At 62.0% G+C, this 57,671-nt stretch carries 45 protein-coding genes and 1 tRNA gene (1 of these 46 running past the window's edge); 27 read left to right on the plus strand and 19 right to left on the minus strand.

Annotated features, from left to right (window positions below; translation table 11 throughout):
• The 4 genes from AB7E35_RS04070 to AB7E35_RS04085 all read left to right on the plus strand — a co-directional run.
• A partial coding sequence (locus tag AB7E35_RS04070) for a hypothetical protein (RefSeq protein ID WP_428167128.1) occupies positions 1 to 328 on the plus strand: 328 nt, incomplete at its 5' end.
• Between the two features lie 618 nt (positions 329 to 946).
• Entirely contained in the window at positions 947 to 2,137 is a 1,191-nt protein-coding gene (locus AB7E35_RS04075) for a tyrosine-type recombinase/integrase (protein ID WP_428167129.1), read from the plus strand.
• Positions 2,138 to 2,216: 79 nt separating this feature from the next.
• Positions 2,217 to 2,582: a type II toxin-antitoxin system RelE/ParE family toxin gene (locus tag AB7E35_RS04080; RefSeq protein WP_428167130.1), complete on the plus strand. Its 366-nt coding sequence runs from the start codon at positions 2,217 to 2,219 to the stop codon at positions 2,580 to 2,582.
• Complete coding sequence (locus AB7E35_RS04085; protein WP_428167131.1) at positions 2,575 to 2,895, plus strand: XRE family transcriptional regulator; 321 nt, start codon at positions 2,575 to 2,577, stop codon at positions 2,893 to 2,895. The genes AB7E35_RS04080 and AB7E35_RS04085 overlap by 8 nt, the downstream gene beginning before the upstream one ends.
• 491 nt (positions 2,896 to 3,386) lie before the next feature.
• On the opposite strand, the gene AB7E35_RS04090 is transcribed toward AB7E35_RS04085, so the two are convergent.
• Positions 3,387 to 3,695 carry a helix-turn-helix domain-containing protein gene (locus AB7E35_RS04090; RefSeq protein ID WP_428167132.1) on the minus strand — a complete coding sequence of 103 codons (309 nt, stop codon included), beginning with the start codon at positions 3,693 to 3,695 and terminating at the stop codon, positions 3,387 to 3,389.
• Positions 3,696 to 3,822: 127 nt separating this feature from the next.
• Between AB7E35_RS04090 and AB7E35_RS04095 the strand changes: the two genes are divergently transcribed.
• Together AB7E35_RS04095 and AB7E35_RS04100 are read left to right on the plus strand one after the other, a co-directional pair.
• Positions 3,823 to 4,434, plus strand: coding sequence for a hypothetical protein (locus tag AB7E35_RS04095; RefSeq protein WP_428167133.1), 612 nt, complete (start codon positions 3,823 to 3,825; stop codon positions 4,432 to 4,434).
• Between the two features lie 374 nt (positions 4,435 to 4,808).
• Positions 4,809 to 6,401: a flagellin gene (locus tag AB7E35_RS04100; RefSeq protein ID WP_428167134.1), complete on the plus strand. Its 1,593-nt coding sequence runs from the start codon at positions 4,809 to 4,811 to the stop codon at positions 6,399 to 6,401.
• A gap of 1 nt (position 6,402) precedes the next feature.
• On the opposite strand, the gene AB7E35_RS04105 is transcribed toward AB7E35_RS04100, so the two are convergent.
• From AB7E35_RS04105 to AB7E35_RS04145, 9 genes are all read right to left on the minus strand, one after another.
• A complete protein-coding gene (locus AB7E35_RS04105) occupies positions 6,403 to 6,693 on the minus strand; it encodes a hypothetical protein (protein WP_428167135.1) in 291 nt (96 codons plus the stop codon).
• 103 nt (positions 6,694 to 6,796) lie between these two features.
• Positions 6,797 to 7,711 carry a phospholipase D family protein gene (locus AB7E35_RS04110; protein WP_428167136.1) on the minus strand — a complete coding sequence of 305 codons (915 nt, stop codon included), beginning with the start codon at positions 7,709 to 7,711 and terminating at the stop codon, positions 6,797 to 6,799.
• Entirely contained in the window at positions 7,711 to 9,534 is a 1,824-nt protein-coding gene (locus AB7E35_RS04115) for an ATP-binding protein (protein ID WP_428167137.1), read from the minus strand. The genes AB7E35_RS04110 and AB7E35_RS04115 overlap by 1 nt, the downstream gene beginning before the upstream one ends.
• Positions 9,524 to 11,071: a DEAD/DEAH box helicase gene (locus AB7E35_RS04120; protein ID WP_428167138.1), complete on the minus strand. Its 1,548-nt coding sequence runs from the start codon at positions 11,069 to 11,071 to the stop codon at positions 9,524 to 9,526. The genes AB7E35_RS04115 and AB7E35_RS04120 overlap by 11 nt, the downstream gene beginning before the upstream one ends.
• Positions 11,072 to 11,462: 391 nt before the next feature.
• Complete coding sequence (locus AB7E35_RS04125) at positions 11,463 to 12,305, minus strand: phosphoadenosine phosphosulfate reductase family protein (protein ID WP_428167139.1); 843 nt, start codon at positions 12,303 to 12,305, stop codon at positions 11,463 to 11,465.
• Positions 12,298 to 15,633: an ATP-binding protein gene (locus AB7E35_RS04130; RefSeq protein ID WP_428167140.1), complete on the minus strand. Its 3,336-nt coding sequence runs from the start codon at positions 15,631 to 15,633 to the stop codon at positions 12,298 to 12,300. The genes AB7E35_RS04125 and AB7E35_RS04130 overlap by 8 nt, the downstream gene beginning before the upstream one ends.
• Positions 15,626 to 16,546: a DUF4007 family protein gene (locus tag AB7E35_RS04135; protein WP_428167141.1), complete on the minus strand. Its 921-nt coding sequence runs from the start codon at positions 16,544 to 16,546 to the stop codon at positions 15,626 to 15,628. The genes AB7E35_RS04130 and AB7E35_RS04135 overlap by 8 nt, the downstream gene beginning before the upstream one ends.
• Positions 16,547 to 16,948: 402 nt before the next feature.
• Entirely contained in the window at positions 16,949 to 18,328 is a 1,380-nt protein-coding gene (locus tag AB7E35_RS04140) for a hypothetical protein (protein ID WP_428167142.1), read from the minus strand.
• A 286-nt stretch (positions 18,329 to 18,614) separates the two neighbouring features.
• Complete coding sequence (locus tag AB7E35_RS04145; protein WP_428167143.1) at positions 18,615 to 18,899, minus strand: helix-turn-helix transcriptional regulator; 285 nt, start codon at positions 18,897 to 18,899, stop codon at positions 18,615 to 18,617.
• A 342-nt stretch (positions 18,900 to 19,241) separates the two neighbouring features.
• Between AB7E35_RS04145 and AB7E35_RS04150 the strand changes: the two genes are divergently transcribed.
• The 4 genes from AB7E35_RS04150 to AB7E35_RS04165 all read left to right on the plus strand — a co-directional run bounded on the left by AB7E35_RS04150 (position 19,242) and on the right by AB7E35_RS04165 (position 22,945).
• Positions 19,242 to 20,075, plus strand: coding sequence for a hypothetical protein (locus AB7E35_RS04150; protein ID WP_428167144.1), 834 nt, complete (start codon positions 19,242 to 19,244; stop codon positions 20,073 to 20,075).
• Between the two features lie 465 nt (positions 20,076 to 20,540).
• Complete coding sequence (locus AB7E35_RS04155; RefSeq protein WP_428167145.1) at positions 20,541 to 20,867, plus strand: type I restriction endonuclease subunit M; 327 nt, start codon at positions 20,541 to 20,543, stop codon at positions 20,865 to 20,867.
• Positions 20,868 to 20,870: 3 nt separating this feature from the next.
• A complete protein-coding gene (locus AB7E35_RS04160) occupies positions 20,871 to 21,482 on the plus strand; it encodes a hypothetical protein (RefSeq protein WP_428167146.1) in 612 nt (203 codons plus the stop codon).
• A 14-nt stretch (positions 21,483 to 21,496) separates the two neighbouring features.
• On the plus strand, positions 21,497 to 22,945 hold the full coding sequence (locus AB7E35_RS04165) for a hypothetical protein (RefSeq protein WP_428167147.1): 1,449 nt from the start codon (positions 21,497 to 21,499) through the stop codon (positions 22,943 to 22,945).
• Positions 22,946 to 23,090: 145 nt separating this feature from the next.
• On the opposite strand, the gene AB7E35_RS04170 is transcribed toward AB7E35_RS04165, so the two are convergent.
• From AB7E35_RS04170 to AB7E35_RS04180, 3 genes are all read right to left on the minus strand, one after another.
• Positions 23,091 to 23,180, minus strand: a tRNA-Ser gene (locus AB7E35_RS04170).
• A gap of 95 nt (positions 23,181 to 23,275) precedes the next feature.
• Positions 23,276 to 24,190, minus strand: coding sequence for an SPFH domain-containing protein (locus AB7E35_RS04175; protein ID WP_428167148.1), 915 nt, complete (start codon positions 24,188 to 24,190; stop codon positions 23,276 to 23,278).
• 70 nt (positions 24,191 to 24,260) lie between these two features.
• Positions 24,261 to 24,692 carry an NfeD family protein gene (locus tag AB7E35_RS04180; protein ID WP_428167149.1) on the minus strand — a complete coding sequence of 144 codons (432 nt, stop codon included), beginning with the start codon at positions 24,690 to 24,692 and terminating at the stop codon, positions 24,261 to 24,263.
• 147 nt (positions 24,693 to 24,839) lie between these two features.
• Between AB7E35_RS04180 and AB7E35_RS04185 the strand changes: the two genes are divergently transcribed.
• Positions 24,840 to 27,215: an Orn/Lys/Arg decarboxylase N-terminal domain-containing protein gene (locus tag AB7E35_RS04185; RefSeq protein WP_428163635.1), complete on the plus strand. Its 2,376-nt coding sequence runs from the start codon at positions 24,840 to 24,842 to the stop codon at positions 27,213 to 27,215.
• A 125-nt stretch (positions 27,216 to 27,340) separates the two neighbouring features.
• Here AB7E35_RS04185 and AB7E35_RS04190 read toward each other — a convergent pair whose 3' ends face one another.
• Together AB7E35_RS04190 and fabI are read right to left on the minus strand one after the other, a co-directional pair.
• Complete coding sequence (locus AB7E35_RS04190) at positions 27,341 to 28,285, minus strand: DNA ligase (RefSeq protein WP_428163634.1); 945 nt, start codon at positions 28,283 to 28,285, stop codon at positions 27,341 to 27,343.
• Between the two features lie 149 nt (positions 28,286 to 28,434).
• Entirely contained in the window at positions 28,435 to 29,235 is an 801-nt protein-coding gene (fabI, locus tag AB7E35_RS04195; protein WP_428163633.1) for an enoyl-ACP reductase FabI, read from the minus strand.
• 104 nt (positions 29,236 to 29,339) lie between these two features.
• Between fabI and AB7E35_RS04200 the strand changes: the two genes are divergently transcribed.
• The 7 genes from AB7E35_RS04200 to otnI all read left to right on the plus strand — a co-directional run bounded on the left by AB7E35_RS04200 (position 29,340) and on the right by otnI (position 38,167).
• Positions 29,340 to 31,187 carry an extracellular solute-binding protein gene (locus AB7E35_RS04200; protein WP_428163632.1) on the plus strand — a complete coding sequence of 616 codons (1,848 nt, stop codon included), beginning with the start codon at positions 29,340 to 29,342 and terminating at the stop codon, positions 31,185 to 31,187.
• Between the two features lie 62 nt (positions 31,188 to 31,249).
• Positions 31,250 to 31,960, plus strand: a complete 711-nt coding sequence (locus tag AB7E35_RS04205) for a hypothetical protein (RefSeq protein ID WP_428163631.1) — start codon at positions 31,250 to 31,252, stop codon at positions 31,958 to 31,960.
• 12 nt (positions 31,961 to 31,972) lie between these two features.
• On the plus strand, positions 31,973 to 33,013 hold the full coding sequence (locus AB7E35_RS04210; RefSeq protein ID WP_428163630.1) for a microcin C ABC transporter permease YejB: 1,041 nt from the start codon (positions 31,973 to 31,975) through the stop codon (positions 33,011 to 33,013).
• Positions 33,014 to 33,016: 3 nt separating this feature from the next.
• Positions 33,017 to 34,105, plus strand: a complete 1,089-nt coding sequence (locus AB7E35_RS04215; protein WP_428163629.1) for an ABC transporter permease — start codon at positions 33,017 to 33,019, stop codon at positions 34,103 to 34,105.
• A 21-nt stretch (positions 34,106 to 34,126) separates the two neighbouring features.
• Positions 34,127 to 35,764: an ABC transporter ATP-binding protein gene (locus AB7E35_RS04220; RefSeq protein ID WP_428163639.1), complete on the plus strand. Its 1,638-nt coding sequence runs from the start codon at positions 34,127 to 34,129 to the stop codon at positions 35,762 to 35,764.
• A gap of 330 nt (positions 35,765 to 36,094) precedes the next feature.
• Complete coding sequence (locus AB7E35_RS04225) at positions 36,095 to 37,267, plus strand: DUF4382 domain-containing protein (protein ID WP_428163628.1); 1,173 nt, start codon at positions 36,095 to 36,097, stop codon at positions 37,265 to 37,267.
• An 81-nt stretch (positions 37,268 to 37,348) separates the two neighbouring features.
• Entirely contained in the window at positions 37,349 to 38,167 is an 819-nt protein-coding gene (gene otnI, locus AB7E35_RS04230) for a 2-oxo-tetronate isomerase (protein WP_428163627.1), read from the plus strand.
• A 115-nt stretch (positions 38,168 to 38,282) separates the two neighbouring features.
• Here otnI and AB7E35_RS04235 read toward each other — a convergent pair whose 3' ends face one another.
• Complete coding sequence (locus AB7E35_RS04235) at positions 38,283 to 39,149, minus strand: universal stress protein (protein ID WP_428163626.1); 867 nt, start codon at positions 39,147 to 39,149, stop codon at positions 38,283 to 38,285.
• A 133-nt stretch (positions 39,150 to 39,282) separates the two neighbouring features.
• Positions 39,283 to 40,341 (minus strand): AI-2E family transporter, encoded by a 1,059-nt coding sequence (locus AB7E35_RS04240; RefSeq protein ID WP_428163625.1) that lies wholly within the window; start codon positions 40,339 to 40,341, stop codon positions 39,283 to 39,285.
• A 204-nt stretch (positions 40,342 to 40,545) separates the two neighbouring features.
• On the opposite strand from AB7E35_RS04240, the gene AB7E35_RS04245 reads away from it, so the two are divergent.
• The 5 genes from AB7E35_RS04245 (at position 40,546) to AB7E35_RS04265 (ending at position 48,395) form a co-directional block, all read left to right on the plus strand.
• Positions 40,546 to 43,422, plus strand: a complete 2,877-nt coding sequence (locus AB7E35_RS04245) for a 2-oxoglutarate dehydrogenase E1 component (protein ID WP_428167150.1) — start codon at positions 40,546 to 40,548, stop codon at positions 43,420 to 43,422.
• 49 nt (positions 43,423 to 43,471) lie between these two features.
• Complete coding sequence (gene odhB / locus AB7E35_RS04250) at positions 43,472 to 44,737, plus strand: 2-oxoglutarate dehydrogenase complex dihydrolipoyllysine-residue succinyltransferase (RefSeq protein WP_428167151.1); 1,266 nt, start codon at positions 43,472 to 43,474, stop codon at positions 44,735 to 44,737.
• Between the two features lie 86 nt (positions 44,738 to 44,823).
• Positions 44,824 to 46,251, plus strand: a complete 1,428-nt coding sequence (gene lpdA / locus AB7E35_RS04255) for a dihydrolipoyl dehydrogenase (protein ID WP_428167152.1) — start codon at positions 44,824 to 44,826, stop codon at positions 46,249 to 46,251.
• Positions 46,252 to 46,539: 288 nt separating this feature from the next.
• A complete protein-coding gene (gene zapE / locus AB7E35_RS04260; protein WP_428163621.1) occupies positions 46,540 to 47,637 on the plus strand; it encodes a cell division protein ZapE in 1,098 nt (365 codons plus the stop codon).
• On the plus strand, positions 47,637 to 48,395 hold the full coding sequence (locus AB7E35_RS04265) for a hypothetical protein (protein ID WP_428167153.1): 759 nt from the start codon (positions 47,637 to 47,639) through the stop codon (positions 48,393 to 48,395). The genes zapE and AB7E35_RS04265 overlap by 1 nt, the downstream gene beginning before the upstream one ends.
• Positions 48,396 to 48,432: 37 nt before the next feature.
• Here AB7E35_RS04265 and AB7E35_RS04270 read toward each other — a convergent pair whose 3' ends face one another.
• Positions 48,433 to 49,236, minus strand: coding sequence for a PP2C family protein-serine/threonine phosphatase (locus AB7E35_RS04270; RefSeq protein WP_428163619.1), 804 nt, complete (start codon positions 49,234 to 49,236; stop codon positions 48,433 to 48,435).
• A 160-nt stretch (positions 49,237 to 49,396) separates the two neighbouring features.
• Between AB7E35_RS04270 and AB7E35_RS04275 the strand changes: the two genes are divergently transcribed.
• Positions 49,397 to 51,478 (plus strand): ATP-dependent DNA helicase, encoded by a 2,082-nt coding sequence (locus AB7E35_RS04275; RefSeq protein WP_428167154.1) that lies wholly within the window; start codon positions 49,397 to 49,399, stop codon positions 51,476 to 51,478.
• Here AB7E35_RS04275 and AB7E35_RS04280 read toward each other — a convergent pair.
• Positions 51,441 to 52,238, minus strand: coding sequence for an outer membrane protein assembly factor BamD (locus AB7E35_RS04280; protein WP_428167155.1), 798 nt, complete (start codon positions 52,236 to 52,238; stop codon positions 51,441 to 51,443). The two genes, AB7E35_RS04275 and AB7E35_RS04280, sit on opposite strands and share 38 nt — an antisense overlap.
• 137 nt (positions 52,239 to 52,375) lie before the next feature.
• Between AB7E35_RS04280 and dnaE the strand changes: the two genes are divergently transcribed.
• From dnaE to clpA, 3 genes are all read left to right on the plus strand, one after another.
• Positions 52,376 to 55,912: a DNA polymerase III subunit alpha gene (gene dnaE, locus AB7E35_RS04285; RefSeq protein WP_428163616.1), complete on the plus strand. Its 3,537-nt coding sequence runs from the start codon at positions 52,376 to 52,378 to the stop codon at positions 55,910 to 55,912.
• Between the two features lie 98 nt (positions 55,913 to 56,010).
• Positions 56,011 to 56,379, plus strand: a complete 369-nt coding sequence (clpS, locus tag AB7E35_RS04290) for an ATP-dependent Clp protease adapter ClpS (RefSeq protein ID WP_428163615.1) — start codon at positions 56,011 to 56,013, stop codon at positions 56,377 to 56,379.
• 59 nt (positions 56,380 to 56,438) lie between these two features.
• A protein-coding gene (gene clpA, locus AB7E35_RS04295) for an ATP-dependent Clp protease ATP-binding subunit ClpA (protein WP_428163614.1) crosses the window boundary here: on the plus strand, positions 56,439 to 57,671 show its 5' portion. It continues 1,116 nt past the right edge of the window; 1,233 of the gene's 2,349 nt are visible here — the first part of the coding sequence; it begins with the start codon at positions 56,439 to 56,441; the stop codon falls past the right edge of the window.

Consider the following 57,671-nt stretch of genomic DNA (forward strand, 5'->3'; position numbering starts at 1 on the left):
AGTCGGCCAGCAGGCTGGCCAGCAGTTCTTCGGGTACTTCGTGCTTCTTGGATGTCATTGTGTTCACGGACAAGCCGGCTCGCGCCGGCGGTGGATTGTCCGTTCACACAAAATTCTGCACACCCTCGCTCCACAGATGACCGCCAAGGGTTGGAAGGTCAGCAATGCCCTCGTGCTTACAGGCACCAAGGAGGTGGAGGACAGTTTGTTGGTTCCGTCTGCTACTTTGGTTTCAGAGCTGCAAATCTGGGCCTCTGAGGTAGCCGCGACGGTGACCGATGCCATCGACGGCTTGCGCGACATCTTGCTTGGCCTTGGTAACGGCTAGGCAGTATCAAAAGCAATTGCAGCGCTGCCAGGCGGAGTAGTGAGGGCCGCTGCAGAAAACCACGGTAGCGGGCCGGCAAGCAATGACGGCGAAGTTGAGGCCAGCAAATCGCTCAAGTCGGATGCCGTTGAGCAGGGGCAACCTGGTCTGTGACATGACCGAGTGCCTGATCTGGATCGGGACACCATCTAGCCGCAGCTGGACAGTCAGCAGGGCACGTCGCCAGCACCCTCGACCCTTTGACTGCAACATAGGCGTTCATCCTCGTCAGCCCTAGCGGCAGTCCAATTTCGCTCAAGCAGATCTAACCGCAGCCACGAAAGCAATATGGTTAGAAAGTTGGGTGGATAACAAAAAAGCCACCGAAAGGTGGCTTTTTTTCTTCTAAATCAACAACTTAGAAAATTTTTCTGGCGGAGAGGGCGGCAGTCGAATCCGGGTTTCACGTTGCGTCAGGAAATCGCAATAAATCAGAAATTAACCCAATAAAAACAAAGGTTTATGAGTTTTGTTGTTTCATGGCGTTTCTGACGACATCTCTCAATCTCGTGTTTTTTCCGTATACTTTTCCGTATAACGAGACCAGAATTTGGCTCTCGTCTCCGTCGAACTCCACCCATGGTCAAAGCCAACAAACTCACTCAATTGCAAGCCACCAGGCTCAAGGAGCCCGGGATGCATGGCGATGGTGCCGGCCTGTGGTTGAAAGTCACCGAAGGGGGCTCCAAGTCTTGGATCTTGCGCTACGCCTTCAACGGTCGTGAGCGCTGGACGGGGCTGGGGCCATACCCCGAAGTCTCCCTGGCCGATGCCCGCGACAAAGCCATGGCCTGGCGCCGTCAGGTGCGCCAAGGCATCGACCCCATGCAGGTCAAGCAGCAAGCCGCTGCGGTAGCGCGTGCCGAGCAAGCCAAAACGGTCACCTTCGACAGCTGTGCCGAGCGCTACATCGAATCACACCGCTCGGGCTGGAAGAACGCCAAGCACGCCGACCAGTGGACGAACACGCTGCAAACCTACGCAGCACCCATCATCGGCAAGATGGATGTTGCGCTGATTGAAACCGCGCACATCATGCGCGTGCTTGAACCCGTGTGGCACACCAAGGCGGAAACCGCCTCGCGCCTGCGGGGCCGCTTGGAAGCCGTGCTGGATTGGGCCACCGTGCACCGGTACCGCACGGGAGACAACCCCGCCCGCTGGAAAGGCCACCTCGACGCCCTGCTGCCTGCACGCTCCAAAGTCGCCAAATCAAAGCACTTCGCCGCACTGCCGTGGCGCGACATGAAGCCGTTCATGGCCGAGCTGCGCAAGCAAACCGGCATTGGCGCGCTGGCTTTGCAGTTCACCATCCTCACTGCCGCGCGCTCAGGCGAAGTACGTGGGATGGCCTGGTACGAGGTGGACTTTGAACACAAGCTGTGGACCGTCCCCGGCGAGCGCATGAAAGCCGGAAAGGAGCACCGCGTACCGCTATCGGATGCAGCCATGCAACTGCTGGAGTCTTTGAGGGACACCAAGCTGGCGGATACCGACATCGTGTTCCCCAGCACGCGTGACCACAAACCCCTCTCCGACATGACGCTCACTGCCGTGCTGCGGCGCATGCAGCGCGACGACATCACAGTGCACGGGTTCCGATCCTCGTTTCGGGACTGGGCGGCTGAAGCCACCGACTACCCCCAGGAAATGGCCGAAATGGCGCTGGCGCACATCGTGGGCAACAAGGTGGAGGCAGCCTACCGGCGCGGGGACATGCTGGAGAAGCGGCGCGCGATGATGCAGGCGTGGGCAGAGCACTCGCTGTGAACGCTAGGCTGTAGCTGTTGGATCAACCAACCAGAATCCATTCCCTTGACGGAATATTCCTTGGAGGCTATATTTAACTATGTCTTGGGACGTTGAGTACACCGATGAGTTTGAAGCGTGGTGGGAAGGCTTGTCTGAGCAGGAGCAAGTGTCCTTGGCAGCTTCGGTAGCGTTGCTGGAAGAGCGTGGCCCCTCACTCGGTCACCCCCACAGCAGTGGTATCAACGGTTCACGCCACGGGCACATGCGTGAATTGCGCACGCAGCACGGAGGTCGGCCGTTTCGCACGCTGTATGCCTTTGACCCCCGCCGAATGGCAATTTTATTGATCGGCGGTGATAAGACCGGTGATGACCGCTGGTACGAAGTACATGTGCCAATCGCTGATCGGTTGTATGACGAGCATCTTGACCAGCTTCGCCGTGAAGGAGAAATAGATGGCTAAGAAGTTTTCTGAATTGCGGGCTGCCATGAGCCCTGAAGCGCGCGCGCAGGCCTCCGAACTTGCGCAAACCATGCTGAGCGAAATGCCATTGCACGAGTTGCGCCAAGCTCGGGGGCTGTCGCAGAAGATGCTGGCTGACGTACTTCATGTGCAGCAGCCCTCCATCGCCAAGATGGAGAAGCGCACAGACATGTATCTTTCAACGCTACGCAGCCACATCCAAGCGATGGGGGGCGAGCTGGAAGTCATTGCACGGTTTCCAGATGGGGCGGTGAAGATCAGCAACTTTGCGGAACTGGGCGTGCAAAGTTGAAAATCTGGCGTGCAGTGATTCATTTCGACCGTGCCGCCCTACCTGTCTTGCACATTTCATCCAGGTAAAAGGCAGCACCGAAAAACCCCCGTAAAGACCTTGCCGTCTGCTCCGACACAGGCGTCAATGCCCTCGTGGCTGGTAAGCCCCTGTATGTAAGCTGCAAGGACTGTCAAGGCAAAAGAGGCTTGTGGACCGCTGCTGGCCGCACTGCATGACACCGGCACGGATCTGCACAAAGCGAGCTTCATGGATCTGAAGTCCCTGCGGGAGTACGATGCGCGGCGCTTGTGAACACCACCACGTCATGAGTGGCTCAACGGGAAGCTGGCGATAAGCGCCCTAGCGGGCTTGCTCGTCGCGCGTGCTGGGCCTGCTCAAGCGCAAGGGGCTGGAAGCTCTTGCTTGAGGCACTTCACTACCGACCTCAAGTGAGGGAGGGTGGGATCGATTTTTTCCTCTGGCTGGTTCCTGCGGCAACCCAGTGACCACTACTCAGCCAACAGTTTCCGAACCGCCGTACGAACACTTGGTTCGACCTTGCCGTAGCGAAACAGAAGCTCAGCGATCTCGTCTTCCTCATCCGCAAAGAAGAACGCAACGGGCACATCCAGCACCTTGGCCAATTTGCGCACGGTGAGCAAGTCGGGGCGATGGATACCCAGTTCGTAACGGTTGATCCGCGTGCTCGCCACGAAAGCATCAATCCCTGCCTCGATCCCCAGCATCTTCTGGGACAGGCCCGCCGCCAACCTCGCCTGTTTCAGCCTCGCGCCCCATTGTCGATCCGCGTCGCTCATCTCGCGCCTTAAAAGGCTACGAGACTCGTAGTTTTGCGCTATTCTCGATACTACGAGTTACGTAGCTACGTGTCGGCATGGGGCTGCGCCGTAGTGCTCGGGCATCAAATAAATACAGAGGGAAAAGATGGCAACCAAGAAGGATGAGTACGATGGCGTTTTCCTGTTCCTCATCATTCCAGCAGTCCTGGCGACGCTGGTGTTTTCGCTGTACTACTTCTCGCGTCTAAAGAAGCAGTACCTGACGGGGCCGCATGCCCGTCGTATTTTTGACATCGGAGCGCAAGGCACATCTCTTTTTATCAGCGGTGTGCTGGGCTATGTGTACTACATGATTGTTGTAGTGCTGTACCACTACGTCCCATTGACGCTGGTGCTCACGTTGCCGCTGGGGCTTGTGCTTTTGATCTGGATGGGCAAAGCGCAGGCCTACGCTTTCCTGGGTGTGATCGTGGATTACGACAAGGGTGTCGTGTTCTTCCGGCCTAACGAGGAGAGCCTGGACATTGGAGACATGCTTCTGGTGGTTCCTCTGCTGCGCCAGTTCACGTCGCTGGACAGTGTGCCGCTGGACGCCATTGATCAAATCACACGTCAAGCAGGCAAACGCGTGTTCATTCATGGCGAGTTCGGTTCGCGCCATATCTCCTTCACCAACAAGCTCAAGCGTGACGAGTGCATCCATCTGCTAACGGCACGCAGCAAAGGCCGCCTCAAGGTGATGGCCGAGTTGGAGTAGCTGCACTCACCTGGCTCCTGCATCCTCCCGACAGGGCGAGGACCACCTCCTCGCACCGATCGACCACATGCGCCCTGGTACTCAGGGTCTCGTAATTCGCTGTTTTTTTGCCCATTCCAATGCTACGTATTACGCAGTTTTTGCGGAGCAATTTATGCCATTGCCACCAGTGCATCCAAGTATTCTTGTAACTACGAGATACGTAGTTTTTAAAAGAAAAGTCTCCGAAACGGCCTGAAGCGGCAAAGAAAGGTGGCAGCAATGGAGATGAAGTGGATGCGATGGAGGAGCCGGCCCTCATCCAGGTCTTGGCCTGAAGTCGATACGCAAGCTGCAAACGCTGCCTATGGGCTGAGTCATGGTGAAGTTCAGCTATGGTGAAACTGCACACCAACATCCCCTCGCTGAATGCTCAGCGCCACTTGAACGCGAACCAAGCTGGGCTTGCCACGACGATGCAGCGTCTGTCCTCAGGTCTGCGCGTCAACAGCGCCAAGGACGACGCGGCGGGTTTGGCGATTAGCGAACGCATGCTCACGCAGGTCAAAGGGATGAACGCAGCTAAACGCAACGCCAACGACGGCATCTCGCTGGCCCAGGTAGCAGAAGGCTCGATACAGCAGATGACCAACATCCTGCAACGTGGCCGCGAGTTGGCAGTGCAAGCGGCCAACGGCACCAACTCTCGGAGTGACAGGCAAGCCCTGTTCGCCGAATACTCGCAGCTGCTGCAAGAGTTTGAGCGTATGTCGCAAACGGCCAACTTCAACGGCCATAAGCTCTTGGACGGAAGCTTCACCGCGCAGACGTTCCAGGTGGGTGCCAACGCTGGGCAGACCATTGATGTGTCAGTGCCTGCGTTGAAAGCAAATACCTTGGGTTTTCACAGCGTATCTACGTCTTTGACGGGGAACACAGGAGACCTGGATTGGCCGCGCTTCCAAGATTTTGGCAAAAGCGGCTTCAACAATTGGATGACCTCCATCGCAACGGGTGCCACCGACAGGAAGTTGGAGATTCAGGGACAGGAGCTGCCAATTGACGGCGTGTGGAATGTCGGAGAGGTCGCAAGGCTTATCAACAGCCAAGAATTTGTGCCGGAAATCCAGGCAAACGCCGAAGCGAGCCTGTCCTTCTCTGCGCTGCCCAACTTCTCTGGTCAGATCACCTTGCGCTTGGTCGCAGGCGAGGATTACAGCAAGGCGCAGTCAGTGTCATTCGCCTGGGATGGGTCACCGAATGCTGCATTGGACGCAATGCAGGCCATCAATCGAGCAGCAGGCGTAACGGGCGTGCGGGCAGAAAACTTCTTCTTGGATCGAGGGCGGCCGTTTTTCAGGCTGGTCAACACTGAAGGCGAAAACCTTCACATCATGAATGACACCAACCCTGCCGCAGATATCGTTTTGGCGGATTTGGGGTGGGAGGAGACTGGCGAAACGGGATTTGTGGGTTGGACCTCTCCCTCTACATTTCCCAGCACGCTTGGCACTGGCGTCTTCGGTACTGATGATGCTTACGCTATCAGTGCCCTGGAACTTGTGTCCGATGGTGCCTTCACCTTCATGGGAGATGCCAAAGTTGAATACGATGTTGACGGTAACGAGACTCGCACGGGGCTGATACGCGGAAACCCGATCAAGCGAGTGGCACTGGATGATGTCTCTTTTGCTTCAACCAGAAAAGCAAACGAGGCACTGCAGGTTTTTGATGCTGCCATCAATCGCGTCAGCAGTGTAAGGGCGCAACTCGGTGCTGTGCAGTCGCGCTTTGAAGCCACGATTGCCAATTTGGACATCTCGTCAGAGAACACCGCTGCCGCGCACGCGCGCATCGTCGATGCCGACTTTGCCCAAGAGACGGCGCAACTGGCCCGCCAGCAAATCTTGCAAAACGCAGGCACTGCCATGGTGGCGCAAGCCAATGCGGTACCGGAGCAGGTGCTGACCCTGCTCAAGGGGATCTGAGCTAGCAGTTCAAGTCGTTGAACTGTTTACGTGCCTTGTACAGCTCCACGTCGGCCAAAGCTTTGTCACTGGGAGGGGCTGTGGCAGCACGCTTTTTGAGTTCTGGCAACTCGGTATCCAGCCGTGTGCATTCCGCCTTGTCTATGGGGCTGAGCTTGAATCGGTGCTTGTAGACCCGGTACTGTTCAGGGCTCATTCCCGTCAGTGGCTTCAAGGCATCGGCCATCAAGGCATTGTGTTCATCCCGCCGAACATCAGCACCCTTGCGGCTGGCACCGGTCATTTTGTCCATGTCTCCCAGTGGATTGCAGTGACTCCACACCTGCCGCAGTACGGCCTGTGCCGTTTACAGCAGACGGGGTCTCCGATCCGCGCAATCGGCCAGGATGTGACAGCTAGGTGCGGCCCGCCCCGGGTTTGAGCCGGACGACAAAACTAGCCGGAGCAATCTCGTAGCAATCACCGAGAAAACTAGTCATCCATTCTCGAACTATGAGCCACTGCTGCTCAGCGTCGAGGTCTCTGGCGACTGGCATTTGGCGGATGATGTCGGCGCCGTCTGCGTCGCGCAGGTCATTGGCCGCTGCGATGAGTAGACGTTGCACCGCCGGCATCCGCCTGAATGCGTCGGCGACGGCTTGGCGGAAAGCTGGCTCTGGCAGGCCAGCCGGGATATTGAGAGCATCAAGGTCGCTGAGCGCCGCGTCGAGGACCGATTCAGCCACTCGATCACGCGTCTGCGGCATATAGGCCTGGAACAGGCGCGCTGGCGCTGCGAGTCGTGGCAACCATACCACGGCCGGCGCTGTCGTCGCGGCGTCCGAGACAAGATTCAATTTGGGCACGTCCAACTCGGCGGCGAGGTTGCGAATCTGGTCTCTTTCCTCAATCGATGCGGGCCGTGCTTCGGTGAGTTGGTCAAGAAACTGGCGAATGGCTTCGCCAGTCACCGCCAGAGTGGTGAGCAATTCGAGGTTCGGCTTGTCCGACCAGCCGAGTGCTGCGCCGGTCAAGTTGGCCGAGCCCACTAGCGCGACATCGTCCGCGATATAGATCTTGGCGTGCAGACGATCAAGCAGGTCGAGCTGCGCTCCTCTCCGCGCAGCCACAACATCGAAAACCTCGAGATCGCTCACGCCGACCGCGATCTCCGCAGGAAGCCACCGGGTCACTACGCGGACTGGTACCTGCGAGGGGATTACCTTCAGAAGGCTGGTCAGCACCCCCGCCTTAATGAAGGGGGCGCAGATTAGGACGTTTTGGGTTGCAGCTGCGAAATGCTCAACCAGTCGATCGCCATCGCGACGCATCAGGCGTCCTCGCCGCCGCCGGGCTCAAGGAAATCCCGTGCCAGCTTGCCCCATGCCTCTCGCACGCGCTCGTAGCGCGAGAGATTCGGCGGATCCTCGCGTTCCATGCGCGCCCATGCTGCGAACATCACCCGCACGGCGCGGCTGGCCTTCAGGAGCCGATCCTGCAGCTCGGTGCTCGAAAGGCTGTCGAGGTCATCATCCGCGGAGACCGTGTCGAAGATCATCTCAAACGCAGGATGGCGCCGGTTGAACACGACTTCTGTCGCGTGGCCGCGCGAGACCACGGTGAAAAGTTCGCCCGAGCTGCCTAGCGTCTTGTCGATGAACAAAACCTTGAGGTCGCCGGAGACGATGCGTGCAACGATCTCGTCCGCAGCCTGCTCGCCAATCCCATCTTCCTTGAGATCCTCCGAAATGTCCTCGACATCCTCGGGCGTCGGGGGCTGCTCACCGTCAGGGATAGGGTGAGTTTTGTCTCGTTCCTTCCACTTCTCGTTTGTATCTTCGGTCGGATCGCCATCGCCGTGCCGCTTGCCGGCGCGACGTGAGCCTTTGCCTTGCACTTTGATCTTCTCGCGCAGCGCGCGAAGGTTCCTTTTGATCGCCTCGCTGAGGTGAAGGAGAACCCCTTTGGGATCGCCCTCCTCACAGAGCCGCATGATCACCTCAGGTAGCGTCTCTTCACCCTCCGCGAGTTCCCTCCAATCGAGGGCGGAAAGCTCATTGAAGACGGTCGCAGCCTGCTTGTTGTTGGTAACACCGAAAATCTCATCGAGGTCGGCAGGAAACTCGACCTCGCAGCCCCACCATCGATCGCGAGGGTCGTATTGGATCGTCCAGGAGCGATCGAGCATCAACTCCCGCCCGGCGCGCATGACGGACACGCCGATGTTTTCGGCTGCATCCTTCCCATACTTCGTGTCGCCCCGATTGGCGGTGCCAGCCAGTTCAAGCGTAGTCTGCTTGGCAACCGAATAGGATGTGCGAACCTCGAAGACTTTGCCGTTCACCTCAACGCTGATGGGTTCATCCAGTACATGCTCGAACATCGGCTCACTGTTGAAAGGCGCCGGCAACGTAGGCGCCGGAAGCAGATACATCGGATCATTGATAGTAACGTGGCTCTTCTCGAGCGCTCCGTCTTCTCCACCCACGAGATTGATGTTCAAGCTTTTGTCGTGGATGAAGCGTCGGTGAATCCGTCCAAGTAGCCAACCTGTGTTGCGTAAGGTTGCCTTCGCGCCTTTCCAGGTCATGCGGTCAGCGCCGAGCTTCGACCAGACGACGAGCGTTCCGCTGCTGCCAAGCCCCTCTGCCCGATTGCGCCATTCGGCGGGGACCGGGGAAGGTTGCGGAGCCGGCACCTCCCGCCGTTGGCGACGACGAATTTCGTCGACGTCGAGGAACGAATGCAACGCGTTGTCCGGGCCGTTTTGCCAGGTCCAGACGTCCACGCGCGCAGCCTGCGAGATGGATGCGTTGGGAAGGCCCATACCGAACCGGCCAATGCCGCTACGGTCGTTGAGGCGGGTACCGTTGCCGAACTGCAGTGCCTTGCGCAGCACCGGCCCGCTCATTCCGTCGCCGTCATCGAGGACAGCAATCCTGGAGAGCCGCTTGCGCTGGCGCTCCTTGATCTGCTGCACCTCTTCAATACAGATGATCTCGATCGACTTGGCGTTGGCCTGGACCGAGTTGTCTATCAGTTCGGCAAGCGCATATGCAGTGTTCTTGTAGCCGTTGTCGCGCATCGCTTGGATGGCGAGGTCGGGCGGGATAAAGGAAGCATCTTCCTGATCGATTTCGGTTTCAGTGTTCATCCCAGACATCTTCCCAGTTGAAGAAAGCTTCGGCGACGTCCCCGAATCCGGGATAGCTCGGATCGTGGACCGTCAAGATTTCGCAGGTGGCGTTCCCGCCGGCCTTAGTGCCGCGCGTTGCTCGGCCGACCATCTGACTGAACAGGACAAGCGACTTTGTCGGGCGGGCGATGATTGCCGCGCTCGTTTTCGGTGCGTCGAAGCCGGTTGTCAGTACGCCGAAGTTGCAGACCACGATCGGCTTCGGCACAGACGATTTGAACGTCTTGAGGATTGCCGATCGGCGTCCTGACGGTGTACCGCCGGTCACAACAAGGCTTTCGATTCCATAGGCGCTGAGGGCAGCCGCCAGATCCTCAGCATGCCCCACTGAGGCCGCAAACAGTATGATCCGTTGGTGCCCTCGGCCGATCAGCTGCCGAACTCCTTTGATGACCGCGAGGTTGCGCCCTGTGTCCGCCGCCAGTTTCTCGAGCATGTCGTCCGAATAGTCGTCGAGCCGGGCGAGCCGTTTCAGTGTTGCGGGCGAGGGCGACGATTCCGGCTGGTATTCAATCTTCGAAAATTCGGGCCGAGCCAAGTATCCTTCCGCGAGCAAATATTCGACGGGATTGTCATAGCCCTGGATCTCAAGCACCACCTTGGATCCGCCGAAGAATTCGGCCAGTTCCTCGTCCTTGGTGATGTCGTTCCAGGTACGCCCAGGCGTCGCCGTTAGCCCAAGCACCGCGTCCGCTTGGCCCGCGTCAGCGAGCCCTTCAATCACGGCGCGATAGGTCGGAGCGACGGCCTGATGCGCTTCGTCCATGACTACCAGCCGGGTTCTCGCACTCAACCGCAGGAAGCCAGTGCTGTCACGAGATCGCCAAGCATGCAGCTTTGCGAGACCGCCGACGAGAATTCCGTCTACCAAGTCTCCAGGTTCATCACTATAGTCACCCCAAAACCGATGCAGTGTGAGTGCGCGATTACCGAGCGCTCCCCAGGCGGTTTCGAACGTCTCGGCGGCCTGTTCGAGGAGTTCGCGACTGCCTGCTAGCCAAACTACTACGCAAGGCTCAGATTCATTGAGGATACGGGCGACATAGTGCATCGCCGTTCGTGTCTTACCGGCGCCCGTCGGCATGTGAATGAGCGTGCGCCCATAACCGGACCCGATTTTGCTGTAGGTTCTTCGCACCACCGACCTCTGGTGGGCGAACAGCCCGAATTGCCCTGCCGTCGACTGACGTGGTAGTGGCTGGATCGCAGTCGCCAACTCGTCTGGTTCCAGCCCGAAAAAGCCAGACACAATAGGCCAAGCCGTCGACGATGTCGGCTCGTCGAGCGCAGAGTCACCAGCCGAGCGACCTTTGTCGGCCAAACGAAACTTGAGTTCGTCTAGTTTTCCGGGGTCGAGGTTACGTAGGAGAGTCTTACGGAGGTCCGTCGACGAAAAGACGAAGCGCGGTCGGTCGCGGATTGTGCGTAACGCGGCTTGCGTCAGCGCGGTGCGCTCAGATTGGGCCGCGGCAGGAAGCAACGGCAAAACGCGCATTCCAACGAGAACCTGCAGATCCCTAATCGTGAGCCGAACTAAGACGGCCTCAAGCGCTTGCCCAGGGCTATTCCCAGCATAGCCCCGTTTAATGTCGAAGTTCACTATCGTGTCGCCCTGATTCTTTATTCTTCACGAAATTGATATATGAAGACGTTGACCCAGAAGAATACATTTTGCCGTATGACTGAGTGAAGTCGAACTCCACGCCGACTAGTGTGGCGCGATGGATTCAGCTCGACCCAGACTCTAGGCAAAATTTGTCCCAATGGGGCTCTGACGGGGGCACGAAAGCCATGGCGGCATGAGGCCGCAGCGGGAGGCGCTCAGGCCGGAATTTCAGGCGGAAGGACCTTTAGGTGCTTCAGGCCATCGGATAGGCTACTCTAATCTACTTGTGGCAAACGGCGCAGGAGCCATTCCCTTCATCATCACCGTAGACATCATCAATGTCTTCGGGACAGGATTTCACAGGTCGCAGAGGATTGATGGGGATGCTTCGGCGCATGCGAGCACGGCGAACCTCGTATTCAGCCTTGATCTCGGCTACGCGCGTAGGGACCTCCATATCGGAGAGTGATTCACCCTTTGACCAAGTGAAGGGGGAACCGTGCTCCAGGGCATCCTTTTCCAAGGCTTTGGCCGCCTCATAGGCTTCGGGGTGCTGCTCGCGCAGCCTGACCCACTCGATCTTCTGTTGGAAGAAGCAGAACGTGCAGCCGCTGCGCGAGCGCCACTCGTAGTATTTGGGATAGCCAACTCCGGAGTTCTCCAAGATGTCGATCACGCCAACTTTGTCGATACCCGCCTCACGGAATGGCAACTTCACGAAGAGGTTGTTAGCCTTGGCCGCGTAGCCCTCGCGATAGTCTTCGTCAGCACGAATGGCTACATAGGATGTGACCTTGTCGCCCGCAGCCAGCATCGGCCTCACCCAGTCTTCAAAGGGGGCAAGCTTTAACTTGCGTGTGCACCAACGCGTGTTTGGATTGGGCAAGAAGTGGTTGTATTGGCGTAGCCAGAAGCGGAAGTCACGGCCAGGGTTCAGGCGCAAAATGGGTTTGCCGAGTCGGCCTTCGAGCTTGCCGAGAAATTCGTAGACTTCGGGTAGCTCTTCGCCGGTGTCGGTGAAGAAGTAATCGATATCGAGCTCTGGATGATGCTCGCGCATGTACACGGCCAGCGCAGCGCTGTCTTTACCGCCGGAGATACCCAGAACATGCCGCTCAGCCATTGGTCGCCTCCTTATCTATGGACGCCAGCTTCATCCCGACCTTGGCCAGGATTGCCAGCAATACATCGGTTCCCAGGCCTTGCCCTTCCAGCATTAATGCAACCTCGTCGGCCTTAGCTTCTACCGCTTTGCGATGGCGATCGGAAATTGCAAACGAGCGCGAAATCATCTGGGTGTCTGATCCCGCACCGATGACCACGGCGATGGCTTCGCTGTGTGCTTTGCGACCTTGCACCGCGACGAAAGCTTCGGCCTCGCGGAACCGGCGAGCGAACTTCGCTAGCTCCAAGATTGCCGCGTCGATGTGCCTGTCTACCCAATCGCGGGGAGGTCGCTCCGCCGCCATGCTCAGGATACCTTCGAGTGAGGCCTGAGATCCGTCGAAGTTGGCCAGGCGAGTTGCAAAGCCATCCAATTGAAGATCACCTGAAATGCCGGAGACCGACTGCGCCCGATCCCGCAGCGCTTCCAGCTCGTCCCGGTTCGCATCGAGTGCATCGAGCATCTTGGCTTCGATTTCGGCGAGCATCTTGCCGTAGGCGCCGGCGAGCTCTTGCAGCGGCGCACGCAGAGCTTTCACGTACGACTTACCGTCGGCGGCGTTCAGTAGCGAAGCCAAGTCTACGAACAAGACCTTGTGCGGATCGCTGGCCTTCAAGAGCATGTCACGCATGTCCTTTGCCGTCTGACTCAAGCGAGTAGTCCGCCGGGCCCACTCGGGCAGATTGAAGACCATGGCGACCAAGCCGCGGGCTGCTTCAAGCGGATCGGCCGCTCCAGCGTCCTCGCCGATCTCGGCTAAGAGTTTCGAAATGCCTTCGAGGATCCGACTTTTGTCTTCGTCGATAGTCACCCATCGCAGTGAAAAACGATCGGGATCTTGCAGACATTCGTCGATGTCAAAGTCGGTGAGCTTAGGCACGAACATCCCATCCTTGTAGACGGCAATGTTGGCCTTGTGAGCTAGCAGAAAAGCCGTAAGGATCACCGGCTGAATGCCCTGCTTCATGCCAAAGGGAGGCGCGCTCCAAAGCGCGTATATTTCATGAGCGCCGATGCGCGCATTGGCGTCTGAAAAGAGGGCACGGGTGGCACCCCACAGCGGAGCGAAGCCTTCAGCAAACCCATCCCCGGGCGGCATACAGCGCCAGACGCCGGAACCATCTTGGCGATGCAGTTCCGTGCTTCGCAGCAGCGTCTCATAGAGTCCCCGCTCGGCGGGGAAACCCTCGAACCCCAAAGCCTCTTGGCCTTCGGCGTTGATCATTGCATGCAACAGGTCTCGGCGGGCCTTGACGCTGTTGCTCGACACGCTGTCACGGTTGATCAGCTCGCTCCACACCGGCGGCGACGCGCTGAAAAGCTCTTCTGCAAGGTCGGATGCCACAGGTGAGAGCTTTGAGCCAGGCTCGACGACTTGATCGGTTCCGTCGTGCCACTTGGCCAGCGACACGGCAGCTTGAAGTTGGTCTTCCAGATTGGCTCGGATCGCAGCCAAGCGTGCGTGGACCTCGCGACGGGCCACAGGATCACCCGAAAGCTCATGGCGATCTTTGACTTGCTCCAACGCCACCAGCTCTGCTGAGAGTTCAGCGATGCGGGCATGGTTTTCGGGAATGCCGATCATCACCGGCCAAGGCCGAAGTCTTGAGCATGCTTGTGCCCGCTTGCGTGCGTCCCTTGGCTTCATCCCTTTGCTCGGAAGCGCGAGGATGAATGTCCCGAATTCACCATTTTTGGGGCGGAAATCCGTGGCGGTCTTTTCTGCCTGCTCGATACTGCAAAGCGAGAGCCCCATCCAGCGCATTGAGCCTGTCTCATGATAATGCCGCTTGGCCACCACGGGGTGCAGCCCTACGAGCTGGGCCAGTCTTGCGTAGTCGATGCCAGGCGAGGTCGCCAGAGCTTGAGCGACGGCCCCCTCGATGTCGAAGTCGCTGCCCTCAAAGATCGACCAAGCACCCGTGTAGTTCTTGAAGAGAGCAACCTTGAGTGCAGAGAGTTGTTGCAGCGCGGTGTTCAACTCCTCGCGAGTGTTGTCGTAGAAGAGTGTCCCGATCACGGCTGCATCGGCCGCCAGACCCGAGCCGTTGCGAAACAAATCGATGACCGCGATGTTCTTGATCAGCGACACAAGTAGGGCATCGCCTGTCTTTGCCTCGGCCCGTTCTACTGCTTCCACGGCCTGGGACCAGCGGTGCCCATCGGGTGATGCAAGGATTGCGGGCTCGAGGTTCGAGCTCAGATAGTCCCAGTAATCACTCGGGCGATACCAACTCGCCTCGGACCTGAGGGTCGAATTCAGATAAGAACGGAAGCCATAAGGCTCCACCGAAGACAAGAATCCGAAGGTGCTGCGTTCGTTCTGCCCGAATTGCCTTTTGGAGATCGGGCCCAGCAGTGCGGCCATGGCCGGGTGCAACGGCCAGCAGGCTTCTAAGGAAGCGGCAAAATTTTTTCCCACTGCGGGTCGGCGTGAGCGGATCGCCTCTGCAATGACCTGGGACGCATCGCGCATCCATGGTGGACGCTCCTTTGCTTCGATCGCACGACCGATGAGTTCGACAACCTCGTCGCTTGCTGCCACAAAGGGAAAGTCGAGATAACGGCCTTGGACCTTAGTCCAATCGTCGCGGGTGTCGATGCCCAATCGAGCAGAATACTGTGCGAAAGATTGATGCAGTACACCGACCACCACCAAGCGACCTTCAGCACGAGTGGCAGCTTCAGCGAGCTCTTGGAAGAAGTAGACATCGTCCCCGGAGCCCAACGCGGCGGCCTCCAAGAATTTGCCCATCTCGTCGATGATGACCAATACGCCGTCGCGCGGACGACTCTTGGCCTCCTCGAGCAATTCAGCAATGAGGCTTTGCGCGTTGGGCTTGTTGCGGCCATCAACCGTTTTGCCTTGCGCGCGACGTAGCGCGGTATAAAGCCCAGAAACAACACTACCGCGCCGCCCAACCGTTGGGACGATCAGCCAACCCTTTTGTACGGGGAAAGCCTTCTCGAAGGCGGGCTTGGAGTCCAGTCGCAAAGCTTGGCGGGCGTTCGTGCGAAGACTTTTTTCAGGGTGAAGTGCGCTCGCTAAAGTGACAGCCAGCGAACTCTTACCCCCTCCGAAAGGCCCTGTCCATGTAAAGCACCGTTGGTTGGTGCCGGTGAGCTGCTTGCACATCCCATCGACCACGGCGTTCGCAGTTGCGTGGCAGATGTAGCCAGCAAAGGCATCCGCTCGGCCTATATCCGTGTCGACACGAATCGATCTTTGGTATTGATGCGAAATCCGGACGATGTCAGACAGAGCCTGTTGCTTTTTTTCAGTCATAGGCGTGCCTGATCATGTTTTTGATGTCGTCCTTGGTGAGAACCTTGCGGTGGACTTGACGGAGACCGGCAGAGTCCGTCCACTCCAATTTGCCTCCGGTAAAGTCGGAGAGGGAGATCAGCCGTTGGGCTATTGATTCTTCGTCGAGCTTAAAGACACGTCCCGGTGACCCTTCGGCATAAGCCACGGCTTCGAATGCCAATGAACTTTGGCCTTCAGCCTCTCGGCCCCAAAAGTCGACGAGGGCATAGGCGAAGACACCATCGTGCAGCGAGGCCTTGGGACCGCGACGGAAGGCGTATTGACCCTTGTGAACCTCTTGCAGCAGACCCAACTCACCCAAGAGCGGTTCGGCGAAGTCTTCCGGGGACCCACCGGCCGCACGTGGGGCATAGCTGCGAAGACACGTTTCCAAGTCGCGGGAGATCGTTGAGACGGACAACCTATGCTTGGGCGCGATCTTCCGTGCGTACTGAGCTAAAGGAGCCTCGAGTTCTTGGCGGGTAAAGGTGGGTGCAGTCACATGGTTGAACAGCCAATGCCACGTCGTAGAACGGAAACAATGTCCGGCTAGCTGCCAATGGGCTAGCCATGCGGTGGAAGGATTTTCAGCGTAAGGATCGAGGCCCCCGTCTTGCAGGATTTCGGCAGCGAGACCACCGATCTGAAAGTTGTTGCCTGCCTCATACATCACTCCACAGGCCAAGGCCCAATGGCGGATGGATGCAACCATGTTCTTGCCTACGCCAAATTCAGCAATGGCTGTGTCATTAGCGAAGACGGACTTAGGAATCAGACCGCCACTCACAGCCTGATCGAAGGCTTTCTTCAGCCACATTTGGCGCAGTGGAAACGTTTCGTGGCCCGAAAAATGAACCGGCGTTCCTCCGCTGTCTTTAGATACGGCGCTCATGCGATCATTTTAGCCAATCTGGTGGCTCCCACCAGTCTGCAGGAACATCTGTAAGACTAGAGCATTAAAACTGTTCAAATGTACAGTATTTGGTTTTGCGATGTTTGGCTGGGCAACGCGCGCGTTGCCCAGCTCGGAAATGTTGGACGGGCACAGCACCCGGGTCAGCGGCAGCTGCTAGAGTCGAGCAGCACGTATTCAGGGCGCGATTGAGCGTCCGCTTCTAGTAGCGGCAGTCATTCATCGGAGAGTGGGTGGCGGGCCCAATGGAGTCTTCTAGGTGTACCTTGGGGCAAAACGAAGGCAACACTCAACCCAGAACCATGCCGCCTTTCCAAAGGTTGTGCCGCCCCCGGGCTGTGTGGTTGCCCCATGGGAAAACCAGGGGGCAACACTCACGACCTACCCCATCAAATTGGAGATATCGCTGGTCGTCCCATCCGTGGGTGAGGGCAAGAGCACCCCAGCCTTTCGCAACCCCTCCAAAGCCGCCCCCAACGCGGAGACAGGGAATGACGCCACAGCGCCAGCGGCACCGCGCTGGGCTTTGCTTTTGCCCTTACTCGTAGCCTGGCCCTCGCCACCCCCCTTCTTCTCCCACTTGAGCTGCGCCGCAGCAATTGCCGCCTCAGCAAGCTTGCGCAACTCACGGTTCTTGCGCTTGACCGTCGAGGGAAAATGGCAGTGCTCAAGCAACTCCTTCGGCGGCTTCACCAACCGATCCAGCGACAGCAACTCGCTCAACCCAGGGATCGCAATGCGGCACTGGGTCTTCCAGGGAATATCAATGTCGATGCGCAGGCGCTCCAGGATGCGCTGCTTGATCGGCGACTTCTTCCACTCGCCTGACTGAAACTGCGGGAGTTGATTGATCGGCTTTCCCTTCAGGTACCAGGCGAGCACCAGTTGGTCGCGTTCCGGCAGACCATCCACATGGCGCTGCTGCGGCTTATTGACCCGATAGTCGGCATCCACCTTCAGCAACGTGCGCAGCCAATCAAACTGCTCACGGTACACCGCTTTACCCTTAGCGCCGCGCCAAGCGCTTGGCTTGCTCAGCCCGTTCTCGGCAAGGTATTTAGCGCTGAGCGTGATCTCCACCCGAAGCACGCGCTTGCCAATTTCGTAGATCGCATTCTCCACCTCGGGCGACACAAAGCTGGCGAACTTGTTCGGCTGGTTGCGATCCTTCACATAGAAACGAACCGAACGACCGTCGACCTTGTTGATGTACCAGGACTGGGTATCTCCGGATGCCGCAACCCCCACCTTCTTCGAGATTTTCTCGCTCTGATTACGGGGTGACTTGAGCACCACTCCCGCATAGCGCTTGAGATTCAAGAGCAGGCGGAAAGCCTGCTTGGCCGATTCGTATTCCAGGCAGAACGTCAGAGTGATTTCCTGAAACTCGCAGTGCTTCAAGCTGATCGTCTTCACATAATCTGGGTGGACATCTTCTGACTCCGCAAGATTGATCTGCGCCATGTATTTATGGGCGAGCGCAGCCTGATAGACCGTATTGCTCATCAACACGTTGTTGCTGAGCAAGGTCGCAGGGTAATTCACTGACAACTCGTAGGCGTAGATTTTACAAATCCTATTCATTTTTGCCTTGATCTTATTCTTCGCCGGTGTCAAGCCATAAATATGATCGCTCATAGTGGTGAGGTTGAAGACCTCCTTGTTATTGAAAATGATTCCATACTTTGCTGGAAGGTTAACAGTCCCATGCTTTTTGCTGGGTTCTGGCATATAGAAGATGGATGTTTGCGAATCAGACATAAAAGCTTTCAATGGTAGATTTGGCACTTGCAGAGATGCCCTCATGGGCGATGCTGCGTATCGCGCAAGTACCTAGAGGTTGGTGATTGATAACTGGCTTGGTGGTTGGTTGTGTGAGCTGGTCATAAGCTATCAATTACTAGTAACTAGCACATTCGCTTTTGGCGCCTCCCCCACCAAGACCCTCAAAAACACTGAAAAATAGGGCTTTTGGCAGCATCAATCCAGGTTTCCTAGTTTTTGTTGCGCTTGATAAATCCTCGATTTATGCCGACGCTGAGGGCATTCACAGCGATCCTGCTTTAAGAACTTCGCGCAAATCGCGAACGCGCCAAACGCAAATCCGGCTACCGAGCTTTTTGGGCGCCGGAAGGGCTCCCGATTCACACCACCGCCAAACGGTTGACCGGGATACCCCCAACAGCATCAGCACGACGGGTAAGCGCACGAAAGCCTCGCCGGGAAGACAGTCGAAGTTGCGCAAGGGATCGGGAACGGTGGGGCGCGCGTCCTTGCGCTTGCGCGCCACCTTGTCGTTGTTGAGCGTGACGGCTTGCAGCTTTGCATTCATGGATCTACTCCAGGTATGTGCTACGGACAACAGCGCGACGTGCGCAGTGCCCAGCCATCGGTGTTCACAGTAAAAAAATGCGATGTCGATCAGCAGCCAAAAAAAATTCGCTGAAGTCTCATGAAATGCCTTATTTCCTGCGTGTTCTAGGAACATGTATGGAGGAATATGGAGGTGAAAAATTGGTGTTCTTATGGAGGAATATGGAGGTTTGCACGTGGAGGAATATGGAGGTAAGATCCAGCCCTCATGGGTGAGAGCATTCGACCTGGAAGTTCAGTCAGGGGGCAGTAGCTTCAGCGGTGCGGGTGTCGCAACGATCGCTGGGATGGAGGATGAAAGATGCGTGATGAGGAAGCTAAGCGCGCGCCAGTCAATCTCGACTGGGGTGCTTCCACCTGGTCCTTGACCGAGGTCTTCGATGCTTTTTTGCGACCGGATTTGAAGGGGGAGGGACGCCTTCGTAATATCGTCAATGCACTTAATGAAGATGATTTACCAGAAGAAGTACCTTCCTCGGTTGTCGATGCACATAAGAAGCTACGTGTTTTGATCAAAGACGCAGAGATAAAGGTGCTTAAGGACACGCAACTGCACCCGGCAGTGTGGCTACGTCTTCTTCACTTCATTGGCGAAAGTACAGGGCTGTATTTCGAAACTATGGAAGAAAGTTATTGTGAGTGGCGTAAATCGAATGGCAGTGGGCTGCCTATCGTTAGGCGCCAAAATCCCGAAACCCATAAGGCTCGCTCTTTTACCATCGATGTTTTCTTGTTGCTGAATATTGATGGGCTGCAACTCGAAAAACCTTACAAGTGGGGGAGGGATACTATGGCTGCCCTTGAACTGAAGAGGAGTGAGAAAACTATTAAGTCTAAGCAACCCAAAAGGGGGAAAAAAACATCTTTGGAAAGTAGAATAGAGAAAATAGGGAAAAATGTTTGTCGCAACGTAGAGGATATGCTTGATAAATTGCATCAAAATATATCCAATCTGTTGCCAATACGTACTAGTGGGCGGAATAATATCGCACAAGGTGAAACACGTCGTTATCAGTATCAAGGCGCGGCGTTAACTCTCGCCCAAGAGTTAAAAAACCAAAGGAATTCTCCTTTGTCGCAACGCTCCGACGAGGTGGTTGCCAAGGCGGTACGGGTTTACGTAAAGTGCTCCTAATGAAAAACGGTCAATGCAGTTCGATTGCTGCACAACTTTGTTTTGTCGTTACTAGCTTGGCTTCCGGGATATCAATAGGCCATTTATCGCACTGAATTCAATGTGCAATAGTGATTGCACTGAGTGACTGCATTTTGTCGCGGCAGTGCGGTATAATGAAATTGCAATATTGTTTGTGGCAGTTTGTTTTGCTGAACCACGATTCAATATCGGCTTCTCCCCTTCGCCTGTGTTCCCAGGTCGTTTACTCCCCCCGGTTTTATTCCCTCGCGCCGTGACGCCACGGTAGCTTGCGCGCGGCTGTCGCAATAACAGCACGCGTGGCGCCGCCGATGGCCGTGCCATCGCTGTGGTGATCGGTTGTGTGGTGGCAGATCGCGCCAGGGTGTGCTGGCAGTGGTGCAGAGCGCATAGCTGCGCTTCGTTCTTTTCCCTTCTCCCTTTCTTTCTATCAGGAGCTTTCCCATGACCTCTTCGCCTGGTCAGGCCGCCGCATGCGCGCGTTACGAACAACAACGCACACCCTTGTTCACCTTGGGTACTGTGCTGATCACCCCCGGTGCACTCGACATGCTCGAAGCACTGCAGTTGGCACCGCTGCCGTTCGTGCTGCGTCACGTGGCCGGGGATTGGGGTGACCTGTGCCAGGAAGACAAGCAAGCGAATGCAGCGGCGCTCACTTACGGCAGTCGTTTGCTGTCGGCCTACGACATTCCCCCGAACCACCGGCTGTGGATCATCACTGAGGCCGACCGGCGCTCGACCACCTTGCTGCTGCCGGAGGAATACTGAGCAATGCTGCGTTCCTACCATTGTCACCCCCGAATCGGTGCTGGCATGCATGGCCCCATGGTGGGCAACCAGCGGCTGCATGTGCGCCAGGGGGACGTGGATGCCACTTGCGGCTACCACTGTGTTTTGATGGCATTGATGGTGTTGGGCCAAGTGCGGCGCAATGCGCTGATTTGGGACACGCGCGACGCGCGCCTGCAAGCGTTGCGCAAAGTGGCGCAGCGGTACTACTTCGATGGCTGCGAGGTTGAAGAGCTGCAGCAACAACTGGCCCCCTATGCCGAGGGGGTGCACTGCAAGGAATTGCGCTCGCGGGTGGCGGAACGCACCTTGGATGCGCTGGCCGATGAAAAGCTGTGCTTGGTGTGCTTTTCTACGGAGCGCTACATGCATTGGGTGCTGGCTGTGGGCTTGCGCTTCGAGGCGGAGGAACCAGCTGACCTGCTGGTGCTGGACCCGGCCATGGCCCCGATACCGCTGGTGCCCTGGAATGCCATGCTGACCGGCTGGGCGAGCAAGCAGCCACGGCGCGTGGTGGCCACGCTCAGTGAGCGCGTGAGCATCGACGCGGTGCTGGTGCTGTCGCCTGTGGTGCAGGCACAAGAGGACGAGTAGGCCGTTCGGCAGTTTTGTCGCTCAGCTTCGCTCGTTTTCTTTTTTCCCCTTTTCTTCTTCCCGAACTTCCGCTTTTCGTAGCACTGGGCTGTGAGCCAAGTGCAGCCGCCGCATGGGCGAACGGCTGGGCGGGAGTTCGTTGGTACGTTGTTTTGCTTGTTTGGAGGTGCTTTGTGATGACCGACGATTCCTTGACGCCCCCTCCGCTGGAGCGGCTGCTCACTGCTCTGTTGGAGTTGCCACCCCTGTTGCCCCTGCCTGGTTTGGCATCCCCACACGAAGCCGGTGATGGTGCGGCGCAGCTGGTGCTGGAGGTGATGGACACGGCGCTGCACACCCCGCCTGCGCAGCCCCAGCGCATGGCTGCAGTGCGGTATTTCTGCAAACACGCCCGCCACCGCCTGGGCTTGGCGTCCTGGCGGGATCTTCAGGGCTTGCTGGAGCAGTACCCGCAAAGCGACGAAGGCGATGCCGAAGTGGCGCGCTTGCTATGGGGTGTGGAAGCCCGTGAACATGTACGGGCGCTGCGCTTGCTGGTGTGGTTCATGGCGGCGTATGACGTGACCGAGCTGGGGCAGTGGCATGCATGGATGGGCACGGCGGGGTTTGAAGAAGCCTTGCGCGAATCGCTCGATACGCTGGGCGCTGTGGCAGTGGTGCTGTTGTGGCAAGCCAAGTCAGGACGCACGGACCACGCCTGGGTGTTGCGGTTTGCCCGCAGGGCGCTGGGGCATTCGGTCAGCGAAGGGCCTGCCATGCTGGCGTTTCGGGATGCGGCGGAAGCGATGGGTGTGCCGCAAAGGGTGCTGGCCCGGCAGGTAGCCCATTGGGAGCGTGCGGCGATGGGCATTGACGATGCGCCGAGCCTGCGGGTGCTGTGGTGGCAATGTGTGGCCGAGGCGTTGCAGGTGCATGTGGCCCAAGAAACAAGCACTGTAGCCAGCTGCGACGAATGGCGCGTCGAGTTATCACCGGCTGCAGCATTGCGTTACGGCGACGCTGGCGTGGTGCTGGAGCCGCAGGCGAGGGAACTGCAAGCCAACGCGCCCGTGGTCACAGCGCTGCGACTGCGCCAAAGGAGCTGGGCGCAAGGCTTAGGCCTGTGGCTGGAGATTCAGGGGGAGGGGCGGCTGTCGGCGGTGCATCAAGCGGCCATTGCCGAGCGGTTTGAGGCGGCCGGCCACCAGGCGCCGCAGCTGCGATATGTAAGCGCAGATAGTGCTCACCAAGCCACTTGGCTGGCGACATGGCACTGGGAAGAGACGGTATGGGTGCCTGGAGATATGCCAGTGGCCGACGTGAAGCGCTGGGCGCTGGAGACGGCACTCAAAGCGACCGAACACTGGCTGCTGATGTGCGGCATGGTGGCGCTGGCGGGAAAGCCGCTTGGTACGCCGGCCATAGGCAGCAGTTTGGTGGGCATTGATGTAAAAAGGGAAGCCACCAATGAAAAAAAGTTCTAGGGCCAGGGGCGCTAGAACTTCTTCAGACTGGTGAGAGTGCCACTTTCTAAGTCAAAACTGGCTGAAAGCAACCGTATAACCAGCCGTATAACGGTTTGATGATTTTGCTAAAAGTCTTTGAAAATCAACGACTTAGAGCGGTATCTGGCGGAGAGGGCGGGATTCGAACCCGCGGTGGGGATTAGCCCACACACGCTTTCCAGGCGTGCGACTTAAACCGCTCATCCACCTCTCCGAAGTCGCATATTGTATGCACTATTGCGTAGCAAATTTTCGATTGAGGCGATGGCGGTCAAAAAATCATGCAGCAGGCCCTGGTCTGCGTGCAGGTCATGTGCGCTGAGTTGTCTGGATCATCTTCATTGCGGATGCCACGAGTGCGGATACCTCGGTCATGTTGCTGGGCACGATGAGGGTGGTGGTGGCGTCTGTGGCCACCTTGCCGTAGGCCTCAACGGCTTTTTCGGCCACTTTGAGCTGTACGGCCTGTTCGCCGCCGGGCTGGCGGATGGCGGCCGCAATGCGCTCGATGGCCTGGGCAGTGGCTTCGGCCACGGCGGTGATGGCTGCGGCCTCGCCCTGGGCGTTGTTGATCTGGGCCTGTTTCTCGCCCTCGGATCGCGCGATGAAGGCCTCGCGCTCGCCAGTGGCAATATTGATCTGCTCTTGGCGGCGGCCCTCTGAGGCCGCGATCAGCGCGCGTTTTTCGCGCTCGGCGGTGATTTGCGCCTGCATCGCGCGCAGGATTTCGGCTGGTGGGGTCAGGTCTTTGATCTCGTAGCGCAGCACTTTCACACCCCAGTTCAGTGCGGCCTCGTCGATGGCCTGCACCACCTGGGCGTTGATGATGTCGCGTTCTTCAAATGTCTTGTCCAGTTCCAGGCGGCCGATCACGCTGCGCAGCGTGGTCTGAGCCAGCTGCGAGATGGCCATGATGTAGTTGGACGAGCCATAGCTGGCGCGCATCGGGTCCGTCACCTGAAAGTACAGGATGCCGTCCACCTGCAGCTGCGTGTTGTCGCGGGTGATGCAGACCTGGCTGGGCACGTCCAGCGGGATTTCCTTCAGGCTGTGCTTGTATGCCACGCGGTCGATGAACGGAATGATGAACTTGGGGCCAGGCGACAGCGTGCCGGCGTATTTGCCCAGCCGCTCTTTCACCCAGGCGTTCTGCTGGGGCACGATCTTGACGGCTCGCACGATGAAGATGACGGCGATGATGAAAAGGACGATGGCGATTTCCATGGGGCGTTGTCTTTCTGTGCCGCGTGCGGCAGGGGTTGAAAAGAAGCAGTCTGATGGTATGCGGCCCGCGTTACAGCGGGTCGACCAGCAGGCGGTTGCCGATCAGCTCGGCCACGCGGTGCGCGCCGGTGGACGGGGTGATGCCCGGACGGTGGATGGCCGTCCACTGGGCGCCGCGGTATTTGACGATGGCGGTGCCGTCGGCCTGCCAGGCGTCGATGTAGATGGTTTCGCCCACATCCAGGTTGACGCTGCGGTCCGCGCGTGCCGACGGCTCGCCCGGGCGGCTGCGACGGCGCAGGTAGGCGGCGAACACTGTGCCGGCGCCTACCAGGGCGCTCACCAGGATTTGCCCGGTGATGCCCAGGCCGGCATGGGCCGCCAGGGCGCCAGCGGCCAGGCCGATGGCCAGCATCAGCAGGTAAAAGGTTCCAGTCAGCAGCTCGGCGACTACGGCGGCGCCCGCCATCAGCCACCACAGGGTAGGTGCATCCAGGTTCACGGTAAGACTCCTTTTGGGATCAGGTTGGGTTGCGCGTCGCCCGGGTGATTCTGGTCGACGCACAGTGGGGTTTCATGGAGGGTACGCGCTTATTCCTTACACTTCGCGCCTCTTTGGTTTTTGAGGCCCGGTCACCGGAGGCAGCGCATGAAATTTCGCTTTCCCATCGTCATCATCGACGAGGACTATCGTTCAGAGAACACCTCGGGCCTGGGTATCCGGGCGCTGGCGCAGGCCATCGAGGCCGAGGGCTTCGAGGTGCTGGGCGTGACCAGCTATGGCGATCTGTCGCAGTTCGCACAGCAGCAAAGCCGCGCCAGTGCGTTCATCCTGTCGATCGACGACGAGGAGTTCACGCTGGGCACGGGCCAGGATCCCATTGTGCAAAGCCTGCGCAGCTTCATCGAGGAGGTGCGCCGCAAGAACGCCGACGTGCCGATCTACGTGCATGGCGAGACCAAAACCAGCCGCCACCTGCCCAACGACATCCTGCGCGAGCTGCACGGCTTCATCCACATGTTCGAGGACACGCCCGAGTTCGTCGCCAAGCACATCATCCGCGAGGCCAAAAGCTATCTGGAGGGCGTGCAGCCGCCGTTCTTCAAGGCGCTGCTGGACTACGCCGAAGACGGCTCGTACAGCTGGCACTGCCCCGGCCACTCGGGCGGCGTGGCGTTTTTGAAGAGCCCCGTGGGCCAGATGTACCACCAGTTCTATGGCGAGAACATGCTGCGCGCCGACGTGTGCAATGCCGTGGAAGAGCTGGGCCAGCTGCTGGACCACAACGGCGCGATTGGCGAATCCGAGCGCAATGCGGCGCGCATCTTCAATGCCGACCATTGCTTCTTTGTCACCAATGGCACTTCCACCAGCAACAAGATCGTCTGGCACCACACCGTGGCGCCGGACGACGTGGTGGTGGTGGATCGCAACTGCCACAAGTCGGTGCTGCACAGCATCATCATGACGGGCGCGGTGCCGGTGTTTCTGAAGCCCACGCGTAACCACTTCGGCATCATCGGCCCGATTCCGCAAAGCGAGTTCGAGCCCGAAACCATCCAGGAAAAAATCCGCGCCAACCCGCTGCTCAAGGGCGTGGATGCCAAGGCCGTCAAGCCGCGCGTGCTGACCCTGACGCAGTCCACCTACGACGGCGTGCTCTACAACACCGAAACCATCAAGAGCATGCTGGACGGCTACGTGGACAACCTGCACTTTGACGAGGCCTGGCTGCCGCACGCGGCCTTCCACCCGTTCTACGGCAGCTTCCACGCGATGGGCAAAAAGCGCGCCCGGCCCCAGCACTCGGTGGTGTATTCCACGCAGTCCATCCACAAGCTGCTGGCCGGCATCAGCCAGGCATCGCATGTGCTGGTGCAGGACTCGCAAAGCACCAAGCTGGACCGCCACCTGTTCAACGAGGCGTACCTGATGCACACCTCAACCAGCCCGCAGTACAGCATCATTGCCAGCTGCGACGTGGCCGCCGCCATGATGGAGCCGCCCGGCGGCACCGCGCTGGTCGAAGAAAGCATCGTCGAGGCGCTGGACTTTCGCCGCGCCATGCGCCAGGTGGAAGAGGAATTCGGCGAAAAGGACTGGTGGTTCAAGGTCTGGGGCCCCGACGAGCTGGTCGAAGACGGCCTGGGCACGGCCGAGCATTGGGTCTTTCGCAGCAAGGGCAAGAAAAAGGGCGCGGCCAACGCCAGCAAGTGGCACGGCTTTGGCGACCTGGCCGACGGCTTCAACATGCTGGACCCGATCAAGTCCACCATCGTCACGCCCGGCCTGAACCTGGACGGCAAGTTCGACAAGACCGGCATCCCCGCCAGCATCGTCACCAAATACCTGGCCGAGCATGGCGTGGTGGTCGAAAAAACCGGCCTGTACAGCTTCTTCATCATGTTCACCATCGGCATCACCAAGGGCCGCTGGAACACGCTGCTGACGGCGCTGCAGCAGTTCAAGGACGACTACGAGAAGAACCAGCCCATGTGGCGCATCCTTCCCGAGTTCTGCCAGCAGCACAAACGCTACGAACGCATGGGCTTGCGTGACCTGTGCCAGCATGTGCACGAGCTGTATGCCAAGTACGACATTGCGCGCCTGACAACCGAGATGTATCTGTCGGACCTCACGCCCGCCATGAAGCCCAGCGACGCCTACGCCCACATCGCGCAGCGCAAGACCGAGCGCGTGGCCATCGACGACCTGGAAGGCCGCATCACCACCAGCCTGATCACGCCGTACCCGCCGGGCATTCCGCTGTTGATCCCGGGCGAGGTGTTCAACAAGAAGATCGTGGACTACCTCAAGTTCGCGCGTGAGTTTGCCAAGCTGTGCCCGGGCTTTGAGACCGACATCCACGGCCTGGTGGAGATCGAGGACGATCACGGCAACGTGCGCTATTACGCCGACTGTGTGGCCCAGGAGGGCGCGTCGCCCAAGCGCACGGCCCGCGCGTCGGGCAAGAGCAAGCTGGTGCAGGTGGGCAGCGACGGGCCGTTTGGCCGCACGATCTGACGTGACTTGATCCGCGCGGCCACGGTTGCGCCAATGGGTTGAGGCCGGGGCGGGTGACCGCCGCCGGCCTTATCTTTTTGATAGCTGCTAGCGCTTGATGTACAAGGGCTAGGGCCGGTTTTGGCTTATTTTTTAGCAGCCGATTCAGTGGATTCAACCGAGGGCGGTGCATCGGCACGCACGCGCCAAAAGCGCGCGAAGCGCGGCAGGCCGCTGGCGTGGGTGCCGTTGAAGCGGTAAGTCACCACCGTGCCCACTGGCGGCGGCGTGCGGCGCAGCGCATCGGGCAGGCCGCTGCCCAGGCGAAAGCGCTTCCCATCCGGCAGGGCCACCAGCAACGCGCCCGTCTGGCCTGCGTACTTGCCCCGGCCCGGCACATGGCCGACCACGCGGGCCTCGGCGTCCTCAAAAGACTTGAGCTTGAGCAGATCATCGCTGCGCCCGCCGCGGTAGGGCGCATCGTCGCGGCGCAGCATCAGGCCCTCGGCACCTGCCCGCTCGTGCTGCTGCAGCTGCGCCATCAGCTGCGCATGGCTGTCCACACGCCACTGCGCCGCGGCCTGCACCCAGGGCTGGCCCAGCGCAGCCACGGTGCGCTGCAGCTCAGGCAGTCGCGCGCCAAAACCGCCGGGCGCGCCGGGCAGGTCAAACACCATGTAGCGCAATGCGCGCCACTGCGCGTCGTCTGGCGTGGCCTGGCCAATGGCCGACTGCACGTCGGCAAACTGGCCGCGCCCGGCCCACAGCTCGCCATCCAGCGGCTGGTCGGGCCAGCCCGCGGTAAACCAGGCCGGCGCGCGAATCGGCAGGCCCTGGCGGCTGAGCAGCTGCTGGCCGGTCCATAGCGCACGCACGCCGTCGTATTTTTCGCTGACCCAGTAAGCGGTCACGTCGATACCGCTGTGATAGTGCTGCGCCAGCGTGGGCGCAGGCGGTGCCGCACGGGCGGCCATGCAGCCAAAAGCTATTAAAAACAATAGCTGCCAGCGCAGGTATATCAATCGCTGGAGCCCAAAAACACTTGAAAAGATGCGGCGCGATGCGGTGGGGCTTGTGGAACGTGGTTGCATGGCTTTAAGGCTGTGGCTGTGGCGGTACTGCGTCAGGCATTGGGCGCGGCAAAAAACAAAAAACCCCGCCTGCGTCGCCGCGTGCGGGGTTGTCTTATCAAGGGGGGGCCACCAACGCCATCAAACCATGACAGCGTGGTCGCCAGGGCTCAGACCTGATCGGCAGAGATGCCCGCTGTCTGGCTGAAGCCGCCGTCCACGTAGGTGATCTCGGCCGTCACGCCGCTGGCCAGGTCGCTCAGCAAGAAGGCGGCCACGTTGCCCACGTCTTCAATCGTCACGTTGCGGCGCAGCGGGGCAGCGTCGGCCACGCGGCCCAGCAGCTTGCCGAAGTCTTTGATGCCGCTGGCGGCCAGGGTTTTGATGGGGCCAGCGCTGATGCCGTTGGCGCGCATGCTGCGGCCGTCCGCGGTGCGGCCCACGGCTTCGGCCAGGTAGCGAACGGAAGCCTCCAGGCTGGCCTTGGCCAGGCCCATGGTGTTGTAGTTAGGAATGCTGCGCAGCGCGCCCAGGTAGCTCAGGGTAAGCAGCGACGACTTGTCGTTCAAGTAGGGCAGGGCGGCCTTGGCCATCGCGGGGAAGCTGTAGGCGCTGATGTCATGCGCAATCTTGAAGGACTCGCGGCTCAGGCCTTCCAAGAAGTTGCCGGCAATGGCCTCGCGCGGTGCAAAGCCGATGCTGTGCACAAAGCCGTCAAACGTGCCCCAGGCAGCGCCAATGTCGGCAAACAGCTTGTCGATTTGCGCGTCGTCGCCCACGTCGCAGTCAAAGACCAGGGTGGAGTTGAACTCGGCGGCAAACTCGGTAATGCGGTCCTTGAAGCGCTCGCCCACGTAGCTGAAGGCCAGCTCGGCGCCTTGTTGGTGGCAGGCCCGGGCGATGCCGTAGGCGATGGAGCGGTTGGACAGCACGCCCGTGATGAGCAGCTTTTTGCCGGCGAGAAAACCCATTGTTGTTCTCCTGAAAACGCGATGTGCGCAAAGTGAAAGGGGGGATGTGCAAGCGTGGCGCGGGGTGGGGCTTGCGGCCCGCTTGCGTGGTGCAGAATTGTCGCATGCAGTTTTGGCGTATCTGTTTACTGATGGGCGGGCTGGCCGGCGGCTGCCTGGCGGGCACCAACGCGTGGGCGGCGCATGCGTATGCAATGTGGGGCAAGCCCGCGCTGGCGGCAGACTTTGCGCATCTGCCCTACGTGAACCCCGATGCGCCCAAGGGTGGCGAGCTGCGGCTGGTCAGCAACCAGCGCGCATCTACATTCGACAAATACAACCCCTTCACCATCCGCGGCAGTGCGCCGGCCTACCTGAGCGCGCTGATGTTCGACACGCTGCTCACCGGCTCGCTGGCCGAGACCGCCACCGGCTACGGCCTGCTGGCCGAGGACGTGACTGTGGCGCCTGATGGCCTGTCGGCCACCTTCCGCCTGCGGCCTGAGGCGCGCTTTCATAACGGCAAGCCCGTGCTGGCACACGACGTCAAGCACAGCTTTGACACCCTGGTGGGCCCCCACACCTCGCCCGCGTACAAGACCATGCTGATCGAGGTGGCGGGCGTGGATGTGCTGGACGACCGCACGGTGCGCTACCGCTTTCACAAGCCCAACCGCGAGCTGCCGCTGACCGTGGGCGGACTGCCCGTGTTCAGCCGCGACTGGGGCGTGGGCCAGGATGGCCAACCCAAGCCCTTCGACCAGGTGGTGATGGACGTTCCCATCGGCAGCGGGCCGTACAAGATCGGGCCGGTCAACTTCGGTAAAGACATTACTTATGTGCGCGACCCGCAGTACTGGGCGCGCGACTTGCCCGTGCGCCGCGGCACGGCCAACTTTGACCGCGTGCTGGTCAAGATCTACAAAGACAACACCGCCCGGCTGGAGGCGCTGAAGGCCGGCGAGTTTGACCTGATGCGCTTTTTCAGCGCGGGCGACTGGGCGCGGCGCGTGAACGGCAAAAAGTTTGACACGGGCGAGCTGGTCAAGGGCGAGTTTGCGCACAAGCTGCCGTCGGGCTTTCAGAGCTATGTGCTCAACACCCGCCGCCCGCTGCTGCAGGACGCCCGCGTGCGCGAGGCGCTGGGCCTGGCGTTTGACTTCGAGTGGATGAGCCGTCAGCTGTTCTACGGCGCCTACCAGCGCGTGCGCGGCATTTTTGGCAACACCCTGTGCGAGACGCACGGCCTGCCGTCGCCCGAAGAAGTCGCGCTGCTGGAGCCCTGGCGCAAAGACCTGCCGGCCGCCGTCTTCGGCCCCATGTACCAGCCGCCCACCACCGACGGCGCCACCACGCTGCGCGACAACCTGCGCCGCGCGCAGGCCCTGCTGCGCCAGGCAGGCTGGCAGGTGCAGGACGGCGTGCTGCGCAATGCCAGCGGCCAGACCTTCGAGCTGGAATACATGGACAGCAGTGAGGGCGGCGCGCGCACGCTATCAATGTGGCAGCGCAACCTGCAAAAGCTGGGTATCACGCTCAAGTTCAGGGCTGTGGACTTTGCGCTGTACCAGCAGCGGCTGCAGAAGTTCGACTTCGACATCACCACCATCGCCTACCAGGGCACCAACAACCCCGGCCAGGAGTTTGCCGACCTGTTCGGCAGCGCTGCGGCGGATCAGGAAGACTCGGGCAACTTTCCTGGCGTGAAGAGCCCGGCCGTGGACGCCATGATCCGCGCCATGGTGTCGGCCAAGACGCAAGAGCAGATGCTGCCCGCCTGCCATGCGCTGGAGCGCATCATCGCGCACAGTCACTACCTGATTCCGCAATGGTCCGCAGGCACCCACCGCATGGCCTACAACGCCTGGCGGCTGGCGCGGCCGGCGGTGGTGCCGCCGTATTCACCGGGCGAGATGTGGGCGGTGGACACTTGGTGGGCGAAAAAACAATTGTTAGAGGGCGAAACGCAATGATGAACGTTAATTTGGGCTTTGGCAGGCCTTGGGCTCTTCGTGTACCTACTGTCTATCGATACATGAAGACTGAGCATATCGAAGAATTCTTTGAAACAGGTCTACTTGTGTTGGGTAGTTATGGGAAGTACAAAAAACGTGAGGACATTCGAAAGGATGAGCGAGAGGGTTTTTGTAATTTTCATTTGGAAAACGAAGGGTTTGCATATTCTGGTGTGCAAAGTGTGGGTGCGGCAAGCTTCATGCTCTGTGGCAGTGTGAATGAGTCAGATGATTTAATGAGTCGGTTTGGTGTTGATAATTATCTGGTGGTCACTGACGTACTAGGTTTTGCGGATGCTGTATCTCGTGCTATACCCGGATTTTTAGAGGGGAAGTTAGGTGCATGCTCATATCGAAGCGGTCGACAAATCTCCAAAAAGGTGGCGAAATCCCTAGAAATAGACTCCACCGAGTTGTTGAATGCGAAAAAATATGAAGATATTACCAAGGCTTTCTATGGCAACCAGAAAGCGATGGCGGATCGAATAAATTACGAATTAATTGACGAATCGTTCTTCGTCAAAGATGTTGCATATGAAAAGGAAGCCGAATTTAGGATGGTTTGGCGGGCATCTCGGAAGGTTGGCGATGGTGCCAAAATAGATTGCCGCGATGCAATTAAATTCTGTGCGCCAGGTCGGCCGCTCTCACGTAACGTCTCAAAAATCGAATTAGATGCAGATCAGAATATTTCGCTGATAACGGGTTTCACGCATTCGACGCAATCCTAGTTACGTCGTCCCATGTTTGCCTACATCCTCAAACGCATCCTGCTCATGCTGCCCACACTGCTGGGCGTGCTGCTGCTGACTTTCGTGGTGATCCAGTTCGTGCCCGGCGGCCCGGTGGAGCAGTACCTGGCCGAAGCCAAGGCCGGTGCGGCTGGCGTGGGCGCAGGCGGCGGCGAGGGCGGCGGCATGGCCTACCGCGGTGCGCAAGGCGTGGACCCCAAACGGCTGGAGCAGATCAAGCAGCTCTACGGCTTTGACAAGCCCGCGCATGAACGCTTTGTGCAGATGCTGGGCCAGTTTGCGCGCTTTGACCTGGGGCGCAGTTTTTTCCAGAACAAGGACGTGTGGCAGCTGGTCAAGGAAAAGCTGCCCGTGTCCATCAGCCTGGGGTTGTGGACGTTTTTCATCAGCTACCTGGTGGCCGTGCCGCTGGGCGTGGCCAAGGCGGTGCGTGCGGGGTCACGCTTTGACTTCGTCACCACGCTGATCATTTTGGTGGGCTACGCGATTCCGGGCTTTGTGCTAGGCGTGGCGCTGCTGGTCATTTTTGGCGGGCAGTTGCAGTGGTTTCCGCTGCGCGGGCTCACGTCGGCCAATTGGGACGAGCTGAGCCTGGGCGCCAAGGTGGTTGACTATCTGTGGCACATCACGCTGCCCGTTACCGCCATGGTGGCTGGCAGCTTTGCCGTGACGGCCATGCTGACCAAGAACGCCTTTCTGGAAGAAATCCGCAAGCAATATGTGCTGACGGCGCGCGCCAAGGGCTTGTCCGAGCGCCAGGTGCTCTACAAGCATGTGTTTCGCAATGCGCTGATTCCCATCATCACCGGCTTTCCGTCGGCCTTCATCGGCGCGTTCTTTGCGGGCTCGCTGCTCATCGAGACGCTGTTCTCGCTCGACGGCCTGGGGCTGCTCAGTTACGAGAGCGTGATCCGCCGCGACTACCCGGTGGTGCTGGGCACGCTGTACCTGTTCACGCTGATCGGGCTGGTGACCAAGCTGATTTCCGATCTGTGCTACGTGTGGGTGGACCCGCGCGTGAAGTTTGATTGAAATATGGCTCAAACGTCCGTCCAGCAAGCGCCAGCAGCTATTGTTCCTGAAGCGACTGCCCCTTCCGCCGCGGCATCGGTCTCGCCCGGCCGCCGCGCCTGGCGGCGCTTTCGTGCCAATCGCCTGGGCTTCTGGAGCCTGGTGGTGTTTTGCACGCTGGTCGCCATCAGCCTGTGCGCCGAGCTGGTCAGCAACGACCGCCCGCTGGTGGTGCGCTACGAGGGGCAGACCTACTTTCCCATGTTGCGCGACTACCCCGAGACCACCTTTGGCGGCGACTTCCAGACGCCCGCCGACTATCTGGACCCCTTCGTGCGCCAGCGCATCACCAGCGGCGGCAACTGGGCGCTGTACACCCTCAACCCCTACGGCCCCGACACGCTGAACTACTTTGCCAAATCGCCCAACCCGTCCGGCCCCTCCAGCGACAACTGGCTGGGCACCGACGACCGCGGGCGCGACCTGCTGGCGCAGCTGATTTACGGCTTTCGCGTCAGCGTGCTGTTTGGCCTGGCGCTTACGGCGGTCGGCGTGGCGCTGGGCGTGGCGGCGGGGGCGGTGCAGGGTTTTTTTGGCGGCAAGACTGATTTGGCCTTCCAGCGCTTTATCGAGATCTGGGGCTCGATGCCCGAGCTGTACCTGCTCATCATCTTCAGCGCGGTGTTTGCGCCCAGCATCGGGCTGCTGCTGGTGCTGCTTTCGCTGTTCGGCTGGATGGGCTTGAGCGACTATGTGCGTGCCGAATTTCTGCGCAACCGCCAGCTGGATTACGTGAAGGCGGCGCGGGCGCTGGGCGTGTCCAACGGCCAGATCATCGGGCGCCACATCCTGCCCAACAGCATGACGCCGGTGGTCACGTTTTTGCCTTTCCGCATGGGGGCGGCCATTTTGGCGCTGACTTCGCTGGACTTCCTGGGCCTGGGCGTACCGCCGGGCACGCCCAGCCTGGGCGAGCTGCTGAGCCAGGGCAAGAACAACATCGACGCCTGGTGGATCTCCATCTTCACCTTTGCCGTGCTCGTCACCACGCTGCTGCTCCTCACCTTCATGGGCGATGCGCTGCGCGATGCGCTGGATCCCCGCAAGAAATGAGAACCCGTGAACGACCCTGCCATGCGCGCCACGCCGCCTTTGTCCCCCTTGCCCGCGCCGCTGCTGCAGGTGCACAACCTGGGCGTGCGCTTTGGCGCCAAGCAGGTCGTGCATGGCGTGAGCTTCGACATCGCGCCGGGCGAAAAGCTCGCCCTGGTGGGCGAATCGGGCTCGGGCAAGACGGTGACGGCGCTGGCGCTGCTGCGCCTGGCGGGCGACGCACAGCTGCAGGGCCGCGCGCTGATGCAGGGGCGCGACCTGCTGCAGCTGCCCGAGCGCGAGATGCGCGGCGTGCGCGGCGGCGACATCGCCATGGTGTTCCAGGAGCCCATGACCGCGCTCAACCCCTTGATGACCATCGGCGATCAGGTGGCCGAGGTTTTGATGCTGAAACAGCAGCTAACCAAGGCGCAGAGCGCGCAGTCAGCTATTGAAATGCTAGCCAGCACCGGCATCCCCGAGCCGGCGCGGCGCGCGGCCAGCTACCCGCACCAGCTGTCGGGCGGGCAGCGCCAGCGCGCCATGATCGCCATGGCGCTGGCCAGCCGGCCCCAACTGCTGCTGGCCGACGAGCCCACCACGGCGCTGGACGTCACGCTGCGCGGCCAGATCCTGGGCCTGCTGTCCGACCTGCAGCGCCAGACCGGCATGGCCGTGCTGCTCATCACGCACGACCTGCTGCTGGTGCGCCGCTTTGCCGACCGCGTGGCCGTGATGGAGCAGGGCACGCTGGTCGAGCAGGGCGCGGTGGCGCAGGTCTTTGGCGCGCCCCGGCATGCCTACACGCGCCGCCTGATTGGCAGCACGCCGCAGCGCGACGTGACAGAGCACCCGCCCGCCGCGGGCGCCACGCCCGTCGCCCGGGCCCGCGACCTGACCGTGGCCTACCCCGTGCCCCTTGCGGGTCTGCGCGGCTGGTTTGCCAAGGGCGAGTTTGTGGCGGTGAAAGGCGCGGGCTTTGATATTGCCCCGGGGCGCACGCTGGGCGTGGTGGGCGAATCCGGTTCGGGCAAGTCCACCCTGGCCCAGGCGCTGCTGGGCCTGCTGCCTTCGCGCGGCACGCTGCAGGTGGCGGGCCAGCCCTGGCAGCAGCCCGCGCAGCGCAACACCGCGCACAACCAGGCGCTGCGCCGGCAGGTGCAGGTGGTGTTCCAAGACCCGTTCTCGTCCCTGTCGCCGCGCATGACCGTCGAGGAAATCGTGGGCGAGGGCCTGCGCGTGCACGAGCCCGCGCTGCCCGCGCCCGAGCGCCGCGCCCGCGTGGCCGCCATGCTGGCCGAAGTGGGGCTGACGGACGCGCAGTTCCCCGGCCTGCTGGCGCGCTACCCGCATGAGTTCTCGGGTGGCCAGCGCCAGCGTCTGGCCATTGCCCGCGCGCTGATCGTGCAGCCCCAGCTGCTGGTGCTGGACGAGCCCACCAGCGCGCTGGACGTGACCATCCAGCAGCAGGTGCTGGCCCTGCTGCAGCGCCTGCAGAAAGAGCGCGCGCTGTCGTACCTGCTCATCACCCACGACGTGGCCGTGGTGCGCGCCATGGCGCACGAGGTCATCGTGATGAAGGACGGCGAGGTGGTGGAGGCCGGCAGCGTGCTCCAGGTGCTGGACGCTCCGCGCCACCCCTACACCCAGCGGCTGGTGGAGGCGGCTGCGCCCGCCTGAGCGGGGGCCTTGCCGCGCCGAGAGCGCGCCCGGTGCACTGGCAGCGCCCACTGCATCCAATGTAGGACAAGGGCGCAACATGCGCCCTGCGCCTTGGTGTTGGGTGCTATTGGTTTGGTAGCGTCAGGCGCCCGTATGCTCAAGGCAAATCGGTGCCACGCAGTGTGCGCAATGCGCGCTGCTGCCATTGCGCGGACTACATCGGGCAACACATCTGACACTCGGCTGTCGGGTGTAGCCGGGCCGGGCTCACACAATGCGCCCGGCGCTGCCGGGCCGACTTGGTCAGCGTCTGTATCGGAATGCAACTCCTTGGAGGCGATGAAAACCATGAGCACCACCCCTCTTACCCGTTGGAAGTACTGGACCGGCGCCACCGCGCTGGCTGCCCTGGCCGCATGTGGCGGCGGCGGTGGTGGTGGCAGCGGCAGTGGCGGCGACGGCACCGGCACCCTGAAGCTGGCGCTGACCGACGCGCCCAGCTGCGGATATGACGCTGTGAATGTCTCCGTGCAGAAAATACGTGTGCACCAAAGCGCATCGGCGGCGGACGACGCCGCTGGCTGGCATGAACTCACCCTGAACCCGGCACGCCGCGTGGACCTGCTGTCGCTGACCAACGGCGTGCTGCAGGAGCTGGGCGAGCTGCCGCTGCCCGCCGGCAAGTACACCCAGATGCGGCTGGTGCTGGCCAGCAATGGCGGGGCGGCGCCGTTTGCCAACTCCGTGGTGCCCACAGGCTCGGGCGAGGTGGCGCTGACCACGCCCAGCGGCCAGCAAAGCGGCCTGAAGATGAATGTGAACATCGACATTGCTGCCAATCAGATGGCGGACTTCGTGCTGGACTTCGATGCCTGCAAGTCCGTCGTCACGGCCGGTGCGTCGGGGCGCTACCTGCTCAAGCCCGTGGTGTCGGTGATTCCGCGTCTGGTCTCGGGCGTGCAGGGCTTTGTCGAGCCAGGCCTTGGCGCCACGGTCACGCTGCAGTCCCAGGGGGAGGTGGTGCGCGCCACCGTGCCGGACGCATCGGGCCGATACCTGCTGCAGCCGGTGGTGCCGGGCAGCTACACGCTGGTGCTGACCGCGCCGGGCCGCACCACGGCCGTGGTGACCCAGGTGCCGGTGCAGGCCGAGCAGGTCACCACCATCGGAGCGTCCACACAAGGCCTGTCGCTGCCCGAATCGCCCGTAGCCACGGTGAACGGCACCACGCCGGTGGACGCCCGGGTGCGGGCCCTGCAGCCGCTGACGGTGGCCGGCACGGTCGAAGTGGCGGCCAGGCCCGTGGATGGCGTGTCCGGCGCTTATCGCTATACCCTGCCCACTGCCGCGCCGTTGGTCGCGCCCTATGCCGCGGCGCCCAGTCCCCTGGTGTTCACGGCGGACGTAGGCGCTGCCGGGCGCTACATCGTCCAGGCCCGCCTGGCGGGACAGGCCGACAAACAGCAAACCCTGATGCTGGGGGCAGGAGCAACCCAGTCGGTGAACTTCACCTTCCCCTGAGTCGTCCGCGCGCCGTTCCTAGAATGCAGGGCGCCAGTTCTCACCTGGCGCCCTTTTTTGTTTGCTGAGCTGCCTGCCTGTATGCCTCGCCTTGCCGCCAATCTCTCCATGCTCTATGCCGAGCATGACTTTCTGGATCGCTTCGGCGCCGCCGCGCGCGATGGTTTTCAGGGCGTGGAGTATCTGTTTCCGTACGACCACCCCGCGCCGCAGATCGCACAGCGCCTGGCCGACCACCGCCTGACCCAGGTGTTGTTCAACGCCCCCCCGGGCGACTGGGCGGCGGGCGAGCGCGGGCTGGCCTGCCAGCCCGGGCGCGAGGCGCAGTTCCAGGACGGTCTGGCGCTGGCGCTGCACTATGCGCAGGTGCTGCGCTGCGAGCGCATCCATGTGATGGCTGGCGTGGTTCCGGCCGGGCTGGCGCAGCAAGAGGCGCGCGCCTGCTATGTGCGCAACCTGCGCTGGGCTGCCAGCCAGGCCGCGCGCCAGGGCGTGCGGCTGATGATCGAGCCCATCAACGGGCGCGACATGCCGGGGTATTTCTTGCAGCTCCAGCACGAGGCGCACGCGCTGGTGCAAGAGATTGGTGCGCCGAATGTGCAGGTGCAGCTGGATCTGTACCACTGCCAGATCATGGAAGGCGACCTGACCATGAAGATCCGCCAATACCTGCCCACGGGGCGGGTGGGGCACATGCAAATCGCGGGCGTGCCCGAGAGGCATGAGCCCGACCACGGCGAGTTGAACGCCGACTACCTGCTGGGCGTGATCGACGAAATCAGCGTCGCCTGCGGCTTTGACGGCTGGGTGGGCTGCGAATACCGTCCCCGCCAGTCGGGCGCGGGCGGCACCACGCAGGGGCTGGCCTGGGCGCGGCGCTGGCGCATGCGGCTGAGCTGAGGGTGGTGCGCTAATAGCAACAAATGCCTGCAGCCCTTGGTTTTCAAGCGCTTGTAGCTACGCTAAAAATAGCGCTGAGTCTGAGCTTCAGGCGCTCATCCGGGGTTAACCATGGTTAGCGCAACACCAGCACAGGCACGGTGCACAGCCGCAGCAGCGCGGTGGTGGTGCTGCCCACGATGAGCTGGCGGATGCGCGAGTGTCCATACGCGCCCAGCACCAGCAGCATGTTGCCGCGCGCCTGCAGCAGGGCGGGCAGGGCCTGCTCTGGTACGCCGGGCACGATCTGGGTGACGACTTCGAAGCCTGCCTGCTCCAGGTGGTCTTGCGCATCCTGCAGCGCCTGCAGCATCTCCAGCGTGGGCTCGCCTGCCAGCGCCAGCAGCCCGGCCATGCCCTGCAGCAGCGGGCTGCGGGCCACGGCATGCACGGCGCGGCGGGCGGTGTCGCTGCCGTCAAAGGCGATGACGAAGCCGCGGGGCGCCGTGAAGTCGGGTGCGGTCATCACCAGCACAGGCTGGCGCACGCTGCGGATCACGCCTTCGACCCGATAGTCCAGCCGCAGCTTGCGCGCCGCCGTGGCGCGGTGCTGGCGCCCCAGCACGAAAAGGCGCGCGCTGGGCTCTTGCTCCAGCAGCACGTCGGTCAGCTCGCCGTGGCGCAGTAGCACTTGCGGCGAAGGCACGCCCGCCGCTTCGGCGTGCGCCTGGGCTTCGGCCAGCATGCGCCGGGCAGCCTGTTGCGCCACCTGGCTGCGTTCTTCGTCCAGCGTGTTCAGGCGCTGCAGCAGCACGTCCTGCGCGCCCATGCCGATCACGCCGCTGTAGTCGCCCACGGGCGGCATGGGCTCGGGGCGCTGCAGTGTGTGCAGCAGTGCCATGGGCGCGCGCAGGCGCTGCGCTGCCCAGCAGGCGCCGTCCACCACGGCATGGGTGGTGGCCAGTCCGTCGATGCAGGCGTACACGGTGTCGTGGGTGTTCACGGCGTTGCTCCTTGGCGTACGGATGAAGGGCGCAGTGTGGCACCTTGGCGCGCAGCATGCCAGACGATGAGCGTGACCCTGTGGACGTTTTTGGCCTGCAGCGCAGGTAGGCTGGGTGTGTGCAGCTACGTTTTCAGGAGCTTTCGTCAGCCGCTGGTGGTGCGAACAAGTCCCAGGTGGCGATGAACAGGGCCGCGATGACCGGGCCGATCACGAAGCCCGTCAGCCCGAACAGCGCCATGCCGCCCAGGGTGGAGATCAGCACCACGTAGTCGGGCATTTTGGTGTCCTTGCCCACCAGCAGCGGGCGCAGCAGGTTGTCCACCAGCCCGATGACGCCCACGCCATAGGCCGTGAGGATGATGCCCTGCGTGCTGGCGCCGGTGGCCAGAAAGTAGATGGCCACCGGGCCCCAGATCAATCCGGCGCCCACGGCGGGCAGCAGTGACAGAAAGGCCATCAGCACGCCCCACATCACCGGGCCCTGGATGCCTAGTGCCCAGAAGATGAAGCCGCCCAGCGCGCCCTGCACGCCAGCCACCACGATGTTGCCCTTGACGGTGGCGCGGATCACGGTGGTGAACTTGAGGATGAGTTTCTCTTTGTGCGCCGGCTCCAGCGGAATGGCATCGCGGATGCGCACCGCCAGCCGGGCGCCGTCGCGCAGAAGAAAAAACAGCAGATACAGCATGACGCCGAAGCTGACAAGGAACTGCAGCGTGTTTTGCCCCGCATCCAGCGCCATGGTCGCCACCAGCCGGCTGGCCTGGGTGCCCACGGACGCCAGGCGTTCCTGCACATCGGCCATCGACGTGAGATGAAAGCGGTTGAGCAGCTCCAGAACCCAGACGGGCAAGGCCGCCAGCACCTGCTGCAGGTAGGCGCCGAAGTTCATCTGCCCCGACCGGGCGCGGTCGTAGGCCACGATGGCCTCTTGCGTCAGCGAGATGCCGATGAACACCATGGGCAGGATCACCATCACCAGGCACACGCACAGCGTGGCCAGGGCGGCCAGGTTGGGTTTGCGGGGCATGTGCCGCAAGAGCCGGCGGTGCAGCGGGGTGAACAAAATCGCCAGTACGACGCCCCAGAAAATGGCGCCATTGAGCGGCCACAAAATGGTGCCGAAGGCCAGGGTCACGGTGGTCAGCAGCAGCAGCAAGGTGCGGTTCTGTAGCAGGGGATGGTTCATGGCGGATGGGCGTAACGAATGGCCCCAAATGTAAGCCAGGACACAGAGAAAGCCCGACGTCCGGAGTCTGGTTCGGTGGCACAATGGCGAGCCCTAGACGGCCCTTCCCCTGCCACAGTCGCATCCGCCAACCGGTTCAGCCGTGACGCGGAAGGTTTATCAACCAGCTAAAGCTTTCCCCAGGAAAGCGGAGGTGAGCGGAACATGAGCGAACCGACATCCGTATATCAAGCCTACCAAGGCAATACCTACCTCTTCGGCGGCAATGCGCCCTACGTCGAAGAGATGTACGAGAACTACCTGGCCAACCCTGGCAGCGTGCCCGATTCGTGGCGCGAGTATTTTGATGCGCTGCAGCACGTCCCCGCCGTGGACGGCAGCAACGCCAAGGACGTGCCCCACCTGCCCGTGATCAATGCCTTTGCCGAGCGCGCCAAGGCCGGCGGCACCAAGGTGGTGGTCGCCAGCGCCGATGCCGAAATGGGCCGCAAGCGCACGGCTGTGCAGCAGCTGATTGCCGCCTACCGCAACGTGGGCCAGCGCTGGGCCGATCTGGACCCCCTCAAGCGCACCGAGCGCCCCCAGATTCCCGAACTGGAGCCGTCGTTTTACGGCTTCAGCGATGCCGACCAGGAAACGGTGTTCGACACCAGCAACACCTTCTTCGGCAAAGACAAGATGCCCCTGCGCGAGCTGATCAACGCTCTGCGCGAGACCTACTGCGGCACCATCGGCGCCGAGTTCATGTATGCCACCGACCAGAACCAGAAACGCTGGTGGCAGCAAAAGCTGGAGTCCATCCGCAGCAAGCCCAACTTCTCGGCCGACAAGAAAAAGCGCATCCTGGAGCGCCTGACCGCTGCTGAGGGGCTGGAGCGCTACCTGCACACCAAATACGTGGGTCAAAAGCGCTTCTCCCTGGAGGGCGGCGAGTCCTTCATTGCGGCGATGGATGAGCTGATCAACTCCGCTGGCGTCAAGGGCGTGCAGGAAGTGGTGATCGGCATGGCCCACCGCGGCCGCCTGAACGTGCTGGTCAACACCCTGGGCAAGATGCCCAAGGACTTGTTTGCCGAGTTCGAGCACACCGCCCCCGAAGACCTGCCCGCCGGTGACGTGAAATACCACCAGGGCTTCAGCTCCGACGTGTCCACCGCAGGCGGCCCGGTGCACTTGTCGCTGGCCTTCAACCCCTCGCACCTGGAGATCGTCAACCCCGTGGTGGAGGGTTCGGTGCGCTCGCGCATGGATCGCCGCGGTGACCCCAAGGGCAAGCAGGTGCTGCCCGTGCTGGTGCACGGCGACGCCGCCTTCGCCGGCCAGGGCGTGAATCAGGAAACCCTGGCGCTGGCCCAGACCCGCGGCTACACCACGGGCGGCACGGTGCACCTGATCATCAACAACCAGATCGGCTTCACCACCTCCGACCCGCGTGACACCCGCTCCACGCTGTACTGCACCGACATCGTCAAGATGATCGAGTCGCCCGTGCTGCACGTGAACGGCGACGACCCCGAAGCCGTGGTGCTGGCCATGCAGCTGGCCCTGGAATTCCGCATGGAATTTGCCAAGGACGTGGTCGTGGACATCATCTGCTTTCGCAAGCTGGGCCACAACGAGCAGGACACCCCCATGCTCACCCAGCCGCTGATGTACAAGAAGATCGGCCAGCACCCCGGCACCCGCAAGCTGTATGCCGACAAGCTGGCCGCGCAGGGCCTGGGCGAGACGCTGGGCGACGACATGGCCAAGGCTTACCGCGCCGCCATGGATGAAGGCAAGCACACGGTCGATCCGGTGCTGACCAACTTCAAGAGCAAGTACGCCGTGGACTGGAGCCCCTTCCTGGACCAGAAGTGGACCGACGCGGGCGATACCGCCATCCCGCTGTCCGAGTGGAAGCGCGTGGCCGAGAAGATCACGACGCTGCCCCCCACGGTGACGCCGCACCAGCTGGTCAAGAAGGTCTATGACGACCGCGCCGCCATGGGCCGTGGCGAGATCAACGTCGATTGGGGCATGGGCGAGCACATGGCTTTTGCCTCGCTGGTCGCCTCGGGCTACCCTGTGCGCCTGTCGGGCGAGGATTGCGGCCGCGGCACCTTCACCCACCGCCATGCCGTTGTGCACGACCAAAAGCGCGAGAAGTGGGACGAGGGCACCTACATCCCGCTGCAGAACGTGGCAGAGAACCAGGCGCCGTTCACCGTCATCGACTCCATCCTGTCCGAAGAGGCCGTGCTGGCCTTCGAGTACGGCTACGCCTCCAACGACCCCAACACCCTGGTGATCTGGGAAGCCCAGTTTGGCGACTTCGCCAACGGCGCGCAGGTGGTGATCGACCAGTTCATCGCCTCTGGCGAAGTGAAGTGGGGCCGCGTCAACGGCATCACGCTGATGCTGCCGCACGGCTACGAGGGTCAGGGTCCCGAGCACAGCTCGGCCCGCCTGGAGCGCTTCATGCAGCTGGCCGCCGACACCAACATGCAGATCGTGCAGCCCACCACGGCCAGCCAGATCTTCCACGTGCTGCGCCGCCAGATGGTGCGCAACCTGCGCAAGCCGCTGGTCATCATGACCCCGAAGTCGCTGCTGCGGAACAAGGATGCCACCTCGCCGCTGTCCGAGTTCACCAAGGGCGGCTTCCAGACGGTGATCCCGGAGCAGGACGAGGCCATTGTGAAGAACGCGGCCAAGGTCAAGCGCGTCATCGCCTGCTCGGGCAAGGTGTACTACGACCTGGTGAAAAAGCGCGCCGAAAAGGCCGCCACCGACGTGGCCATCATCCGCGTGGAGCAGCTGTACCCCTTCCCGCACAAGGCCTTTGCGGCCGAGATCAAGAAGTACGCCAGCGCCACAGACATCGTGTGGTGCCAGGACGAGCCGCAAAACCAGGGCGCCTGGTTCTTCATCCAGCACAACATCCACGAGAACATGCTCGACGGCCAGAAGCTCGGCTACGCCGGTCGCGCCGCATCGGCATCGCCTGCCGTGGGTTACTCGCACCTGCACCAGGATCAGCAAAAGGCGCTGGTCGAGGCAGCGTTTGCCAAGCTCAAGGGTTTTGTTCTGACCAAGTAAGGCCACAAACCCACACCTTCAGTACAAAAACCTCATTGGAAAGAATCAAATGGCAATCGTAGAAGTCAAAGTCCCCCAGCTGTCCGAATCCGTGGCCGAGGCCACCATGCTGACCTGGAAGAAAAAGGCCGGCGAAGCCGTCGCCGTCGATGAAATCCTGATCGAGATCGAGACCGACAAGGTCGTCCTCGAAGTACCCGCACCCGCCGGTGGCGTGCTGGCCGAGATCGTGGTGGGCGACGGCGGCACGGTGACGGCCGAGCAGCTGATCGCCAGGATCGACACCGAAGGCAAGGCCGGCGCCGCCGCGCCTGCCGCAGCCGCCGCTGCCGCATCGGCCCCTGCTGCTGCCGCAGCGCCCGTGGCCGCGGCCCCTGCCGCTGGTGGCAGCAAGGGCGACGTGGCCATGCCAGCAGCCGCCAAGCTGCTGGCCGAGAACAACCTGTCCGCCGCCCAGGTGGCGGGCAGTGGCAAGGATGGCCGCGTGACCAAGGGCGACGTGCTGGCCGCAGTGGCCGGTGGCGTCAAGTCCACCGCCGCGGTGATCCCCACGGGCGTGCCCACCAAGGCGCTGCCCCAGGTGGCTGCTCCCTCGTCCGCCGCTGATCTGGGCGACCGCCCCGAGCAGCGCGTGCCCATGAGCCGCCTGCGCGCCCGCGTGGCCGAGCGTCTGCTGCAGTCGCAGTCCACCAACGCCATCCTGACCACGTTCAACGAAGTGAACATGGCCCCGGTGATGGAGCTGCGCAAGAAGTTCCAGGACGCATTCACCAAGGAGCATGGCGTCAAGCTGGGCTTCATGTCCTTCTTCGTGAAGGCCGCGGTGCACGCGCTGAAGAAGTATCCGGTGCTCAACGCCTCGGTGGACGGCAACGACATCGTCTATCACGGCTACTTCGACATCGGCATTGCCGTGGGCTCGCCCCGCGGTCTGGTGGTGCCGATCCTGCGCAACGCCGACCAGATGAGCTTTGCCGACATCGAAAAGAAGATCGCCGAGTTCGGCAAGAAGGCCGCTGAAGGCAAGCTGGGCATTGAGGAAATGACCGGCGGCACCTTCTCCATCTCCAACGGCGGCACCTTCGGCTCGATGATGTCCACCCCCATCATCAACCCGCCCCAGTCGGCCATCCTGGGCGTGCACGCCACCAAGGACCGTGCCGTGGTCGAGAACGGCCAGGTGGTGGTGCGTCCGATGAACTACCTGGCCATGTCGTACGACCACCGCATCATCGACGGCCGCGAGGCCGTGCTGGGCCTGGTGGCCATGAAGGACGCGCTGGAAGACCCGTCGCGCCTGTTGTTCGACCTGTAACCCCTTCAGGGTTCGGCTCCCGTCAAAACCCACCCTCGGCCCGGCCCAGCGGTGGGTTTTTCTCATACCCCTTACTGATTTGAACCATGAGCAAGCAATTTGACGTCATCGTGATCGGCGCAGGCCCTGGCGGCTACATCGCCGCCATCCGCGCAGCCCAGCTGGGCATGAATGTGGCCTGTATCGACGAATGGAAGAACGCCGCGGGCGGCGCCGCGCCCGGCGGCACCTGCACCAACGTGGGCTGCATCCCGTCCAAGGCACTGCTGCAGTCGTCCGAGCACTTCGAGCATGCCACCAAGCACTTTGCCGACCACGGCATCACCGCCACCGGCGTGAAGATGGACGTGGCCAAGATGATTGCCCGCAAGGACAACGTCGTGAAGCAAAACAACGACGGCATCCTGTACCTGTTCAAGAAGAACAAGGTCACGTTCTTCCACGGCCGCGGCGCGTTCTCCAAGGCCGTCGAAGGCGGCTACGAAATCAAGGTCGAGAGCGCTGCCAGCGAGACCTTGGTGGGCAAGCAGGTCATCGTGGCCACCGGCTCCAACGCCCGCGCGCTGCCCGGCGTGGAGTTTGACGAAGTCAACGTGCTGTCCAACGACGGCGCGCTGCGCGTGGGCGCCGTGCCCAAGAAGCTGGGCGTGATCGGCTCGGGCGTGATCGGCCTGGAAATGGGCAGCGTGTGGCGCCGCCTGGGTGCCGAGGTGACGGTGCTGGAAGGCCTGCCCACGTTCCTGGGCGCGGTGGACGAGCAAATCGCCAAGGAAGCCAAGAAGGCGTTCGACAAGCAGGGCCTGAAGATCGAACTGGGCGTGAAGATCGGCGAGGTCAAGACCGGCAAGAAGGGCGTCAGCGTTGCCTACACCAACGCCAAGGGCGAGGCCCAGTCGCTGGACGTGGACAAGCTCATCGTGTCGATTGGCCGCGTGCCCAACACCATCGGCCTGAACCCCGAAGCCGTGGGCCTGCAGCTGGACGAGCGCGGCGCCATCGTGGTGGATGCCGACTGCAAGACCAATCTGCCCGGCGTGTGGGCCGTGGGTGACGTGGTGCGCGGCCCCATGCTGGCGCACAAGGCCGAAGAAGAGGGCGTGGCCGTGGCCGAGCGCATGGCCGGCCAGCATGGCCATGTCAACTTCAACACCATTCCCTGGGTCATCTACACCAGCCCCGAGATCGCCTGGGTGGGCCGCACCGAGCAGCAGCTGAAGGCCGACGGCGTGAAGTACAAGGCCGGCACCTTCCCCTTCCTGGCCAACGGCCGCGCGCGCGCGCTGGGCGACACCACCGGCATGGTGAAGTTTTTGGCCGATGCCGCCACGGACGAGATCCTGGGCGTGCACATCGTGGGCCCCATGGCGTCCGAGCTGATCGCCGAGGCCGTGGTGGCGATGGAGTTCAAGGCCAGCGCCGAAGACATCGCGCGCATCTGCCATGCGCACCCGTCTCTGTCCGAAGCCACCAAGGAAGCGGCCCTGGCCGTGGACAAGCGCACGCTGAACTTCTAAGCACCCGCGCGTCCGCGTTTTTCTTTGCTGCCCAGGCCGTTACCGTACACCGCAACGGTCTGGGTGGCGAATGAAAAACGCTTCTTTTTTGATAGCTGTCAGCGCTTGACACAAGCGGGCCATAGCCTGATTTGGCATGTCAAAACCCCCTTGTCAAGGCTGGCGGGCTGCTGCCAGCCGGCTGCATGCGCCCTGTAAGGGGGCATGATAGGCAGATTCAAGTATCAAAAGTGGCTCAAGCCCTTGTAAATCAAGCGCTATAAGCTATGTATTTAGGAGTAAAACCCTGTGAATGTCCGGCAAGCCTACGAGGCTGAACTCGCCGCCAAAGGTTTCTCCAGCGACCCAGCGCAGCTGCGCGCCGTCGCGGCCCTGGAGCGCTGCGCCCAGGAGTGGGGCGCCTACAAGCGGCGCCGCTCCAACGCGCTCAAAAAGCTCATCAACCGTCCCGACATTCCCCGCGGCGTGTACATGTTTGGCGGAGTGGGGCGCGGCAAAAGCTTTCTGATGGACTGCTTTTTCAACGCTGTTCCGCTCAAGCGCAAGGTGCGCCTGCACTTTCATGAATTCATGCGCGAGGTGCACCGCGAGCTGGCCGCGCTGCAAGGCACTCAGAACCCGCTGGACGTGCTGGGCGCGCGCATCGCCAAGCGCTACAAGCTGATCTGCTTTGACGAATTCCACGTCGCCGACATCACCGACGCCATGATCTTGCACCGCCTGCTGGTGGCGTTGTTCGACAACGGCGTGGGTTTTGTCACCACTTCCAACTTTGAGCCCGACGGCCTGTACCCCGGCGGCCTGCACCGCGACCGCATCCTGCCGGCCATTGCGCTGCTCAACGAGCGTATGGAGGTGGTCAACGTGGACAACGGCACCGATTACCGCCGCCGCACGCTGGAAAACGCCAGGCTCTACCACTGCCCGCTGGGCCCCGAGGCCGACGCTGCCATGGCGCACACCTTCGACCTGCTGGCTGCCACGCACGACGAAGAGCCGGTACTGCACATCGAGGCGCGTGAGATCCGCGCGCTGCGCCGCGCCGGCGGCGTGGTGTGGTTTGATTTTCGCGAGCTGTGCATGGGCCCGCGCTCGCAAAACGACTACCTGGAGATTGCCTCGCAGTTCCACACCGTGCTGCTGTCGGGCGTGCCGCACATGCCCGTCAACATGGCCTCGCCCGCACGGCGCTTTACCTGGCTGGTGGACGTGCTGTACGACAGGCGCGTCAAGCTCATCCTGTCTGCTGCGGTGGCCCCCGAAGAGCTGTACACCGAAGGGCCGCTGGCGCACGAGTTTCCGCGCACCGTGTCGCGCCTCAACGAGATGCAGTCCAGGGAATACCTGCAGCTGGAACGCCGCCTGGTTGATACGGGGTTGACCTGATGTCTGCCCTGTGGACCCAACGCCTTCTCGTCGCGCTGTCGCTGTTGCTGGCGCTACCGGCCATGGCCGAAGCGCCGGTGCAGGACGCAGCGCCCGACCCGGCGATCCGCCAGGCGCAGCTGCAGCGACAGGCCGAGCGCGAGCGCATCCAGTCCGAGCGCGGCGCCATCCAGGCACAGCGCAGCCAGGAAGAGGCGCAGTGCTACCGGCAGTTTGCCGTGGAGGACTGCCTGCGCGAGGCACGTACCCGGGCCCGAGTGGCGGACAACGCGCTGCGCCGCCAGGAGTTGCAACTCAACGATGCCGAGCGGCGCGAGAGGGCAGCGCAACGCCTGCGCGCCATCGAGGAAAGGCGGCAGGAGCAGCGCCAGAAACTGGAAGCGGGCGAGCGGCCTGCGCCCATGCGTGGCGAGCTGCGCGGCGAGAACCGGGGTGAGAACCGGGGTGAGTTGCGCAGCCGGGTGCGTACCCCGCCGCAGGCCCCGTCCGAGGCCGACCCGCAAGAGCGCGAGCAGCAGGCCCGCCGACGGGCCGAACAGCAACGGCGCAATGCCGCAGCACATGCGGCAGACGTGGAGCGGCGCAAGCAGGCCGAGCCGCAGGCCATCTCGCAATCACGCGCGCGCTACGAGGCCCGCCAGCAGCAGGCCCGCGAACGCCGCGAGCGCCTGCAGCGCCGCCAGGCCGAGGCCGCTGCGGCGGGCCGAACACCTCCTGCCCCGCTGCCAGTGCCTGCAGGCGACGCCGTAAAACCCTGAGCCAGGCGCACAGCCGCCAGGGCCGTGCGCCTGGCGGTCAGTTTTTCAGGCTCCGCGGTGCAGGCAGCGAGGGCCGCGCGCCATCGGCCAGGGCCTCTATCTTCACGATCACCAGCGACAGGTTGTCGCCGCCCCCGCGCGCGCGGGCACGCGCCTTGTCGATGAGAAATTCGGTGGCCTCGCGCGGCGTCAGCGAGTCCAGCACGGACGCCAGCTCGGACGGCGAAAAGTAATGCCACACCCCGTCGCTGCAGGCCATCAGCACGTCGCCGGGTTGCAGCTGGCCGATCAGGTGCCTGTCGATGGGTGGGTCGCTTTCGGTCCCCAGGCAGCCGACGAGGATGTTGGAATGCGGGTGAATATTGGCTTCGGCCTCGGTGATTTCGCCGCGATCGACCAGGGCCTGCACGTAAGAATGGTCGCTGGTGCGAAACACCAGCCGTCCGCCCTGGAAGTGGTAGATGCGTGAGTCGCCGGCATGCACCCAGTGACAGTCGCCGCGCGGGTTGATCAAGAAGGCGGCAATGGTGCTGTGCGGCTCCTGTTCTGAGGAGATGGCCGTCAGCCGGATCACGATGTGCGCTTCTTGCACGATGTGCTTGAGCAGGGCTGCCGCGTCATCTGTCTCGGGGGAGTAGCGGTCAAAAAGCTGGCGTGCGGTCAGCATGACCTGGTCGGAGGCCTTGCGCCCGCCGCTGCGCCCGCCCATACCGTCGGCCACTACGCCGAGTAGGCAACCGTTGAAGCGCCGGTGGGACAACAGGGTAACCTGGTCTTGCTGATAGTCGCGATCACCCTTGTGCAGGCCGGTGGAAGCAATGATGCGGAACGCTTTGGTCATGGGAGGGCGGGAGGGCGGGTGGGCGGCAATGCCACCGGGGGGCCGGGGAAGCAAACGCCTATTATCATCAACTGCACCGCCAGCCCAGGCCCGGCGACCAGTTGCCAGTCCCGCCACCGCCGTGCCAGCGGTTTCCCGCTCCTCACCCTCCACAGTTTCCATGCTGAAAGACCTTGTCGCCCGCGCCTTTGCGCCCGATGGTCCGCTGGCGCGCGTGCAGCCCCATTTCACCCATCGTGCCGGCCAGGCGACCATGGCGCTGGCAGTCGCCGATGCCATGGCCACCCGGTCGCGCCTGGTGGTGGAAGCCGGCACCGGCGTGGGCAAGACCTTTGCGTACCTGGTGCCCGCCTTGCTCAGCGGCGAGCGGGTGCTGGTCTCCACCGCCACCAGGGCGCTGCAAGACCAGTTGCACGGGCGTGACCTGCCCATGCTGCTGCAGGCGCTGGCTTTGCCCGTGCGCGCTGCGTTGCTCAAGGGCCGGGGCAGCTATGTGTGTCTGCACCGGCTGGAACAGACCCGCCGTGGCCAGGCCGGACAGGCGGGCTCGGCCAGCGAATCCGGCACTGCCGGCACGCTGGCTCGCATCGAGGTCTGGGCGCAGGGCACCTGCAGCGGCGATCTGGCCGAACTGCCGGATCTGGACGAGCACTCCCCGGTCTTGGCCCAGGTCACTTCGACACGGGACAACTGCCTGGGCCAGGATTGCCCGCGTTTTGATGCATGCCATGTCTATCGGGCGCGGCGCGAGGCGCTGGCCGCCGATGTGGTGGTGCTCAATCACCATCTGTTCTTTGCCGACCTGGCGTTACGTGATGCGGGCGCGGCCCCGCTGCTGCCGGGCGCCCGGGTGGTGATTTTTGATGAGGCCCACAGGCTGACCGAGGCCGCCTTGCAGTTCTTCGGCTGGCATGTCGGCACCGGGCAGCTGCGCGATCTGGGGCAGGATTTGCTGGTGCTGGGGTCACAGCGCGCGCACGGTCTGGCGGATTGGCCGGCACTGAGCGATGCGCTGCGCCAGACGGCGCAACAGTTGCGCGCGGTTGCAGCCGGCTGCGCCGACTTTGCGGCATCCCAGTCTGCCCGTGTGCCCTGGACGGGTGCGGCGCCCGATGGGACGGATCCCGCCCGGTGGGCCGATGCGTTGCACAGTGTGGTGCGCGCGCTGCGAGCCGCACTTGCGGGCCTGGATGGCGTGACGGCCGTGGCCCCTGATCTGGCCCATCTGCATGCGCGAACCGTGTCGCTGCTGCAATGCCTGGCGCAATTGAGCGCGCCCGTGGAGCCTGGTTGCGCGCGTTGGCTGGATGTGGGCGCTCAGCTGCGCCTGGCCCAGTCACCGCTGGATCTGGCGCCTGCCCTGCGCGCCCTGTGGCAGGGCACGCCCGCGCGGCCTGGCGCCTGGGACGAAGACGCAGAGCCGCCCGGATCGGCAGATGCGCGCACCTGGGTTTTCACCTCTGCCACGCTGGGTGATGACGCGCAGCTGAGCTGGTTCACCGAGGACTGCGGCCTGGGCGATGCCCATGTCGTCAAGGTGGACAGCCCGTTTGATTACGCGCGCCAGGCTGCGTTTTTCGTGCCGCAGCAGTTGCCGCCGCCCACAGACCCGGCCCACACCGGGCAGCTTGCGCAGTGGGTGGGCGATGCCGCGGCAAGGCTGGGCGGGCGCACGCTGGTGCTGACCACCAGCGTGCGAGCGCTGCAGCAGATGGCTGCGGCACTGCGTGAGCGCTTTGCCCCTGGCTGCGGCATCGAGGTGCTGGCGCAAGGCCAGGCCCCCAGGCGGCAGATCATGGAGCGCTTTCGTGCGCCGGCGGACGGCGGCGGGCGCCCCGCAGGTCGCGTGCTGGTGGGGTCGGCCTCCTTCTGGGAGGGCTTTGACGTGCCGGGCGATGCGCTGCAGCTGGTGGTGATCGACAAGCTGCCGTTTCCCGCGCCGGGCGATCCTCTGGTGCAGGCGCGCGGCCAAAGGCTGGAGCAGGCAGGGCGCAGCGCGTTCTGGAACCTGGCCGTGCCGACGGCCGCGGTGGCGCTCAAGCAGGGCGCGGGGCGGCTGATACGCAGCGAGAGCGATAGCGGCGTGCTGGTGGTGGCCGACACGCGCTTGCTGCGCATGGGCTACGGCAAGCGCCTGCTGCGGGCGCTGCCCCCTCTGCGCAGGCTGCAGTCACAGCAGGAGTTTGAGGCGGCGCTGGACGCGCTCACCAGAACTTCCACCACGGATTGTCCCGGGGCCTGAAGCCGCTTTGCAGCAGGGTGCTTTGCGGGTACGTGGCTTCCATTACCCGGCGTGCATCGTCGCGCAACTGCGCCATGCCCAGTGCGTCGTAGGAGCGCACCAGGATGTACAGCGCTTCCTCGGTGGCGGGCACTTCCTTGTAGTCTGCAATGGCGCTTTGCGCGCGATTCACCGCTGCAACATAGGCGCCGCGCTCAAAGTAGTAGCGGGCCACATGCACCTCGTAGCTGGCCAGCGAGTTGACGATGTAGGTCATGCGCTGGCGGGCTTCGGGGGCGTAGCGCGATTCGGGAAAGCGTGTGACCAGCTCGCGAAACGATTCGAACGAGTCTTTGGCAGCCTTTTGGTCGCGCTCGGAAAGGTCCTGGCGCGAGATCCAGGAAAACAGGCCCAGATCGTCGTTGAAGTTCACCAGGCCCTTGAGGTACAGCGCGTAGTCATAGGCAGGGCTGGCCGGGTGCAGTTTCATGAAGCGGTCCAGTGCGGCAATCGCCTGGGCCTTTTCGCCGCCCTTGTAGTGGGCATAGGCCTTTTCCAGCTGGGCCTGCTGCGCCAGGGGCGTGCCGGCGGCACGGCCTTCGAGTTTTTCCAGCAGCGGCACGGCCTTGTCGTAAGCGCCGCTGTTGAGCTCGTCGCGTGCCTCGGAGTAGATTTTGTCGGTGCTCCAGCCGGCGGTCTTGTCCTCGGGGGTGCTGGAGCAGGCGGCCAGCAGGCCCGTGGCCAGCAGGGCAGAAATCAAGGGCAGGGGGAAACGCGGCATGGCGATACTTGGGCAAGGAGTGGATTGACAGCGGCGACGGGCGTGCCCAGTGGGCAGTCTGCATCGCAGGGCCGCATTGTATGAACAGTTCGCCAACGCGCCTTATCCGGGCGGGCCCGCGTTTCTACAATGCGCAGATGTTTGTTCACCTGCGCCTGCACACCGAATTTTCCGTCGTGGACGGAACCACCCGCATCGACGAAGTCATCAAGGCAGCCGCCAAAGACGGGCAACCGGCTCTGGCCATCACCGACCTGAGCAACCTTTTCGGCGCCGTCAAGTTCTACAAGGAAGGGCGGGCCAAGGGGGTCAAGCCCATACTGGGTGCTGAAATCTGGCTGGAGCCACAGGCTGGCGGGACGCCCTCGCGCCTGCTGCTGCTGGTGCAGAGCAGCCAGGGCTATCACCACCTGTCCGAATTGCTGGCACGCGCCTGGACGCGCAATGTGGTCAAGAACCAGCCGCTGTGCACCTGGGACTGGCTGCAGGAGCTGGGCGGGGGGCTGATCGCGCTGGCGGGGGCGCAGGCCGGGCCTGTCGGCCAGGCGCTGATGAAAGGCGATGACGCCGGCGCGGCAGATGTCGCGCTGCGCCTTGCAGGCGTGTTTCCGCACCGCTTTTATATCGAGTTGCAGCGCGCCGGGCGCGCGGACGATGAGGCCCATGTCGCGGCCGCTGCCCAGTTGGCGGCCAGGCTCAAGCTGCCCGTGGTGGCCACGCACCCGATCCAGTTTGCCACTGCCGACGATTACGAGGCCCATGAGGCGAGGGTGTGCATTGCCGAGGGCGAAATTCTGGCCAACCAGCGCCGGGTGCGCCGCTTCACCCGCGATCAATATTTCAAGAGCAGCGCCGAGATGACCGCGCTGTTTGCCGATGTGCCTTCGGCCATCGCCAACACGCTGGAGATTGCTAGGCGCTGCAATCTCACGCTGGTGCTGGGCAAGCCCCGCCTGCCGGACTTTCCCACGCCCAACGGCATGCCCATCGAGGAGTATTTCCGCTACGCATCCCACGAGGGGCTCAAGGAGCGGCTGCTGCACCTGTTCCCCGACGAGGCCGAGCGCGAAAAGCAGCGCCCGCGCTACGAGGAGCGCCTGGAGTTTGAGCTGGGCACCATTCTCAAGATGGGGTTCCCGGGTTACTTTCTCATCGTGGGTGACTTCATCCAGTGGGCCAAGACGCATGGCTGCCCGGTGGGGCCGGGCCGGGGCTCGGGCGCGGGCTCGCTGGTGGCGTACGCGCTCAAGATCACGGACCTGGATCCGCTGCAGTACAACCTGCTGTTCGAGCGTTTTCTGAACCCTGAACGGGTGTCGATGCCCGACTTTGACATCGACTTTTGCCAGGCCAACCGCGACCGCGTGATCGACTATGTGAAAGACAAGTACGGCAAGGACGCGGTGAGCCAGATCGCCACCTTCGGCACTATGGCCGCCAAGGCCGCCATTCGTGACGTGGGTCGGGTGATGGACATGAGCTACACCTTTTGCGACGGCATCTCCAAGCTGGTGCCCGGCAAGCCGGGGCAGACCTACACCCTGGCCTATCCGCCGGAGCCCAAGAAGGAGGGCGACAAGAACAACTACGCCCTCGAGCTGGAGCCCATGCTCTATGAGCGGGTGCGCAAGGAGGAGGACGTTCGCACCGTCATCGAGATGGCGCAAAAGCTCGAGGGCATGACGCGCAACATCGGCATGCACGCGGGTGGTGTGCTGATTGCGCCGGGCAAGCTCACCGATTTCTGCCCGCTGTACCAGCAGCCCGGCAGCGAATCGGCCGTGAGCCAGTACGACAAGGATGACGTGGAGGCCATCGGCCTGGTCAAGTTCGACTTTCTGGGCCTGGCCACGCTCACCATCCTGGAGATTGCCCGCGAATTCATTCAAAAGCGCCACAAGGGCCAGGAGAACTTCGCGTTCGAGAACATTCCGCTGGACGATGCCGCCACCTACAGGCTGTTCTCGGATGGCAAGACAGAGGCCGTGTTCCAGTTTGAAAGCCGCGGCATGCAGGGCATGCTCAAGGAGGCCCGCCCCAGCCGACTTGAAGACCTGATCGCCCTGAACGCCCTGTACCGGCCAGGCCCGATGGACCTGATCCCCAGCTTCGTCAACCGCAAGCACGGCAAAGAGGTCGTGGAGTACCCGCACCCGCTGGTCGAGCCTGTGCTGGCGGAGACCTACGGCATCATGGTGTATCAGGAACAGGTGATGCAGACCGCCCAGGTGCTGGGCGGCTACAGCCTGGGCGGCGCCGACATGCTGCGCCGCGCCATGGGCAAGAAGAAGGCCGAAGAGATGGCCGAGCACCGCACCATATTCCGCAAGGGTGCGGCCGAGAAAGGCATCAGCCAGGACAAGGCCGACGAAGTCTTCGACCTGATGGAGAAGTTTGCCGGTTACGGCTTCAACAAGTCGCACGCCGCTGCCTACTCGCTGCTGGCCTATCACACGGGCTGGCTCAAGGTGCACTACACGGCCGAGTTCTTCTGCGCCAACATGACCGTGGAAATGGACGACACCGACAAGCTCAAGGTGCTCTACGAGGACGCGGTCAAGCACTTTGGCATGACGTTCGAGCCGCCGGACATCAACCGGGGCAACTATCGGTTCGAGCCGGTGACCGACAAGGTGATTCGCTACGGCCTGGGCGCCGTCAAGGGCACGGGCCAGCAGGCGATCGAGGCCATCATCGCAGCGCGCGACGGGCAGGGCGTGGGCCCCCAGGGCAGCACGCGCGGGCCTTTCAAGAGTCTGTTTGACTTTTGCGTGCGCGTGGATCGCACGCGCATCAACAAGCGCACGGTGGAGGCGCTCATCAAGGCGGGTGCTTTTGATGCGCTGCATCTCAATCGGGCGGCGCTCGTTGCATCGATAGACCGGGCGTTCGACTTTGCCACCGCAACGCTGGCCAACGCCAACCAGGGCGGGCTGTTCGACATGATGGGCGAAGACGCCATCGGCTCCAGCACCCAGGAGCCCGACCTGGTGGACGCAACGCCCTGGGGAATCAAAGAGCGACTGATGCAGGAGAAGACCGCCGTGGGCTTTTACCTGTCAGGCCATCTCTTTGACGAGGTGCAGCAGGAGGTGCGTCGCTTTGTGCGAACGTCCATTGCAGAGCTTTCGGACAGCCGCGAGCCGCAGGTGATGGCAGGCATCGTGCAGGACTTTCGTGTCATCAGCGGCCAGCGCGGCAAGCTGGCGCTGTTCAAGCTGGATGACAAGTCTGCGGTGATCGAGGCATCAGCTGACGAGGGGGTCGTCGCAGCCAGTGCGGGCGCATTCAAGGACGATGAGTTCGTCGTTGTGAGCGGGCGGTTGCAGTTGGACCATTTCAGCGGCGGCCTGCGCGTGAAAGTGCAGCAGGTGTGGGACTTGGCAGCGGCGCGTGCGCGTTTCGGGCGCTATTTGCAGGTGCAGGTGGGACGGTCGCAGCCTGACGTGGCTGGCATCGTGCGTGATTTTCCGCCCCGCCGTGAGGCAACCGAGCACGGCGAGGTGCTGGTGCATGGCCTGCGCGTGCGCATGGAGGTGCAGTGCATCTCGCCTGCCGGCGCGGCTACGGCCGAAGTCCAGCTCGGTGATGCCGGCCGCTTCTTGCCCACTGACGCAGCCCTGGCCACCTGGGCTGCGCAGGCAGGCTGCGCTGTGAATGTTGTCTATGAATGAGCGGGCAAGTCGCAAGCTCAAATCGGCGCTGCCGCTTGAAAAAATACTGTCACAGCACAACATGTCGAGCTCATGCGCGTCCGGCGTGGCTCGCTAGAATGAAATTCATGGCAACCAATCCCCCCACTCGTTCCCCGGCACCCGCGCCGCACTCCCCGCCGTCGGATGGTGCTGGCGCGGTGGTTCTGGAGCGGCGAGCCCAGAAAATCCAACCGCCTCAGATGTACCAAGTGGTGATGCTCAACGACGACTACACGCCCATGGAGTTCGTGGTGGTTGTGCTGCAGGAATTTTTCAACAAGGATCGCGAGGCTGCCACGCAGATCATGCTGAAGATTCATCTGGACGGCAAAGGCGTGTGCGGTGTTTACACGCGTGATGTCGCCGCCACCAAGGTGGACCAGGTTCTGGACGCCGCGCACAAGGCAGGGCACCCCCTGCAATGTCTGAGTGAGCCCGTTGAATAAATGTGCTTTGCACTCGATCTACAGTTATCACCAACACGCAAGCACAAAGGAGTTCTCAAATGATTGCCCAAGAACTGGAAGTCAGCTTGCACATGGCCTTTGTCGAGGCGCGCCAGCAACGTCATGAGTTCATCACCGTCGAGCACCTGCTGCTGGCCTTGCTGGATAACCCCAGCGCCGCAGAAGTTCTGCGTGCATGCGCCGCCAATATTGACGATCTGCGTGCATCGCTGACCAACTTCATCAAAGACAACACCCCGCAGGTCGCCGGCGCCGACGAGGTGGATACCCAGCCCACGCTGGGCTTTCAGCGCGTGATCCAGCGCGCCATCATGCACGTGCAGTCCACCGGCAACGGCAAGAAAGAGGTCACGGGTGCCAATGTGCTCGTGGCCATCTTTGGGGAAAAAGACTCGCATGCGGTCTATTACCTGCACCAGCAGGGAGTCACGCGCCTGGATGTGGTGAATTACATCGCCCATGGCATCAAGAAGGGCGAGCCGCCTGAGCCCGCCAAAGCCGAAGGTCAGGCCGAGTCGGAGGAGGGGGCGCAGGGCGAGCGCAGCGAGAAAGCGTCGCCCCTGGAGCAGTACACCCAGAACCTCAACCAGGCGGCCAAGGACGGCAAGATTGATCCGCTGATTGGCCGTGACTATGAGGTGGAGCGCACCATCCAGATTTTGTGCCGCCGCCGCAAGAACAACCCGCTGCTGGTCGGTGAGGCCGGCGTGGGCAAGACGGCGATTGCCGAAGGTTTGGCCTGGCGCATCACGCAAAACGACGTGCCTGAGGTTTTGGCCGAGGCCACCGTGTATGCGCTCGACATGGGCGCGCTGCTGGCGGGCACCAAGTACCGCGGCGATTTCGAGCAGCGCCTGAAGGGCGTTCTCAAAAGCCTGAAGGACAAACCCAATGCCATCCTGTTCATCGATGAGATTCACACCCTGATTGGTGCGGGCGCTGCCTCGGGCGGGACGCTGGATGCATCCAACCTGCTCAAGCCGTCCCTGTCCAGTGGCCAGCTCAAGTGCATTGGTGCGACCACGTTCACCGAGTACCGCGGCATCTTCGAGAAAGATGCGGCCTTGTCGCGACGTTTTCAGAAGGTGGACGTGGTCGAGCCTACGGTGCAGGAGACCATCGACATCCTCAAGGGCCTCAAGAGCCGCTTTGAAGAGCACCACAGCGTCAAATACGCCGCTGCCGCCCTGCAGGCTGCTGCCGAGTTGAGCGCCAAGTACATCAACGACCGCCATCTGCCCGACAAGGCCATCGACGTGATCGACGAGGCC

This window comes from Diaphorobacter sp. (assembly GCF_050251835.1).
In the GTDB taxonomy this organism is placed as follows: domain Bacteria; phylum Pseudomonadota; class Gammaproteobacteria; order Burkholderiales; family Burkholderiaceae_C; genus JBFXIE01.

What these genes read in the sequence shown, in the direction of transcription:
- AB7E35_RS04185 (WP_428163635.1), top strand. Translation starts at nt 24,840, where the DNA reads ATGAAATTTCGCTTTCCCATCGTCATCATCGACGAGGACTATCGTTCA.
- AB7E35_RS04150 (WP_428167144.1), top strand. Translation starts at nt 19,242, where the DNA reads ATGCGTGATGAGGAAGCTAAGCGCGCGCCAGTCAATCTCGACTGGGGT.
- AB7E35_RS04280 (WP_428167155.1), bottom strand. Translation starts at nt 52,238, where the DNA reads ATGCCGCGTTTCCCCCTGCCCTTGATTTCTGCCCTGCTGGCCACGGGC.
- dnaE (WP_428163616.1), top strand. Translation starts at nt 52,376, where the DNA reads ATGTTTGTTCACCTGCGCCTGCACACCGAATTTTCCGTCGTGGACGGA.
- AB7E35_RS04130 (WP_428167140.1), bottom strand. Translation starts at nt 15,633, where the DNA reads ATGACTGAAAAAAAGCAACAGGCTCTGTCTGACATCGTCCGGATTTCG.
- AB7E35_RS04100 (WP_428167134.1), top strand. Translation starts at nt 4,809, where the DNA reads ATGGTGAAACTGCACACCAACATCCCCTCGCTGAATGCTCAGCGCCAC.
- AB7E35_RS04085 (WP_428167131.1), top strand. Translation starts at nt 2,575, where the DNA reads ATGGCTAAGAAGTTTTCTGAATTGCGGGCTGCCATGAGCCCTGAAGCG.
- AB7E35_RS04155 (WP_428167145.1), top strand. Translation starts at nt 20,541, where the DNA reads ATGACCTCTTCGCCTGGTCAGGCCGCCGCATGCGCGCGTTACGAACAA.
- AB7E35_RS04275 (WP_428167154.1), top strand. Translation starts at nt 49,397, where the DNA reads ATGCTGAAAGACCTTGTCGCCCGCGCCTTTGCGCCCGATGGTCCGCTG.
- AB7E35_RS04140 (WP_428167142.1), bottom strand. Translation starts at nt 18,328, where the DNA reads ATGTCTGATTCGCAAACATCCATCTTCTATATGCCAGAACCCAGCAAA.
- AB7E35_RS04205 (WP_428163631.1), top strand. Translation starts at nt 31,250, where the DNA reads ATGAAGACTGAGCATATCGAAGAATTCTTTGAAACAGGTCTACTTGTG.
- AB7E35_RS04110 (WP_428167136.1), bottom strand. Translation starts at nt 7,711, where the DNA reads ATGCGTCGCGATGGCGATCGACTGGTTGAGCATTTCGCAGCTGCAACC.
- AB7E35_RS04115 (WP_428167137.1), bottom strand. Translation starts at nt 9,534, where the DNA reads ATGAACACTGAAACCGAAATCGATCAGGAAGATGCTTCCTTTATCCCG.
- AB7E35_RS04215 (WP_428163629.1), top strand. Translation starts at nt 33,017, where the DNA reads ATGGCTCAAACGTCCGTCCAGCAAGCGCCAGCAGCTATTGTTCCTGAA.
- AB7E35_RS04200 (WP_428163632.1), top strand. Translation starts at nt 29,340, where the DNA reads ATGCAGTTTTGGCGTATCTGTTTACTGATGGGCGGGCTGGCCGGCGGC.
- AB7E35_RS04125 (WP_428167139.1), bottom strand. Translation starts at nt 12,305, where the DNA reads ATGGCTGAGCGGCATGTTCTGGGTATCTCCGGCGGTAAAGACAGCGCT.
- AB7E35_RS04220 (WP_428163639.1), top strand. Translation starts at nt 34,127, where the DNA reads ATGCGCGCCACGCCGCCTTTGTCCCCCTTGCCCGCGCCGCTGCTGCAG.
- AB7E35_RS04210 (WP_428163630.1), top strand. Translation starts at nt 31,973, where the DNA reads ATGTTTGCCTACATCCTCAAACGCATCCTGCTCATGCTGCCCACACTG.
- AB7E35_RS04080 (WP_428167130.1), top strand. Translation starts at nt 2,217, where the DNA reads ATGTCTTGGGACGTTGAGTACACCGATGAGTTTGAAGCGTGGTGGGAA.
- AB7E35_RS04240 (WP_428163625.1), bottom strand. Translation starts at nt 40,341, where the DNA reads ATGAACCATCCCCTGCTACAGAACCGCACCTTGCTGCTGCTGCTGACC.
- AB7E35_RS04225 (WP_428163628.1), top strand. Translation starts at nt 36,095, where the DNA reads ATGAGCACCACCCCTCTTACCCGTTGGAAGTACTGGACCGGCGCCACC.
- AB7E35_RS04245 (WP_428167150.1), top strand. Translation starts at nt 40,546, where the DNA reads ATGAGCGAACCGACATCCGTATATCAAGCCTACCAAGGCAATACCTAC.
- odhB (WP_428167151.1), top strand. Translation starts at nt 43,472, where the DNA reads ATGGCAATCGTAGAAGTCAAAGTCCCCCAGCTGTCCGAATCCGTGGCC.
- AB7E35_RS04175 (WP_428167148.1), bottom strand. Translation starts at nt 24,190, where the DNA reads ATGGAAATCGCCATCGTCCTTTTCATCATCGCCGTCATCTTCATCGTG.
- lpdA (WP_428167152.1), top strand. Translation starts at nt 44,824, where the DNA reads ATGAGCAAGCAATTTGACGTCATCGTGATCGGCGCAGGCCCTGGCGGC.
- AB7E35_RS04135 (WP_428167141.1), bottom strand. Translation starts at nt 16,546, where the DNA reads ATGAGCGCCGTATCTAAAGACAGCGGAGGAACGCCGGTTCATTTTTCG.
- AB7E35_RS04160 (WP_428167146.1), top strand. Translation starts at nt 20,871, where the DNA reads ATGCTGCGTTCCTACCATTGTCACCCCCGAATCGGTGCTGGCATGCAT.
- AB7E35_RS04190 (WP_428163634.1), bottom strand. Translation starts at nt 28,285, where the DNA reads ATGCAACCACGTTCCACAAGCCCCACCGCATCGCGCCGCATCTTTTCA.
- AB7E35_RS04265 (WP_428167153.1), top strand. Translation starts at nt 47,637, where the DNA reads ATGTCTGCCCTGTGGACCCAACGCCTTCTCGTCGCGCTGTCGCTGTTG.
- AB7E35_RS04090 (WP_428167132.1), bottom strand. Translation starts at nt 3,695, where the DNA reads ATGAGCGACGCGGATCGACAATGGGGCGCGAGGCTGAAACAGGCGAGG.
- AB7E35_RS04120 (WP_428167138.1), bottom strand. Translation starts at nt 11,071, where the DNA reads ATGCGCGTTTTGCCGTTGCTTCCTGCCGCGGCCCAATCTGAGCGCACC.
- AB7E35_RS04270 (WP_428163619.1), bottom strand. Translation starts at nt 49,236, where the DNA reads ATGACCAAAGCGTTCCGCATCATTGCTTCCACCGGCCTGCACAAGGGT.
- AB7E35_RS04105 (WP_428167135.1), bottom strand. Translation starts at nt 6,693, where the DNA reads ATGGACAAAATGACCGGTGCCAGCCGCAAGGGTGCTGATGTTCGGCGG.
- clpS (WP_428163615.1), top strand. Translation starts at nt 56,011, where the DNA reads ATGAAATTCATGGCAACCAATCCCCCCACTCGTTCCCCGGCACCCGCG.
- AB7E35_RS04145 (WP_428167143.1), bottom strand. Translation starts at nt 18,899, where the DNA reads ATGAATGCAAAGCTGCAAGCCGTCACGCTCAACAACGACAAGGTGGCG.
- fabI (WP_428163633.1), bottom strand. Translation starts at nt 29,235, where the DNA reads ATGGGTTTTCTCGCCGGCAAAAAGCTGCTCATCACGGGCGTGCTGTCC.
- AB7E35_RS04095 (WP_428167133.1), top strand. Translation starts at nt 3,823, where the DNA reads ATGGCAACCAAGAAGGATGAGTACGATGGCGTTTTCCTGTTCCTCATC.
- AB7E35_RS04075 (WP_428167129.1), top strand. Translation starts at nt 947, where the DNA reads ATGGTCAAAGCCAACAAACTCACTCAATTGCAAGCCACCAGGCTCAAG.
- otnI (WP_428163627.1), top strand. Translation starts at nt 37,349, where the DNA reads ATGCCTCGCCTTGCCGCCAATCTCTCCATGCTCTATGCCGAGCATGAC.